The 45753-nt window shown below is 63.5% G+C and carries 46 protein-coding genes and 1 riboswitch; of the genes, 14 read left to right on the top strand and 32 right to left on the bottom strand.

From position 1 onward, the window contains the following. The 10 genes from EOA79_RS05195 to coxB form a co-directional block, all read right to left on the bottom strand. The coding region (locus tag EOA79_RS05195) for a phosphotransferase (RefSeq protein WP_164893826.1) at window positions 1-321 on the bottom strand (321 nt) is incomplete at its 3' end. Between the two features lie 6 nt (window positions 322-327). Continuing rightward, a complete protein-coding gene (gene ispH, locus EOA79_RS05200) occupies window positions 328-1332 on the bottom strand; it encodes a 4-hydroxy-3-methylbut-2-enyl diphosphate reductase (protein ID WP_067327859.1) in 1005 nt (334 codons plus the stop codon). Window positions 1333-1405: 73 nt separating this feature from the next. Beyond that, on the bottom strand, window positions 1406-2161 hold the full coding sequence (locus EOA79_RS05205) for an SURF1 family protein (protein WP_164748251.1): 756 nt from the start codon (window positions 2159-2161) through the stop codon (window positions 1406-1408). Beyond that, window positions 2158-2544, bottom strand: coding sequence for a DUF983 domain-containing protein (locus tag EOA79_RS05210; protein WP_095823798.1), 387 nt, complete (start codon window positions 2542-2544; stop codon window positions 2158-2160). Before EOA79_RS05210 ends, EOA79_RS05205 begins: the two co-directional genes overlap by 4 nt. Window positions 2545-2626: 82 nt before the next feature. Next, window positions 2627-3508 (bottom strand): cytochrome c oxidase subunit 3, encoded by an 882-nt coding sequence (locus EOA79_RS05215; protein WP_095823799.1) that lies wholly within the window; start codon window positions 3506-3508, stop codon window positions 2627-2629. A 1-nt stretch (window position 3509) separates the two neighbouring features. Continuing rightward, window positions 3510-4136, bottom strand: a complete 627-nt coding sequence (locus tag EOA79_RS05220) for a cytochrome c oxidase assembly protein (protein WP_095823800.1) — start codon at window positions 4134-4136, stop codon at window positions 3510-3512. A 7-nt stretch (window positions 4137-4143) separates the two neighbouring features. Next, window positions 4144-4326 carry a hypothetical protein gene (locus tag EOA79_RS05225; RefSeq protein ID WP_067327855.1) on the bottom strand — a complete coding sequence of 61 codons (183 nt, stop codon included), beginning with the start codon at window positions 4324-4326 and terminating at the stop codon, window positions 4144-4146. Continuing rightward, on the bottom strand, window positions 4323-5267 hold the full coding sequence (locus EOA79_RS05230) for a heme o synthase (RefSeq protein ID WP_095823801.1): 945 nt from the start codon (window positions 5265-5267) through the stop codon (window positions 4323-4325). Before EOA79_RS05230 ends, EOA79_RS05225 begins: the two co-directional genes overlap by 4 nt. A gap of 69 nt (window positions 5268-5336) precedes the next feature. Then, window positions 5337-6986, bottom strand: a complete 1650-nt coding sequence (gene ctaD / locus EOA79_RS05235) for a cytochrome c oxidase subunit I (protein ID WP_066998019.1) — start codon at window positions 6984-6986, stop codon at window positions 5337-5339. 38 nt (window positions 6987-7024) lie between these two features. Beyond that, window positions 7025-7897 carry a cytochrome c oxidase subunit II gene (gene coxB, locus EOA79_RS05240; protein ID WP_245299655.1) on the bottom strand — a complete coding sequence of 291 codons (873 nt, stop codon included), beginning with the start codon at window positions 7895-7897 and terminating at the stop codon, window positions 7025-7027. A 340-nt stretch (window positions 7898-8237) separates the two neighbouring features. Here coxB and EOA79_RS05245 point away from each other — a divergent pair, with 340 nt between their 5' ends. The 4 genes from EOA79_RS05245 to EOA79_RS05265 all read left to right on the top strand — a co-directional run bounded on the left by EOA79_RS05245 (window position 8238) and on the right by EOA79_RS05265 (window position 11520). Next, window positions 8238-8771 carry an invasion associated locus B family protein gene (locus EOA79_RS05245; RefSeq protein ID WP_066998026.1) on the top strand — a complete coding sequence of 178 codons (534 nt, stop codon included), beginning with the start codon at window positions 8238-8240 and terminating at the stop codon, window positions 8769-8771. 131 nt (window positions 8772-8902) lie between these two features. Continuing rightward, a complete protein-coding gene (gene tldD, locus EOA79_RS05250; RefSeq protein ID WP_095823802.1) occupies window positions 8903-10315 on the top strand; it encodes a metalloprotease TldD in 1413 nt (470 codons plus the stop codon). 79 nt (window positions 10316-10394) lie between these two features. Continuing rightward, window positions 10395-10670, top strand: coding sequence for an AbrB/MazE/SpoVT family DNA-binding domain-containing protein (locus EOA79_RS05255; protein ID WP_095823803.1), 276 nt, complete (start codon window positions 10395-10397; stop codon window positions 10668-10670). Window positions 10671-10917: 247 nt separating this feature from the next. Then, window positions 10918-11520, top strand: a complete 603-nt coding sequence (locus EOA79_RS05265) for a transglutaminase-like cysteine peptidase (RefSeq protein WP_082954009.1) — start codon at window positions 10918-10920, stop codon at window positions 11518-11520. 134 nt (window positions 11521-11654) lie between these two features. On the opposite strand, the gene EOA79_RS05270 is transcribed toward EOA79_RS05265, so the two are convergent. The 3 genes from EOA79_RS05270 to EOA79_RS05280 form a co-directional block, all read right to left on the bottom strand. Continuing rightward, window positions 11655-14360 carry a caspase domain-containing protein gene (locus tag EOA79_RS05270; protein WP_245322296.1) on the bottom strand — a complete coding sequence of 902 codons (2706 nt, stop codon included), beginning with the start codon at window positions 14358-14360 and terminating at the stop codon, window positions 11655-11657. Between the two features lie 144 nt (window positions 14361-14504). Then, a complete protein-coding gene (locus EOA79_RS05275; RefSeq protein WP_095823804.1) occupies window positions 14505-15746 on the bottom strand; it encodes a class I SAM-dependent RNA methyltransferase in 1242 nt (413 codons plus the stop codon). After that, window positions 15743-16516: a TlyA family RNA methyltransferase gene (locus tag EOA79_RS05280; RefSeq protein ID WP_095823805.1), complete on the bottom strand. Its 774-nt coding sequence runs from the start codon at window positions 16514-16516 to the stop codon at window positions 15743-15745. The genes EOA79_RS05275 and EOA79_RS05280 overlap by 4 nt, the downstream gene beginning before the upstream one ends. A 114-nt stretch (window positions 16517-16630) precedes the next feature. Here EOA79_RS05280 and EOA79_RS05285 point away from each other — a divergent pair, with 114 nt between their 5' ends. Further along, window positions 16631-17032 (top strand): GFA family protein, encoded by a 402-nt coding sequence (locus tag EOA79_RS05285; RefSeq protein WP_095823806.1) that lies wholly within the window; start codon window positions 16631-16633, stop codon window positions 17030-17032. On the opposite strand, the gene EOA79_RS05290 is transcribed toward EOA79_RS05285, so the two are convergent. The 6 genes from EOA79_RS05290 to EOA79_RS05315 all read right to left on the bottom strand — a co-directional run bounded on the left by EOA79_RS05290 (window position 17029) and on the right by EOA79_RS05315 (window position 22078). Then, window positions 17029-17313 (bottom strand): hypothetical protein, encoded by a 285-nt coding sequence (locus EOA79_RS05290; RefSeq protein ID WP_067327851.1) that lies wholly within the window; start codon window positions 17311-17313, stop codon window positions 17029-17031. The genes EOA79_RS05285 and EOA79_RS05290 overlap by 4 nt on opposite strands. A gap of 150 nt (window positions 17314-17463) precedes the next feature. Then, the gene (gene dxs, locus EOA79_RS05295; protein WP_095823807.1) at window positions 17464-19377 is read right to left on the bottom strand and encodes a 1-deoxy-D-xylulose-5-phosphate synthase; all 1914 of its coding nucleotides are present in this window, start codon (window positions 19375-19377) and stop codon (window positions 17464-17466) included. A gap of 132 nt (window positions 19378-19509) precedes the next feature. Continuing rightward, window positions 19510-20430, bottom strand: coding sequence for a pirin family protein (locus EOA79_RS05300; protein ID WP_095777992.1), 921 nt, complete (start codon window positions 20428-20430; stop codon window positions 19510-19512). Between the two features lie 8 nt (window positions 20431-20438). Further along, window positions 20439-20705, bottom strand: coding sequence for a DUF2277 domain-containing protein (locus tag EOA79_RS05305; protein ID WP_066998050.1), 267 nt, complete (start codon window positions 20703-20705; stop codon window positions 20439-20441). A gap of 191 nt (window positions 20706-20896) precedes the next feature. Beyond that, entirely contained in the window at window positions 20897-21148 is a 252-nt protein-coding gene (locus tag EOA79_RS05310; RefSeq protein ID WP_095778033.1) for an exodeoxyribonuclease VII small subunit, read from the bottom strand. A 3-nt stretch (window positions 21149-21151) separates the two neighbouring features. After that, entirely contained in the window at window positions 21152-22078 is a 927-nt protein-coding gene (locus EOA79_RS05315; RefSeq protein WP_066998053.1) for a histone deacetylase family protein, read from the bottom strand. 114 nt (window positions 22079-22192) lie between these two features. Beyond that, a riboswitch (cobalamin riboswitch) is annotated at window positions 22193-22371 on the top strand. 42 nt (window positions 22372-22413) lie between these two features. Between EOA79_RS05315 and bluB the strand changes: the two genes are divergently transcribed. The 3 genes from bluB (at window position 22414) to EOA79_RS05330 (ending at window position 25719) form a co-directional block, all read left to right on the top strand. Further along, complete coding sequence (gene bluB / locus EOA79_RS05320; protein ID WP_067327847.1) at window positions 22414-23145, top strand: 5,6-dimethylbenzimidazole synthase; 732 nt, start codon at window positions 22414-22416, stop codon at window positions 23143-23145. A 347-nt stretch (window positions 23146-23492) separates the two neighbouring features. Then, the gene (locus tag EOA79_RS05325) at window positions 23493-24674 is read left to right on the top strand and encodes an aminotransferase class V-fold PLP-dependent enzyme (protein ID WP_095823808.1); all 1182 of its coding nucleotides are present in this window, start codon (window positions 23493-23495) and stop codon (window positions 24672-24674) included. Between the two features lie 190 nt (window positions 24675-24864). Next, complete coding sequence (locus tag EOA79_RS05330; protein ID WP_128292929.1) at window positions 24865-25719, top strand: D-amino-acid transaminase; 855 nt, start codon at window positions 24865-24867, stop codon at window positions 25717-25719. Between the two features lie 241 nt (window positions 25720-25960). Here EOA79_RS05330 and EOA79_RS05335 read toward each other — a convergent pair whose 3' ends face one another. Both EOA79_RS05335 and EOA79_RS05340 read right to left on the bottom strand, forming a co-directional pair. Further along, on the bottom strand, window positions 25961-26941 hold the full coding sequence (locus tag EOA79_RS05335) for a hypothetical protein (RefSeq protein WP_095823810.1): 981 nt from the start codon (window positions 26939-26941) through the stop codon (window positions 25961-25963). Between the two features lie 144 nt (window positions 26942-27085). Next, window positions 27086-27676, bottom strand: a complete 591-nt coding sequence (locus EOA79_RS05340; RefSeq protein WP_095823811.1) for a TetR/AcrR family transcriptional regulator — start codon at window positions 27674-27676, stop codon at window positions 27086-27088. Between the two features lie 121 nt (window positions 27677-27797). Here EOA79_RS05340 and EOA79_RS05345 point away from each other — a divergent pair, with 121 nt between their 5' ends. Beyond that, window positions 27798-29021: an MFS transporter gene (locus EOA79_RS05345; RefSeq protein WP_127335155.1), complete on the top strand. Its 1224-nt coding sequence runs from the start codon at window positions 27798-27800 to the stop codon at window positions 29019-29021. A gap of 25 nt (window positions 29022-29046) precedes the next feature. Here the strand turns inward: EOA79_RS05345 and EOA79_RS05350 are convergent, their stop codons facing one another. The 3 genes from EOA79_RS05350 to aroC form a co-directional block, all read right to left on the bottom strand. Further along, window positions 29047-29583, bottom strand: a complete 537-nt coding sequence (locus EOA79_RS05350) for a GNAT family N-acetyltransferase (RefSeq protein ID WP_095823813.1) — start codon at window positions 29581-29583, stop codon at window positions 29047-29049. 32 nt (window positions 29584-29615) lie between these two features. Continuing rightward, window positions 29616-30716: a 3,4-dihydroxy-2-butanone-4-phosphate synthase gene (ribB, locus tag EOA79_RS05355; RefSeq protein WP_067327840.1), complete on the bottom strand. Its 1101-nt coding sequence runs from the start codon at window positions 30714-30716 to the stop codon at window positions 29616-29618. A 101-nt stretch (window positions 30717-30817) separates the two neighbouring features. After that, entirely contained in the window at window positions 30818-31927 is a 1110-nt protein-coding gene (gene aroC, locus EOA79_RS05360; protein ID WP_095823814.1) for a chorismate synthase, read from the bottom strand. 212 nt (window positions 31928-32139) lie between these two features. On the opposite strand from aroC, the gene EOA79_RS05365 reads away from it, so the two are divergent. Next, complete coding sequence (locus EOA79_RS05365) at window positions 32140-32397, top strand: DUF1344 domain-containing protein (protein WP_066998075.1); 258 nt, start codon at window positions 32140-32142, stop codon at window positions 32395-32397. Between the two features lie 18 nt (window positions 32398-32415). Here EOA79_RS05365 and EOA79_RS05370 read toward each other — a convergent pair whose 3' ends face one another. From EOA79_RS05370 to EOA79_RS05390, 5 genes are all read right to left on the bottom strand, one after another. Next, entirely contained in the window at window positions 32416-32877 is a 462-nt protein-coding gene (locus tag EOA79_RS05370) for a hypothetical protein (RefSeq protein WP_127335153.1), read from the bottom strand. A gap of 327 nt (window positions 32878-33204) precedes the next feature. After that, window positions 33205-33792 (bottom strand): histidine phosphatase family protein, encoded by a 588-nt coding sequence (locus tag EOA79_RS05375; protein WP_095823815.1) that lies wholly within the window; start codon window positions 33790-33792, stop codon window positions 33205-33207. 52 nt (window positions 33793-33844) lie between these two features. After that, on the bottom strand, window positions 33845-34663 hold the full coding sequence (gene fabI, locus EOA79_RS05380) for an enoyl-ACP reductase FabI (RefSeq protein WP_059186698.1): 819 nt from the start codon (window positions 34661-34663) through the stop codon (window positions 33845-33847). A gap of 107 nt (window positions 34664-34770) precedes the next feature. Further along, window positions 34771-35697, bottom strand: coding sequence for a J domain-containing protein (locus EOA79_RS05385; protein WP_127335152.1), 927 nt, complete (start codon window positions 35695-35697; stop codon window positions 34771-34773). Window positions 35698-35796: 99 nt separating this feature from the next. Next, entirely contained in the window at window positions 35797-36261 is a 465-nt protein-coding gene (locus EOA79_RS05390; protein ID WP_067327836.1) for an RT0821/Lpp0805 family surface protein, read from the bottom strand. A 40-nt stretch (window positions 36262-36301) separates the two neighbouring features. Between EOA79_RS05390 and pdxH the strand changes: the two genes are divergently transcribed. Beyond that, window positions 36302-36919, top strand: a complete 618-nt coding sequence (pdxH, locus tag EOA79_RS05395; protein WP_095800897.1) for a pyridoxamine 5'-phosphate oxidase — start codon at window positions 36302-36304, stop codon at window positions 36917-36919. 22 nt (window positions 36920-36941) lie between these two features. Here the strand turns inward: pdxH and EOA79_RS05400 are convergent, their stop codons facing one another. Both EOA79_RS05400 and EOA79_RS05405 read right to left on the bottom strand, forming a co-directional pair. Then, window positions 36942-37694, bottom strand: coding sequence for a crotonase/enoyl-CoA hydratase family protein (locus EOA79_RS05400; RefSeq protein WP_128292930.1), 753 nt, complete (start codon window positions 37692-37694; stop codon window positions 36942-36944). Between the two features lie 27 nt (window positions 37695-37721). Next, complete coding sequence (locus EOA79_RS05405) at window positions 37722-39488, bottom strand: acyl-CoA dehydrogenase (protein WP_095823817.1); 1767 nt, start codon at window positions 39486-39488, stop codon at window positions 37722-37724. 250 nt (window positions 39489-39738) lie between these two features. On the opposite strand from EOA79_RS05405, the gene EOA79_RS05410 reads away from it, so the two are divergent. Beyond that, a complete protein-coding gene (locus tag EOA79_RS05410) occupies window positions 39739-40899 on the top strand; it encodes a glycoside hydrolase family 25 protein (RefSeq protein WP_067327832.1) in 1161 nt (386 codons plus the stop codon). Window positions 40900-40911: 12 nt separating this feature from the next. Here EOA79_RS05410 and EOA79_RS05415 read toward each other — a convergent pair whose 3' ends face one another. Further along, a complete protein-coding gene (locus tag EOA79_RS05415) occupies window positions 40912-41754 on the bottom strand; it encodes an AraC family transcriptional regulator (protein ID WP_095823932.1) in 843 nt (280 codons plus the stop codon). Between the two features lie 251 nt (window positions 41755-42005). Between EOA79_RS05415 and EOA79_RS05420 the strand changes: the two genes are divergently transcribed. Both EOA79_RS05420 and EOA79_RS05425 read left to right on the top strand, forming a co-directional pair. Next, the gene (locus EOA79_RS05420) at window positions 42006-43472 is read left to right on the top strand and encodes an alpha-glucosidase/alpha-galactosidase (protein ID WP_095823818.1); all 1467 of its coding nucleotides are present in this window, start codon (window positions 42006-42008) and stop codon (window positions 43470-43472) included. 109 nt (window positions 43473-43581) lie between these two features. Beyond that, window positions 43582-45666, top strand: coding sequence for an ABC transporter substrate-binding protein (locus EOA79_RS05425; RefSeq protein WP_095823819.1), 2085 nt, complete (start codon window positions 43582-43584; stop codon window positions 45664-45666). Window positions 45667-45753: the final 87 nt, after the last annotated feature.

The following is a 45753-nucleotide window of genomic DNA, read 5'->3' on the forward strand; positions in this document are numbered from 1 at the left end:
TGACGGAACCGTCATCGGCACGCTCGCCGGGCGCCCGGCGAGCGTGCCGATGACGGTTCCGTCATGCGCGGTGACTGGAAGCGGGCAGGAAATGCCTTTTCGCGCGAGATGGCCCATCAGGCCGAGAAAAAAGGGCAGATCGGCCTTGTCGACGCGCTTCTCGTAGAGCGTCAATATGTAGGAACCGGTGGAAGCATGGACCAGAAAATTCGAGTTCTCGGTCCCTTCGGCGATGCCCTTGTAGGACAGGAGCTCGCCCACCGGATAGGCTTTCAGAAACGCGCTGAGCTCGTTTTCGTTGACGTCGGTGTAGACGGCCATCTGGGTTTACGCGGCTCCGTTGACGAAGGCCATGTCGGCCGCCGTCAGTTCGACATCGCGCAACACCCGCATCACCGGAAAATCCTCCGTTTCCGTGGCCGTGATGGCCAGATCGATGGTGACGTCGAAGCGTTGCCGGAACGCGTCGATGATCTCGTCGACGATGATTTCCGGCGCCGAGGCGCCGGCCGACAGGCCGAGCGTCGAAATCCTGCCGATCTCATCCCACGGAATTTCGGAGGCGCGCTGCACGAGAAGCGACATCGCGGCGCCCGCGCGCTCCGCCACTTCGACAAGACGCCGCGAGTTGGACGAGTTCGGCGCGCCGACGACGAGGAAAAGGTCGGCGCCGGCGGCCGTCTCCTTCACCGCCTCCTGTCGGTTGGTAGTGGCGTAGCAGATGGATTCGGCGGCCGGGGCGTGAAGCTCGGGGAAACGCTCTTGCAGCGCCCGGATGATGCCGGCGGTGTCCTCGACCGACAGCGTCGTCTGGGTGACAAAGCCAAGCGCCGCCGGGTCTGCCGGCACGAAGCTTGCCGCATCCGCCTCGGTCTCGATAAGGGTCACGGCTCCTTCCGGCAACTGGCCCATCGTGCCGATCACTTCCGGATGGCCGGCATGGCCGATCAGGAGCACATGGCGGCCGAGCCGCTGGTGCCGCATCGCCTGCTTGTGCACCTTCGACACCAGCGGACAGGTGGCATCGAGGTAGAACAGGTTGCGCGCCTCGGCGTCGGCCGGCACCGATTTCGGCACCCCATGCGCGGAAAAGACGACCGGCGACTGACGATGCTCGGGTGGGATCTCGGACAATTCCTCGATGAACACCGCGCCCAGGCTCTGCAGCCCCTCGACGACGTAGCGGTTGTGCACGATCTCATGGCGGACATAGACCGGCGCGCCGTATTTCTTCAGCGCCAGCACGACGATCTGAATGGCGCGGTCGACGCCGGCGCAGAAGCCGCGCGGCTGGCAAAGCCTGATCGTCAGCGGTGGCTTTTTTTCAATCATCAAAACGGGCCGGTTCAGTCGGAAAGCTGAAGGCGAAATGAGGCGTGCACCCCTGCCCTGTCAAGAGCGGCGCTCACTCCTCCTTCGCCGGGCGGCGAAGCCTGAGGATCAGCACCGCGGCAAGGGCGGCGGCAAGGCCATACCAGGTGACGGCATATTGCAGGTGGTTGTTCGGCAGATCGATGATGGTGACGCCGCCGACCGGCAGACCGCCGGGGTTAGGAGTCTTGTCGGCATCGATGAAGAAGGGCACCAGCACGGCTCCCGCTGGCAGACCGGCGCTCGAGGCCATGACGTCGCGGTCCTTCCAGTAAAAGATGTTCTTGGCGACGTCGTTGTCGGGCAGCATCATCGAGGGTTTTTCAGGCAGCGGATTGCGGGCAAGCCCGGTCACCGTCACCGTGCCGGCGACCTCGCCCTGCTTCCGCTTGGCCGGATCCTTGAGATCGTAAGGGACGAAGCCGCGGTTGACGAGCACGAAACGGCCGTCGTCGAGCCGCAGGGGCGTGTAGACATTGAAGCCCGTGTCGCCTTCCCAAGTGGCGAAGAAATGGCGCTCGCCCTGGTGCAGGAAAGTGCCGGTTACAGTCACCGGCGTGTAGTCGACATCGTGTGTGGCGGCGAATTCTTTCTCGACATCGGTCAGTGGCAAAGGTGCCGCATGGGTGCGCTTGTCGATGGTATCGATCAGCCCTTCCTTCCAGTGCAAGCGCTGGACCTGCCACGTGCCGAGGCCGAGGAGAATGGCGAACAGGACAAGGCCGATCCCAAGCAGCAGCGCCGAGCGCGGCCGCGAAGCGCCGGCAGTCGAGGAGGTCGCATCGCTCATTGGCCGCTGTCCAGCCTGCCTTCCGCGGCCTTCTTGGAATATTGCAGGGTGATCAGCACGCCCTTGATCAGGCGCAGCGCCGCCAGGCTCAGCACCAGCGCCAGCGGTATCCACAAAATGAAATGCAGCCAGAGCGGCGGGCTCAGCGACACTTCCATCCACAGTGCCAGGCCGACGACGATGAAGCCGATGATGAGGATGACGAAGACCGCCGGACCGTCGCCGGCATCGGCAAAGGAATAGTCGAGGCCGCAACTGTAGCAGCCCTTGCCGACGGTGAGGAAGCCGGAAAACAGCTTGCCCTCGCCGCAGCGCGGGCAATGGCCGCGCAGCCCGGCCGAGATCGGGTCGACGGGTGGCCAGATTGCCTTGTCTTCGCTCATGTCCGCACCGTAGACCCGTTCGGTCAAAAAGATAAGGCGGCCACGTCGCCGCAGCCGCCTCGTGAACTCAATCCAAAGGGTCTCAGTGGGCTTCGATTACCGCGCCGCTCGAGGCCCAGACATAGATCGCGGTGAACAGGAACAGCCAGACCACGTCGACGAAATGCCAGTACCAGGCGGCCGCCTCGAAGCCGAAATGCTGCTTCGGGGTGAAATCGCCCCGCATCGCCCGGATCAGGCAGACGAGCAGGAAGATGGTGCCGATGATGACGTGGAAGCCGTGGAAGCCGGTCGCCATGAAGAAGGTGGCGCCGTAGATCGAGTCCTTGAAGCCGAACGGAGCGTGCATGTACTCGTAGGCCTGCACCATGGTGAACAGCATGCCGAGGCCGACGGTCAGGATCAGGCCGTTGATCAGGCCCTTGCGGTCGCCGTGCAGCAGCGAGTGGTGCGCCCAGGTCACCGTCGTGCCCGACAGAAGCAGGATGATGGTGTTGTAGAGCGGCAGGTGGAAGGGATCGAGAACCTCCAGACCTTTTGGCGGCCAAACGCCGCCCGTGAAGGTGGTGCGGGCATATTGCGCGGCCTCGCCCGGGAATAGGCTGGCGTCGAAGAAGGCCCAGAACCAGGCGACGAAGAACATCACCTCGGAGGCGATGAACATGATCATGCCGTAGCGCAGGTGCAGCGACACGACGCGCGTGTGGTGGCCCTCATGCGCTTCCTTGATGGTGTCCGACCACCAGGCGAACATCGTGTAGAGCACGATGATCAGGCCGATGAAAAACAGCCACGGATTGGCGATGTTGTGGCCGAATATTGGGAAGCTGCCGGCCTTCAGATACTGCATTAGGCAAACGCCGCCGACGGCCGTGACCAATGCGCCGATCGAGCCCAGGAAAGGCCAAGGGCTGGGATTGACGAGATGGTAGTCGTGGTTCGGTTTTGTGTGCGCGTCTGCCATATCAACCCCCGAGGCTTGCTTCGGAATCTGGAACTTTGTTGCTGCTGCCAGCGGTCGGCGCGGACGACGCGACTGGCTGCTTCTTTTCGACCGGGAACATGGTGTAGGACAGGGTGATGGTCTTCAGGTCCTTCAGTTCCGGCACGTTGACGATGTCTGGATCGACATAGAACACGACCGGCATGTCCAGCGTCTCACCGGGCTTGAGCGTCGTGTCAGTGAAGCAGAAGCACTCCACCTTGTTGAAATAGGCGCCGGCCATTTCCGGCTGCACATTGAAGGAGGCGCGCCCGGTGATGGGGCGATCGAACTTGTTGGTGGCGCTGTAATGCGCCTGCGTGGTCTCGCCGATCTTGATCGTAACCGAGCGCGCGACGGGCTCGAACTGCCACGGAATGCCGTTGGTGTTGGCGTCGAAGCGGATGGTGATATCGCGGTCGAGCACGCGACCGGCATATTGCTTCTCGGCGCGCTGCGTCGTGCCGCCATAGCCGGTGACCTGGCAGAACATCTTGTAGAGCGGGACCGCCGCATAGGCCATGCCGACCATGCCAGTGAAGAAGGCAAGGCAGACCGCCACGACGATGCGGTTGCTGTTCTTCCCGATGGGTCCGGTCTCGCCGCTCATCGCCGCCTCACATCAAATTCGTCGGTATCAGGCCGGAGGCATGGTGGCCGAAGCGCACGATGGTGGCGATGTAGAAGATGATGACGAGCGCGGCCAGCGCGACGCCGATGGCAACGGAGCGGCTGCGTCGCGCCTTCCGCTGGCGTTCGGTCAAGGTGACCAGTTCGAGGTTCTTGTCGGCCACGGTCATGCTCCCCCCATGACGAGGGCACGCCCGACCACGCTGTCGACGAGATAGGCGGCAAAGATTGCGAAGAGATAGAGCAGCGAATAGCCGAACAGCGCCTTGGCCGGCTTCATCGCGCGGTCGGCATCGCTCATGCCCAGCACCTTCCAGGCATACCAGACGAAGCCCAGGCCGAGCAGGACGGAAACCGCGCCATAGGCGGCGGTGGTGTAGCCGAGCAGCCATGGCAACACGCCGACCGGCGCCAGGACTAGCGCGTAGGCAAAGATCTGGCGGCGGGTCGAGGCGTGCCCGGCGACGTTCGGCATCATCGGGATGCCGGCGCGGGCGTAGTCGTCCGACTTGAACAGCGCCAGCGCCCAGAAATGCGGCGGCGTCCACAGGAAAATGATCAGGAAAAGAATCAGGCTTTCGAGGCTGACCGATCCGGTCACCGCCGCCCAGCCGATCACCGGCGGGATGGCGCCGGCGGCGCCGCCGATGACGATGTTCTGCGGCGTCCAGCGCTTCAGCCACATCGTGTAGATGACGGCGTAGAAGAAGATGGTGAAGGCAAGAAGCGCCGCCGACAGCCAGTTGATGAGCACGCCCAGCGTCATCACCGACAGCGCGGAGAGCACGAGCCCGAAGCTCAGCGCCTCACCCGGCGTGACGCGCCCCGCCGGCACCGGACGGCTCGCTGTCCTGGTCATCACCGCGTCGATATCGGCGTCGTACCACATGTTGAGCGCGCCCGAGGCGCCGGCGCCGATGGCAATCGCCAGGATCGCGATCACCGCCAGCAGCGGATTGATGGCGACCGGCGCCGCGACCATGCCGACAAAGGCCGTGAAGACGACCAGCGACATCACGCGCGGCTTGAGGAGGGCGAAGAAATCGCCCGCGGTGGCTTCCGACATGCGAAAGCCAACTTCCTCCATCAATTTGTGGTCGGCAAGGGCCATGCGTACTTAAAGTCCATCATTCCGTTGGCCAAGACCGCCGGGCGAGCCGGCGGTCCTGTATCTGCGGCCTTACTTGATCTTCGGCAGCTGTTCCCACTGGTGGAACGGCGGCGGCGACGGCAGCTGCCATTCGAGCGTGGTGGCACCCTCGCCCCACGGATTGGCGCCCGCGACGCGCTTCTTCTGGAAGGCCTCGAACACGCCATAGAGGAAGATCGCAACGCCGACGGCGGCGATGTAGGAGCCGTAGGACGAGATCATGTTCCAGCCGGCAAACGCATCCGGATAGTCGACAGTGCGGCGCGGCATCCCGGCAAGGCCGAGGAAGTGCTGCGGGAAGAAGATCAGGTTGACGCCGACGAAGGTGACCCAGAAGTGGGTGTTGGCGATCACCGGCGAGTACATGTAGCCGGTCATCTTCGGGAACCAGTAGTACCAGCCGGCGAAGATGGCGAACACGGCGCCCAGCGACAGCACGTAGTGGAAGTGGGCGATCACGAAATAGGTGTCGTGCAGCGAGCGGTCGAGGCCGGCATTTGCCAGCTGAACGCCGGTGACGCCACCGATCGTGAACAGGAAGATGAAGCCCAGCGCCCACAGCATCGGCGGCTTGAAGGAGATCGAGCCGCCCCACATCGTGGCGATCCAGGAGAAGATCTTCACGCCCGTCGGAACCGCGATGACCATGGTGGCGAACACGAAATAGCGCTGCGTATCGAGCGACAGGCCGGTCGTGTACATGTGGTGCGCCCAGACGATGAAGCCGACCGCGCCGATCGCGACCATGGCGTAGGCCATGCCGAGATAGCCGAAGACCGGCTTCTTCGAGAAGGTCGAGACGATGTGGCTAACGATGCCGAAGCCCGGCAGGATCAGGATGTACACCTCGGGATGGCCAAAGAACCAGAACAGGTGCTGAAAGAGCAGCGGGTCGCCGCCCTGGTCCGGCACGAAGAAGGCGGTGCCGAAGTTGCGATCGGTGAGCAGCATGGTGATGGCGCCCGCCAGAACCGGCAGCGACAAGAGCAGCAGGAAGGCCGTGATCAGCACCGCCCAGGCGAACAGCGGCATCTTGTGCATGGTCATGCCAGGCGCGCGCATGTTGAAGATGGTGGTGATGAAATTGATCGCACCGAGAATCGACGAGGCGCCGGCGATGTGGAGCGACAGAATCGCAAGGTCCATCGCGGGGCCAGGCTGGCCGGATGTCGAGAGCGGCGGATAGATCGTCCAGCCGCCGCCGACGCCGAAGGCGCCGGGCGCGCTCGGTACGAACATCGAGCCGAGCAGCAGGAGGAAGGCCGGCGGCAGCAGCCAGAAAGAGATGTTGTTCATGCGCGGGAAGGCCATGTCCGGCGCGCCGATCATGATCGGCACCATCCAGTTGGCGAAGCCGCCGATGAGCGCCGGCATCACCATGAAGAAGATCATGATCAAGCCGTGCGCGGCGCCGAAGGCATTGTACATGCTCTTGCCGCCGTCGATGGCGGCATCACCCTGCATGCCGTAGACCATCTGCGCCAGACCGCTGAAGATCTGGATGCCGGGCTCCTGCAGCTCCATGCGGATGGCGACCGAAAGCGCGCCGCCGATAATCCCGGCCATGATCGCGAAGATCAGGTAGAGCGTGCCGATGTCCTTGTGGTTGGTCGAGTAGACCCAGCGGACCCAGCCATGCGGCCTGTGGTCGTGGTGGTCGTGAGCTGCAGCCTCTGCCATATTCCGCTCCGTTCCCTAATTCTTGCTAACCCGCGGCGTCAGTTGCCGGCGGCCGCTACCTTGTTGGTACCATCGATCTCGGCCATCAGCGCCTTGTTGGCGGCGGGCACGTCGGTCTTGGCCGTCTCCAGCCAGGTCTTGAACTGCGCGTCGGAGACGACGCGAACCGCGATCGGCATAAAGGCGTGATCCTTGCCGCAGAGCTGCGAGCACTGGCCGTAATAGAGGCCTTCCTTCTCCGCCTTGAACCAGGTCTCGTTCGTGCGGCCGGGCACGGCATCCATCTTGATGCCGAAGGACGGCACCGCGAAGGAGTGGATGACGTCGGTGGCGGTGATCAGCACACGGGTCATGGTGTTGACCGGCACCACCAGCTCATTGTCGACGGCGAGCAGGCGCGGATAGAGGTTGCGGTCTTCCTTGCCGGCCTTGGCGCGGTCACCGTCCTGAAGGATCGCCGAGTTGAAGGAGAAGCTCTTGTCGACCTGGTATTCGTAGTCCCAATTCCATTGGTTGCCGGTCGCCTTGACGGTCAGCTTGGCTTCTTCCGGCGGGGTATACTGCGCGGTGAGCAGTTGGAACGAGGGGATGGCGATGAGCAGCAGCACGATGACCGGGCCGACGGTCCAGATCACCTCGATCAGCGTGTTGTGGCTGGTCCGGGAAGGAACCGGGTTGGCGCTCGCGCGGAACCGCAGGATGACATAGGCGAGCAGGACCAGCACCAGCAGGGTGATGACCACGATGAATACGAAGGTGTAGTTTCCGAACCATTCGATCTGCCGCATCATGTCGGTCGCAGGCGCCTGGAAGGCGGTTTCCCATGGCCGCGGCTGATCCGCATAGGCGGATGCGCTGGAGAGGAGCGTGCCCGCGGCCGCAGCACCTGCCAGAAGTCTGGCGCTTGCCATGAATTTTCTCATCGCCCTCTCGTCTCCCACTTCCTGCAATCGGATCGCACCAATAACGAACGACGCCGGGATGGGGAATCCCGGTCTGTCCCTAAGGTGGTTCAAACCATACTCTATTTCCCTCCGCAAGGAAGGAGCGGGCGAAACCGTGCGGCATTTTTGCGCGCAGCCCGAAGGGCATCCCCGACCATCGCCGCCCCCGCGCCGGGCGGTCGCAATTCGGGCGAATTTGCTCTGGAAAAGCGCGTAATTGCCGGTATCTGGGCGGGCTGGCGACGGTCTCGTCCTTTTACTTGGCCTTGGCGCAGCTTAAAGTGCCGTGATTCGCAATGGAGCCGTTATGACTTCCTGGCTTTCGAGACCCTTGGCGAAGGTTATCTTCCTTGCCGCCTCGCTTAGCGCCAGTGTGGCGAACGCCGCGCCACCGCAGACCGCGGCGCCGCCCAGCGGCACGGTCAAGTCGACGCATGGCGCGTGGTCGATCATCTGCGACACGCCGGCCGGCGCGACCTCCGAACAATGCGTGATGATGCAGAACGTCGTCGCCGAGGACCGTCCGGAGATGGGGCTTTCCGTCGTGGTGCTGCGCACCGCCGACAACAAGGCGGAGATCCTGCGGGTGCTGGCACCGCTCGGCGTGCTCCTGCCCAACGGGCTCGGCCTCAATGTCGACGGCAAGGACATCGGCCGCGCCTATTTCGTGCGCTGCTTCCAGGACGGCTGCTACGCGGAAGTGATCCTCGAGAAGCCACTGCTCGACACGCTGAAGAACGGCACGTCGGCCACCTTCATCGTGTTCCAGACGCCGGAGGAAGGCATCGGCATTCCGGTCGATCTGAAGGGATTCGCCGAAGGCTTCTCGGCTCTGCCCTAAGTCCAGCGGCGGCAACGCGGCCGCCAGTCGGCTCGGGGCGATGACGATCGCGTGTGAAGGCCGGCGATTGTCTTGACCTCACTTCGCCCCTACATCGGGGGAATGCGAAACCGCCAGCGGACAGCCCTGCCATGAACAGCCTGATCGGCCAATTCGACATTTCCGACGACCGCGTCAAAGAGATCGTCGCCGATACCATCAAGGGCGCCGACGACGGCGAGTTGTTCCTCGAATACAGCGAGAACGAAGCGCTGATGTTCGACAACGGCCGGCTGAAGACGGCGAATTTCAACACCGACCAGGGTTTCGGGCTGCGCGCCGTCGCCGGCGAGGCGAGCGGCTATGCCCATTCGAGCGACCTGTCGGAAGCCTCGCTGCTGCGCGCCGCCGATGCCGTCTCCGCGGTGAAGGGCGGCTATTCCGGAACGCTTGCCGCAGCGCCCGCGCGCACCAATCGCCACCTTTACGGCGACGAGAATCCCATCACCTCGCCCAGTTTCGAGGCCAAGGCGAAGCTGTTGCAGGAGATCGACGCCTGGCTGCGCGCCGCCGATCCGCGCGTGCGCCAGGTGACGGCTTCGCTCGCCGCCTCGTGGCAGCATGTCGAGATCGTGCGCGGCGACGGCCAGGTGGTGCGCGATATCCGCCCGCTGGTCAGGATGAACGTCTCGGTGGTGGTCGGCGATGGCGACCGCCAGGAGAGCGGCTCCTACGGAATGGGCGGCCGCAAGAGCTTTGGCGAGTTCCTCACCGAGGAGAGTTGGAAGCACTCCGCGCGCGAGGCGCTGCGACAGGCGCTGGTCAATCTGGAGGCCGTTCCGGCGCCGGCAGGCACATTCGACATCGTGCTTTCCAGCGGCTGGCCGGGCGTGATGCTGCACGAGGCTGTCGGCCATGGCCTCGAGGGCGACTTCAACCGCAAGAAAACATCCGCCTTCGCCGGCCTGATGGGCAGCCAAGTAGCGGCAAAGGGCGTCACCGTCGTCGATGACGGCACCATCGCCGAGCGGCGCGGCTCGCTTACCGTGGACGACGAAGGCACGCCTTCGGCGCGCAATGTGCTGATCGAGGACGGCAAGCTGGTCGGCTACATGCAGGACCGCCAGAATGCGCGGCTGATGGGCATGAAGGCGACCGGCAACGGCCGGCGCGAAGGCTATGCCCACCAGCCGATGCCGCGCATGACCAACACCTACATGACCTCGGGCGATACCGCGCCGGAAGAGATCATCGCCTCGGTCAAGAACGGCATCTATGCCGTCTCTTTCGGCGGCGGCCAGGTCGACATCACCTCAGGCAAGTTCGTGTTCGGCTGCACCGAGGCCTACATGATCGAGGACGGCAAGGTGACGCAGCCGATCAAGGGCGCAATGCTGATCGGCAACGGGCCCGACGCCATGCACCGCGTCACCATGGTCGGCAATGACATGAAACTCGACAACGGCATCGGCATGTGCGGCAAGGCCGGACAGGGCGTGCCGGTCGGGGTCGGCCAGCCGCATCTGAGGATGAACCAGATGACGGTGGGCGGCACCAGGGTTTGAGCACGCTCAATCCGGCAGGTTTGAATAGCACTCCGCCGCTTGAGTATCTTACCTGTGTCTTACACGGGGTAAGCTTGCGATGGCTGGTGCCGAAAAACTCATAACCACCGTCTCGACCAAGGGACAAGTGATCCTCCCCAGCGCGATCCGGAAACGGAGGGACTGGGGTGCGGGCACACGTCTGCAGGTCGAAGACACACCAGACGGTGTTCTTCTGAAGCAAGTGCCGGCCTTCACCCCGACGCGACCGGAAGACGTGGTTGGCCTGCTGCCGCACCGCGGCAAGCCGAAGACGCTTGAAGAGATGAACGCGAGTGTCCTTGCCGAAGCGCGGCGGCGCCATGCTCGCAATTGATCCCAACCTTGTCGTCAGATACCTGACGAACGACCATCCTGAACGGTCACCTCGATCCGGCCGGAAAGCTCACACCTAGCTACCCGCCGGAGCGCGAACACAATCGTGTTAGCAGATTATTAATTGTTCAATTGCTTTGGCCGACGCTTCCGACTTAACTATCAGCAGTCTTCTCGTTGCGGTGGTGTTGGCAGTGCTGCGTTCCCCTGGCGTCCTGACCTCTTCATTCCTCCTTGGCCTTTGCTCGTTGATCGGTGTGACGTCGCTTTGCGTCGACACGGCGGCGGCGCAGTCGACATTGTTCAAGCGGCCATCGAGTCCGGTCGACCTGCGCTCCGCCACCGTTGGAGGACGTACCAGCGTCCCTTATGGCTGGATCGATTTCTGCCACCGCCGGCCGAAAGAGTGCAAAGTGCCTGCCCTGCAGCCGGCGAACGTCAAGCTGACCGCACAGAACATGCGAACCCTCAAGCGCATAAACCAGAAGGCGAACCGCGCCATCAAGCCCGTCAGCAACTATGATCACTGGGGCACGATGATGGACCACTGGGACTATCCGGTGGACGGCAAGGGCGACTGCAAGATCTACGCGCTCTACAAGCGCAAGCTTCTCATGGAAGCGGGATTTCCCCGCCAGGCGCTGCTGATGACGGTGGTGCGCGACCTGAACAACGAAGGCCACACCATCCTGACCGTGAAGACCGACAAGGGCGATCTCGTGCTCGACAATCTGGTCGACGAAGTCCGGCCCTGGAACGCGACCGGCTATTATTTCCTGAAGCGCCAGTCGCAGCAGAACCCGAATATTTGGGTATCGATCAATCAGCGCGGCGGCACGCCGAAAACCTGACGGATGCCGCCAGGCTCAACCGAGCGGCCTCGACAGCCGAGGCATTCCGTTTCTGACGATTGATACGCGCGGACCGGCGCCTCTGCCTTCCACGTTCATGGCCGAAAAATCGGCTCGCAGAGGTACGCGCCGGCCTACTGGTTGCAGGCCGGCTCGCCCTGCTGTCCGCAAGAGAGCTTCTTCTTGCGCTGCGGCTTCTTCCGGGGGACACTCCGCTCTTGCATCTGCGGCCTCGGCTGCGAACGCAATTCCGAGCGAGGCTCCGATCTCTGCCGCCGCAGCACCTGCTCGTTAGGCCTTTCCTGCCTGAACTGGCGCTGCGCATTGTCGTTCGGCCTGTTGACCTTGAAGTTGCGCTGGACGGTGACCTCCCGGCCGGCAGAACCTTCTTCGTTCTGCAGCCGGCGCAACGTCCTGCGCCTGTCGTTCCCGCTGGCCGAGCCCTGATTCTCGTCGGAGAACACGGTCGGATTGTTCCTCCTGAGCCGCTTCTGCACGGCCGGTCCATTGTCAGTTGGCCCACCACTAACGCTCGGCAGTCTACGGAACTTCTTGCTCTTGGCCGAGCCCTGGTTGTCATCGGAGAACACGTCGGGAGTGTTCTTTCTGAGCCGCTCGCGCACGCTCGGCCGGTTCTCGGCCGGCATCCGGTTGACGGTAGGCAGTTTACGGACCTTCCTGCCCTTGTCGTTCGCGGCGGCCGAACCTTGTTCGTTCGGTTCGACCACGGACTGGCCTGCGGACAAATCCTTGCGCGTCAGCTTCCTCGGCTTGCCACCGCTCCGTTCGGATAATGCCTTGGTATTGTTCTGCCTGAACTTCTCCCGCGCGCTCTGCCCGTTGTCGGCCGGCATGCCGTTGACGGCGGGCAGGTTGCGGAGCTTTTTACCCCTCTTCCGATCTGTGTCCTGCTTCCCGGTCCGGTCAGGACCGGCATTTCCGGTCGCCTCTTGGTTGCCGCCCGAGATGCCTTGCCTGCCGGGTTGCCTCTTCAATTTGTTGCCGCGCAAGTTCTGGCCGTCGGGCGCCGACTTGCCGTTGACCAGCGGCAGCCTCTTGCCATCGGCTCCAGGCAAAGCGTGTTCGGTTGAGAGCTTGCCGGTTCTGGACGAGGTCTCCGGCGAGGTGTCAGGCTGCTGGCGCTGGATAACACGCTGACCAGGCTTCGGCGGCAGGGCGCCCTGTTGCTGCTGATTGGATGAGGCCTGACGGAACTTGGCCGCCCTCTTCTGCAGAAGCGGCGGCAGGGGAACCTTGGCCGCCAGCGCATCGGCGCGGCCACCAACGGCGCCTTCCATCGTTTTCCGGGCTGTACGGCGGTCAAGCTGAACACCGGCGCTCGGCTGCGCGGCCCGATCGATGGTCTCGTTTTTGATCGTCGTGTTGATGGTGTTGATGACCGTCGTGTTGTGGATGTTGTTGAAGATGATGGCGTTCGGCGGCGGCACGACGTGGCGCGGCGGGTTGATGAATACGGGGATCGGCACGAATACCGGCGTCGGCAGGACGAACGCTTCGATCGGCGGCGGAGGTGGCGGAAGCACGATGAAATCCGGCGGCGGCGGCGGCAGGAAGACCACCGTGATCGGCGGCGGCGGTTCGAAGTCGAAATCGGGATCGTCGAAATAGAGCACCGGACGGTCGATATAGATGATTTCCTCCTCCGGCGGCGGCGGCAAATCATACTCATAGACGGTGAACTCCTCCGGCGGCTCCAGGGCAGCGTCGAAATGTTCGAGCCGCCGTCGTGCGTCCCAGGCATGCGGACCACGCGGATAGCGCCGCAGATAAGACCAGTAGGCTTCCGGCGTGTCCTCGAGCCAGGTCTCGCGCCAGGTGATCGCCTCGCGCCGCGCAGCGACAATGGCGCGCACGCGCTTAGCCATCGGATCGTGTGGATAGGCGACGAGGAAATCCTCGTAGCCGCGCATCGTGTCGCGGTCGAGAGCCGCGATATAAGCGTCTCGAGCGTCGAAATCCTGGATCGCCCTGGTCCGATTGGAGCGGGATTCGGCCTCCGAAACCTTGGGCGCGGGCGCGTCCGCGGCACGGTCGAAGAAGACGAAAGGCGCGGTGATCTTCGAGGCATGCCACGGCACTTCCGCGCCTTGCGTCATCTCGTTGACGCGCAGCCGCGTGCGGTCGAACACCTCGTCAAGCGACAACCCGCCCTCGCGTATCATTTCGGCGAGCGCCTGGGCATAGGCGCCGTAAGGGCCCTTGCCTTCCGGCGCGACCGTTCCCGGAGCCGCGTTGAACGCAATCAGCATGTTCGGGTCGGGATCGACAAGCGCGAGACCACCGGCCAGGGGCTGGCTCATCTTGGGCAAGGCATCAGGCCGCGCCGCGTCGAGCACGACGATGTTTACCTTCGTCGGCAATCCGGCCAACGACCGGGTGACATCGGAGAGCCGCATTGCCTGAAGCGGCACGTCGGCTGGACTGGCGATCTGGGCATCGACCGGAAGAAAGTAGTTCTCCCCCTCGAACTGCACGCCGTGGCCGGCAAGATAGACGAAGACGACCGCGTCGGGACCGGCGGCGGAAACCTTGCCGAGAAAATCGCGCAGCGCGCCGCGCAGCGAGTCCTGATCGACATCGCGCGCGCCGACGACGTCGAACCCTGCCGCCTGCAGGGTCTGCGCGATCAGGCCGGCGTCATTGGCGGCAGTCGCGAGCTCGCCGGACTGATAGGCGCCGTTGCCGATGACGAAGGCGAGACGTTTTTGCTCTTGCGCGAGCGCACCGGTCGCGGACGCGGCGCCAAAAGCGATGAGAACGATGAGGCTGAGGAATTTTAGAAGCGTCTGCATGGCAATGCGCTGTCCGTTATCCGTCATCCGCCATCCGCTTATTTCAGTAACGCCGAAAGAGCAGGAATGTTTCCCTAACAGCGCAAAACTAAGACCTGCAAGAAGGCGGCTTTAGGGCGCAAATTTCGGAAAAGAGAGCCTTCAAGTTTCTTGCGAACCGGCTCTCGCGGACTACCGGCGCCGCTTCGGCTTCTCCAGCAGCGCGACGGCCTCGACATGCGGCGACCACAGGAACTGGTCGATCGGCGTCACGCTCTTCAGTTGATAGCCGCCGTCGATGAGGATGCGCAGATCCCGCGCCAGCGTCGTCGGATTGCAGGAGACGGCCGCGACCAGCGGCACGTCTGAGCGGGCGATCTGCTTGGACTGATCCTCCGCGCCGGCGCGCGGTGGATCGAAGACGAGGCCGTCGAAGCCGCTCAGCTCCTTGAAGGTCAGCGGCCTGCGGAAGAGGTCGCGACGCTCGCTGGTCACGCGCTTCAAGCCGCTGGCGAAGCGGGAGGCACGGTCGAGCGCGGCAAGCGCCGGGGCGTCTCCCTCCACGGCGTGGACCTCCGACTTCGCCGCCAGCCGGAGCGCGAAGCTGCCGCAGCCGGCGAACAGGTCGGCGACCTTCTTGGCACGCGACAGGTGCTGGCAGACGAGACCGGCCATCGTCTGCTCGGCGGCCTCCGTCGCCTGCAGGAAGGCGCCGGGCGGCAGGGCGACGGCGACCGAGCCGAACTGCACCACCGGCTTCTTCGGCTCGACGATCACCTCGCCGTCGATCGAAAGCCTCGCCAAGCCCGCGGCCATCACGAAATTGGAAGCGATGCGGCGCTGGTTTTCGCCGAGCTTGCCCGCGTCATGGACGGCGACATCGAGGCCGGACGCCGTGGCGGTGACGGTCATGTGGAAGGCTTTCGGCGTCGCGCAGACCAGTCCTGCCAGCCTTCGCAAAGGATCGAGCGCATCAACGATTGCCGGCAACGAGATCGGGCATTCCTCGATAGGAATGATCTCGGAGGAGAGCGCGCGCACGAAGCCGAGCAGCATGCCGGCATCGGTGCGCCGAGCGCTGAAGACGACGCGCCGGCGCGTGTGCGGTGCGCAAGGCACCAGCGCGTCGATCTGACCAGCGATGCCCTTGATCTTGAGCGCCTGCACCACCCGTTCGCGTTTCCACTGCCGGTAGCCGTCGGCCTCGAAATGCTGCAACGCGCAGCCGCCGCATTCGGTGAAGTGTCGGCAGGGCGGATCAACCCTAAGCGGTGAAGCCTCAACAACCGACATCAGCGTCGCGCGGTCCTTCCGGCGCGCGGCGGTGACCGTCTCGCCAGGCAGCGTGAACGGGATGAAGACCTCGCCGCCATCGGCACCGGCGATGCCGTCGCCCTGCGAACCGAGCCTTGTGATGGTGAAGCGCGCGCTCATGGCGATGCCGCGTCCTTGATCGCGGCGAGCAGGAACTCGCGGTTGCCGTCGCCGCCCTCGATCGGCGATGGATGCAGCCCGAGCACGCGCCAGCCCGGCATGCCGGCAAGCCAGCCGCGCAAACCGGCGGCGATGCGCTCGGCCTCGCTCGGGTCCTTGAGCAGTCCGCCCTTGCCGATCGCCTCGCGACCCGCCTCGAATTGCGGCTTGACGAGAAGCAGCGCCCTGGCGCCCTCGCCCGCCAAGGCCAGCGCCGGCGGCAGCGCCAGCTTCAGCGAGATGAAGCTGACATCACAGACCAGGAAATCCGGATCGCGGTCGCCAAGATCGGCGGCGGTCAGGTCCCGCGCATTCAGCCCTTCAATGACCGTGACCCGCCGATCGGTGGCAATTTCCGGGTGCATCTGGCCGTGACCGACATCGATCGCCGTGACATGGGTAGCACCACGCTCGAGCAGCACCTGGGTGAAGCCGCCGGTCGAGGCGCCGATATCGAGCGCCTCATGCCCAGAGGGATCGAGGCCGAAATGGTCGAGGCCGGCAATCAGCTTCAGCGCCGCGCGCGACACATAGGCCTGCGCCGGATCGTCGACGGTAACGACACAGTGTGGCGCGACGGGCTGGCCCGGCTTGCGGGCGACTGCGCCGTCGACAGTGACGGTGCCGCGTTCGATCGCGTCGCGGGCGCGGGAACGGCTGGCGAACAGGCCACGTGCGACGAGCAGTTCGTCGAGACGCGGACGCGCGCTGGCGGGCAAAGAGGAACTCATCGGCCTTCATTGGCGAAAGCCGGCGGCGAAGGCAATGGCAGCCCTGTTGAATATGGCGCGGGGCACGGCAGAATGCCGGTGCCTATAGTCCGCTCACCCGGGCGAGGAGGAGCCATGCTGAAGGGAACCTGCCATTGCGGCGCCGCTCACTGGACGCTGGAAGGCGATCCGGGATCGATCACCGCCTGCAACTGCACCCTTTGCCGCCGCTACGGCACGCTCTGGGCCTATGACTATGTCGACGAGCGCATCCGCATCGCAGGTCCGACGAGCTCCTACAGGAGGGTCGAGGTGGCCGAGCCCGCGCTGGAAATCCTGTTCTGTCCGAAATGCGCCTGTGTGCTCGCCTGGCGCGGGTTGCTTCCCGGCTCGAGCGGCCGCACTCGCATCGCCGTCAATGTCAGGCTGGCCCCGCCGGAGGCGGTCGCCGACCTGCCGATCGAGCATTTCGACGGCCTCGAAACGTTCGACGACCTGCCGCGCGACGGCCGCTGCGTGCGCGATATGTGGTTTTAGAAAATAGTCCGCGAGACCGGGCGCTCGACCGCCGGCATCAGGCCGTCATTGTGGGAGGCTTGCTCGCGCGGCTCAGCAGGAGCCGGCGCCGTCGGCGCGGCTTCCTGCGGAACCACCAGTTGGGGAGCCTGCTTGTAGGAGAAGCCGCCGCGGATGTTGCCCATCTTGCCGGCAACGATGTCCATCACCGCCTTTTCGAGGTTGCGGTCGTAACGCGTTTCGGCTGCCACCGGCGCGGCCATGGCACTCAGCAGGGCCATGCCGCAAAGGAACGAATTCATTGTTCTTATCCCCTGCCTAGGACCAGGGTTTTAGCAGGGCGCCCGTTGAAAATCGGCCAAAAGACAAGGTAACCGAACGGCCAAATGAAAACGTAAACAAACAGTTGCAGCCGCAGCCAGCAAACTCAATCGGAGAGCTGAGGTTTCGATTCAGGCGCGCTGCGCCTGCATGCCATGGCCGAGTGCGGCGAAGACCGTCCGCACGATGCCGGTCGTGTCGAGGCCCGCGTCGGCATACATCTTCTCAGGCTTGGCGTGATCGGTGAACTCGTCCGGCAAGACCAGCGGGCGCACCTTGAGGCCGTTTTCCAACAGGCCTTCATGGGCGAGGAAATGCAGCACCTGGCTGGCGAAGCCGCCGACCGCGCCCTCCTCGACCGTCACGAGAACCTCATGCGAGCGCGCCAGGCGGCGGATGAGATCCTCGTCCAGCGGCTTGGCGAAGCGAGCGTCGGCAACGGTGGTCGAAAGGCCCGCGGCGCCGAGCTCCTCGGCGGCCAGCAGGCAATCCTGCAGCCGCGTGCCGAACGAGAGCAGCGCCACCTTGGTGCCTTCCTTGAGAATGCGGCCTTTGCCGATCTCGAGCACTGAGCCGCGCTCCGGCATGTCGACGCCGACGCCGTTGCCGCGCGGATAGCGGAAGGCGATCGGGCCGCCGTCGTAGTCGGCTGCCGTGCGCACCATATGGCGAAGCTCCGCCTCATCGGCGGCGGCCATGACGACGAAGCCAGGCAGCGAGGCGAGGAAGGTCGTGTCGAAGGCGCCGCAGTGCGTGGCGCCGTCGGCGCCGACGAAGCCGGCGCGGTCGATCGGGAAGCGCACCGGCAGTTTCTGGATTGCCACGTCGTGCACCACCTGATCGTAGGCGCGCTGCAGGAAGGTCGAATAGATGGCGGCGAAGGGCTTGTAGCCTTCGGTGGCGAGGCCGGCGGCGAAGGTCACCGCGTGCTGCTCGGCAATGCCGACATCGAAGGTTCGGGCCGGGAACACCTCGCCGAAGAGGTCGAGGCCGGTGCCACTCGGCATCGCGGCGGTGATCGCCACGATTCGTTCGTCCTCGCGCGCCTCCTGGATCAGGCTCTCGGCGAAGACCTTGGTGTAGCTCGGCGCGTTGGCCGGCGCTTTCGCTTGCGCGCCGGTGATGACGTCGAACTTGTTGACGCCGTGATACTTGTCGGCGGCGGCCTCCGCCGGCGCGTAGCCCTTGCCCTTCTGGGTGACGACATGGATCAGAATGGGACCGTCGCCATTATCGCGGACGTTCTTCAGCACCGGGATCAGGTGCTCCAAATTGTGTCCATCGATCGGGCCGATGTGGAAGAATCCCATCTCCTCGAACAGCGTGCCGCCGGTGACGTAACCGCGCGCATGCTCGACCGCGCGGGTGATGGCGCTGTCGGCGCGCTTGCCGAGATAGGAGGTCAGCTTCTTGCCGAAATCGCGCAGGCCGAGATAGGTCTTGCCGGAGGCAAGCCTCGCCAGATAGGCGCTCATCGCGCCGGTCGGCGGGGCGATCGACATGTCATTGTCGTTGAGGATGACGATCAGGCGGGCATTGAGCGCGCCGGCGTTGTTCATCGCCTCATAGGCCATCCCGGCGGACATGGCGCCGTCGCCGATGACGGCGATGACATTGTTGCGGCCGCCCGCAAGGTCGCGGCCCATCGCCATGCCGAGGCCGGCCGAAATCGAAGTCGAGGAATGCGCTGCGCCGAAGGGGTCGTATTCGCTCTCTGCGCGCCGGGTGAAGCCGGAGAGACCGCCTTCCTGGCGAAGCGTGCGGATGCGGTCGCGGCGGCCGGTCAGAATCTTGTGCGGGTAGGCCTGGTGGCCAACGTCCCAGATCAGCCGGTCTTCCGGCGTGTTGAAGACATAGTGCAGCGCAACCGTAAGCTCGACGACGCCGAGACCGGCGCCAAGATGGCCGCCGGTGTGCGACACCGCATCGATCAGCTCCGCGCGCAGTTCGGTCGCCAGCTGCGGCAGCTCGCTTTCATCAAGCGTCCGCAAATCCGCGGGGATGCGGACTTTGTCGAGGAGCGGCGTGTCAGGCTTCGGGTTCACTCTGGGACGGCCTGTCAACTTAACCTTGGGTTAACCTTCAAATATGCGCTTTGCTATGCGCGAGATAGGCTGACGGCGCGCCAATGTAAATGCGTGTCAGTGACGCGCCTGGCGCAGAATGTCCATCCTGCGCTAACCTTCCGGCAGCGGAATGAATTCTTCCTCATCGCCAGGAACGATATCGAAGCGGCCCGTCTTCCATTCTTCCTTGGCCTGCTCGATGCGTTCTTTCGAGGACGAAACGAAATTCCACCAGATATAGCGCTTGGAGCCCAGCGACGCTCCGCCGAACAGCATGAAATGCGCGCCGCGCTCGGACGACACGACGATTTCCTCGCCCGGTTTGAACACCAAAAGCCGCTCGGCCGGGAAACGGTCGCCGGCAATCGAAACCTCGCCCTCCAGCGTGTAGATGGCGCGTTCCTCGGCGTCGCCGGGGATTTTGACGCTGGCGCCCGCCGCCAGCCGCAGATCGGCATAGAGCGTTTCCGAGGCGGTCGCGACGGGCGAGCGCAGCCCGGAAAATTCGCCGATGACGACGCGGCCGCTAACGCCCTCGGCATCGATTTCGGGCAGTTGGACGACCGACGTGTTCGCGAACACCGGGGCGATTTCTTCCTTGCTGTCCGGCAGCGCCAGCCAGGTTTGCAGGCCGGAAATCGACATCGGCGCGCCGCGCAATTCCTCGGGCGTGCGCTCGGAATGAACGATGCCGCGGCCGGCGGTCATCAAATTCACGTCGCCCGGCGCGATCACCATTTCGGTGCCGAGCGAGTCGCGATGCCTGATCTTGCCGTCGAACAGATAAGTGACGGTGGAAAGCCCGATATGCGGATGCGGGCGCACGTCGATCGCATGGCCGGCGCGCAGGATGGCCGGACCCATGCGGTCGAAGAAGATGAACGGACCGACCAGCCTGCGCTTCGCCGTCGGCAAGGCGCGGCGAACCTCGAAGCCGCCAATGTCCTTGGCGTTCGGAATGACCATCAACTCGATCTGGTCGCAGGCGAAGGCGTCGCCGGCCTCAGGATCGTTGCCCGGAAAGAAGCTCATGACCGGCGTCAGGCGAAGCGGAGCGCGGATCGGGCCTTCGCCTTGGCGGCCTCTTCCTCGCGGTTGCGCGGATGCTGGGTGGTTTCGAGGCTGTCAAGCAGCTCGCGCGCGGCGGCGGCGATCGCCTCGACGGCGTGGTTGAAGGCATGCTCGTTGCGCTTGGACGGCTTGGTCGCGCCGCTCAGCTTGCGAACGAACTGCAGCGCCGCGTCATGGACCTCGTCGTCGGTCGCCGGCGGATCGAAGTTGAACAGGGTCTTGATGTTTCGGCACATGCTTTAACTCCTTACCTGCTTTCTGCCCGAACCGGTCTGACATTGTGCACCGAGGTGTGTTGAGATTCAGGTCAGACCGAGCCGAAAATGGCGGGTTCCGAGAACCGGACCGGAGCGTACTTGAAGGACGTGAGCACCGGAACCGCAGAAAGCCGCGTTTGCAGGCGGCCTCACCTGAATATCAATACACCTCACTCGGCGTCGAGCGGCTCCGTTCCAACCGGCTTGCCGTCGCGCGAGAGCCTGATCTTCTCGACCTTGTCCTCGGCGGCCTTGAGCAAGCGGTCGCAATGAGCCTTCAGCGCCTCGCCGCGCTCGTAGATCTTGATCGACTGGTCGAGCGGAACGTCGCCGCGCTCCAGATCATCGACGATCTTCTCCAGCGCGTCGAGCGCCTGTTCGAAGCTCATCGCCTTGACGTCTTGGTTAGCTTCATCAGCCATCATTCATCCCTTCATCAGCCGCCCGACATGGGCGGCGACCGAAAATGCCAATCCTTGCAGATCGTAACCGCCCTCCAGCAGGCTGACGAGCCGGTTGCCGCTGTGGCGCCCGGCGCGCTCCATCAGCTGGCCGGTCGCCCAGTCGAAATCATCCTCGGTCAGGTTGATCGCGGCCAGCGGATCGCGATGGTGCGCATCGAAACCGGCGGAAATGATGATCAGATCCGGCTGGAAGGCGTCGATCGACGGCAGCACGCGCGACAGGAAGGCGTCGCGGAACGTGTCGCTGCCGGTGCTCGGCGCAAGCGGCGCGTTGACGATGTTGCCGGCGCCGGTCTCGCTCTTGGCACCGGTGCCCGGATAAAGCGGCATCTGGTGGGTCGAGCAATAGAGCACCGACGGATCGTCCCAGAAAATGTCCTGCGTGCCGTTGCCGTGATGCACATCCCAATCGACGATGGCGACGCGCTCGGCCAGATGCTTCTCCTGCGCATAACGGGCGGCGATCGCCGCGGTGTTGAACAGGCAAAAGCCCATCGCGGTCGCTTTTTCGGCGTGATGGCCGGGCGGACGCGCGGCAACGAAGACATTGGCGGCACGGCCCTCGAACACATCGTCGACGGCGGCGTTCGCCGCGCCGATCGCCGTCACCGCGGCCTGCCAGCTTTTCGGGCTGGCGCTGGTGTCGGCATCGATCGAGACGATCCCCGTCTCGGGAATCGCAGCGCGGACACGGCCGACGAAATCCTCCGGATGCGCGTAAAGGATAGTCGCCTCGTCGCCTTCCGGCGCCTCGACGCGGTCGAGGGCCGAAAAAGCCTCGTCGTCGAGCACGCGCTCGATGGCGCGCAAACGGTCGGGCCGCTCGGGGTGGCCGGGCGGCGTGAGGTGTTCCAGGAATACCGGATGAGTGTAAAGACGAGTGGTCATGGCGCCTAATCTAGGCACCTGTCGCACGGATAGCCATGTTTCAGCGCCGAATGATTGGGGAAATCGCGCCCAATCGTGTCGCTGGCGGCATTGGCCCGGCCTCGGCTTCGCGATAAGGTCGCGTCGCTGCCTGGTGCCCGCAACGCGGGAGAATCGGGAACACGGTTGAAATCCGTGGCGTGCCCAACGCTGTGAGGGGGACCGCGCCGGCAAACGCCACTGTCCCAGACGGGAAGGCGCCGGATGCGGGTCGATCCCGAGCCAGAAGACCGGCCCGGCAGACATGGTCATCCGCATGGTCAGGCGGAGGACTGCTTATCGCAAGGGGACAAGCGATGCAGGCACGAACAGCCGCCGCCGGCGGCGATGACTTTGACCAATTGGCGCGCGACGCCGTCTACCGGGCCATGTTCACCCGGCGCGACGTGCGCAGCCATTTCCTTACCGACGATCTCGACGACGGCGTTTTGGCGCGGCTGCTCACCGCGGCACACCACGCGCCGTCGGTCGGCTACATGCAGCCCTGGAACTTCATCATCATCCGGGACGCCACAAGGCGGCGGCAGGTGCGCGACCTTTTCCTCGCCGCGCGCGAACAGGAACTGCCGGCGATCGAGGTGGAGCGGCGGGCGCTCTACCGCAAGCTGAAGCTCGAGGGCATCTGCGAAAGCGCGCTCAACCTCTGCATCACCTGCGACCGCCAGCGCTCGAAGAACTCGCCGCTCGGGCGCTGGCACAATCCGGAGATGGACCTCTACAGCACCGTCTGCGCGGTGCAGAATTTCTGGCTCGCGGCGCGGGCGGAAGGCGTCGGGGTTGGCTGGGTGAGCATCATCGAGCCCGAAGCGCTGAAGCGACTGCTGTCGATCCCCGAGCACGTCACGCCGATCGCCTATCTCTGCGTCGGCCGCGTCTCGGAATTCGCGCCAAGGCCCGACCTCGAAGCGCATGGCTGGGGCAAGCGCCTGCCGCTGCCCGAGCTGGTGATGAGCGAGACCTTTTGCGGCGCCGGCGAGGCGCCGCTCAAATCGGCGATCGCTCGTCTCGGAGAACGATTGAAGCCTTAGAACCGCTCGGCGTTCCATAGACCCGCACCAACCGCAACGCGCCATCGCGCTTCGCGTTTGCGCAATGGCGCATTGGCAGGCCTGACCGTCGTTGCCCGCTCTCAGAAACCGGGGATTGTTCGCGCATCGCTTGACAACGTGACGGTTCTTCTTGGCGTGATTGGGCCGGATCTCCGCACTCGCTTCCTCACGGCTAACCCTGTGCCAAGCGATGTCGTTCTCGGGCTTCAACGTCTCGCGAATTCACCGGCGTTCGCAATTAAATTCTGTCTTCTCATGTGAATAGGCAGATTGAGCTGGGCTACGGCGCTTATTGTCGGGCCATAGATGAGACCCGGCGCGTTCCCATGAATTTTTTTGCAATAGATCGGTCCGCCGAACATGAGGACGAAGCGGAATGGGAGCGCATCCGCGCAAAATACCCGCCGCAAGAACCACTCCTCAACTTGAACAACGCCGCGGTCAGTCCCCCACCGACTGTTGTCGAGGAAGCGACGGTTGACGCCTACCGCTTCATCAGTCGCAATCCCGACTACAATATGTGGAGCAAGCTCGACACAGCACTTCCTCATATCAAACGCGAGCTGGCGGAACTGATCGATTGCAGCCCCGGAGAGATCGCGCTGAACCGGAATTCGTCGGAGGGTCTTTCGACAGCGATCTTCGGAATACCGCTGACTAAGGGCGATCAAGTGCTGATCTCGCCTTGGGACTACCCCAGCGTTCGTGCGGGCTGGCTGCAGCGGCAACAGCGCGAGGGCATCGAGGTTGTAAACTGCACCTTCGACCTCATGGACAGCGACGACGACATCATCGAATCCTATGTTCAGGCGATGACCCCGCGTACCCGCGTCCTGCAGCTGACTCACATGTACCACTGGAACGGGCGTGTCCTGCCGGTGAACCGGCTCTGCGAGATCGCGCGGGAGCGCGACATCATGACTGTCGTCGACGGTGCCCAGACTTTTGCTCAGATGCCGGTCAGCTTCCGCGAACTCGATTGCGATTTTTTTGTCACCAGCCTGCACAAGTGGCTCGGTGCTCCTATCGGCAACGGGATGCTGGTCGTCAGCGAACGCCGGATCGATACCACCTGGCCATTGCTTGCACCTTTCGACCAGCCCGCGGTGCACATAGACAGATTCGACCATTGGAATCTCGGCACCTACAATTCCGCTGTCCAGGCAGGAATCGCGCCCGCAATTCAATTCCACAAGGCGATCGGCGCGGAACGGATGCATGCGCGACTGCGCGAACTCACCCGATATTGGGTAGGTCTCGTCCAGGACATTCCCGGTTTCAGGCTCCATACGCCGACCGACACGGACAGCCTCGCTGCGATAAGTCTGTTTTCGATCGACAGCATCGACATGCAGCAACTCGAGCGCGACCTTCGCGAGAAACACCAGGTCCACGTGAAATACCGCAAGGTCGAGCACGTCGAGGGTTTGCGGGTTTCGCCACACATTTACATGCTTAAGCGCGATCTTGATGCCTTTGTCGCCGCGCTGCGAAGCGCTGTGGAGTGAACCGACGAATTTCTCGGGGCTGTGCCTGACCTTAGCCGCCTGCTGTCTGGCGAATAGCGTTTTCGCAGTCGAGGGGTGCAGGATGGCAGCGCCGCTATTGCGCTTAAAGCTGCCTAGGCCTGCACCCTGACAAGAGTTCAATAGTTTCGCTCAAGGCCGTGAGCGTGGTCTGCATTTTTGAGGTCTATCAATGCGCCAAGTCTATGTGAGTGGATCCTATCTACCGGAAAGCGAGGCCCGTATCTCGGTCTTCGATCGGGGCTTCCTGTTCGCCGACGGAGTCTATGAGGTCACGCTCGTTCTTGATGGCAAGCTCGTCGATTTTGCCAGTCACATGGCGCGCCTGCGGCGATCGCTCCGTGAGCTCGATATGCCGTTCTCCCTGACCGAAGCAGATCTTTTGAAGATCCACAGGGAGCTCATTGGACGGAACAATGTATCCGAGGGACTTGTCTATTTGCAGATCACCCGGGGCGCGGCCGACCGCGATTTCATATTTCCTACTCGGGATACGCCGAACACCGTGGTGCTCTTCACACAAGAGAAGGCACTTGTCGAAAATCCGGTCGCCATACGCGGCCAGCACGTCATAACCGTGGAAGATCTCCGGTGGCGGCGCTGCGACATCAAAACGGTGCAACTCCTGTATCCCTCCATGGCCAAAATGCAGGCGAAATCACGCGGCGCCGATGACGCATGGCTAGTGAGGGATGGTTACGTCACGGAAGGCTCTTCCAACAACGCCCATATCGTGACTTCGGATGGGACGATCGTCACGCGGGATCTCTCGAGCGATATCCTGCACGGGATTACCCGGGCAGTCGTTCTGCAGTGCGCAAGTGAACTTCATCTGCGGGTGGAGGAGCGCCCATTCACGGTAGTAGAGGCCAGACTTGCGACGGAGGCGTTTTCAACGTCATCATCCGGGCTGGTGAACCCGGTGGTCAGGATGGATGGTGCGCCGATCGGCAACGGGCTGCCGGGCGTAGTCACCCGGCGGTTGCGACAAATTTATCTCGATAGAAGCCGAGCATCGGCGATCTAGCGTTGATCGTCGACGGTGTTCTCTGCGGCGTCAAACATCGATACGCTACCTGCCGGTGGCGTTACTGGGGCGCATATGGACCGCGCTAACTCAAGCACTCCTGACGCCAGCCCTGCACGTGAATAGCTCGCCCGAGCACTCGCGGCGCCCAAGTAGCTTGACAAGGCCGCTGCTAGGCTGGCGTTCGCGCCAGATGCTGGCGGCGATCCTTCCATTGGCGGGGCATCTCCTCTGACTCTAGTCAAGCGGTCCTTGGCGAATCCCAGCGCGAGCCGCCGAAGGGGCTGAGCGCCTTGTCGCGCAATTCCCTGAACTTGGACGAGGCTTCGGCCAGGCGCCGGTCCCATTCCGGATTGGGGACCTGGCCCTCGATGGCGGCGAAGTAGACCTGCATCAGCGAAGCGATGGCGAAGGGCTCGATGAAAGCCGCCTTGAAGGCCCAGGCGAAGACGATGGCCAACACGAAGGCCCAGCCGGCAAGCTGGCCCGGCATGGCCCAGAGGATCGCGGCGGCGGGCGCCAGCATTAAAAGGAAGATGACGAAGGAAACACCCCACATGATCACCGCCAGCCAGACGGCGTTCTTGACCATCAACTTGCCGTTCTGCGCATAGAGCACGACGCCTTGCCTGGCGGTCTCGAAAGGCGAGTTGGAATTGGTGCGGATGTTGTAGCCGAGGATGATCTCGTCGACATAGGTCAGCGACAGGCGGATCACGGTGTTGATGAAGCTCACCAGACCGCTCAAGCCTGGAATGGGTAGGAATGCAGCAATGCCGCCGATCAGCCCGGTGATGGCGCGGATGGCGCCTTTCACCAGCTGGTCGACGACGAAAAGGATGTTGGCCTCGGCGAAGCGCTTCGTCACCACTTCGCGCGCATAGGCGATCTGGCCCTGGCCGTCGGGAACTTCCTGCCCGTCGATCAGATGGACCATGACGGCGATATGGCCGGCCTTGAGCACATAGAGAATGTATTCGCGGATCCAGTAGACGGCGATCGAGACCACGCCGAAGCCGACGATCCCACCCCACAAGGCAAAGGACATCGGCCCGTCCGGATCGGTCGAGATGTGGCCGACGCCGTAACCGACGCTGGCGCCGGTGCCGGTCGCTGTTATGTAGGCCACCGTGATGCCGAAATAGACGATGATGCGAAAGACGATGAACGGCCACGTCCGCATCATGATGGACACCGACCGGCCGATGCTGAAGTCCCACATGGCCCCGACCCTCCGCCTCAGAGAATTGGCGGGAGAGGATGCGCTCGCTCCTGCCAAAGTCAATGTCGGAGGGATTTTGAGCGGGGGACAATTGTCTGAGGCAGCGCGGACCCGAGTGATTGCCCGGAACGCCGCGACCGGATGCTATTTGGTTTTCAGGCCTTCCAGCAGCTGCTTGAACGCCGCCACAACCTTCTTCGACGTCGCTTCCGGATCCTTGGCATTGGCGATGCGCTGCGAGGCCTGGCTACTGGCGCCGTTGATGAGCCGCGCTGCGGTCTCGGGGTCGAGATCGGGAACGACGACGCCCTCCTCCTGCAGCTTTGACAGGTGATCGGTCATTGAAGCCGTGCAGGCGCTGGCGTTGGGCCACTGAGCCGGATCGCCGAGCACGGCCGGGCCGTCCCTGAACATGATGCGCTGGATTTCCGGTTCAAGCGCCATCTCGATATAGGTGGTGCATTCGTCGACGAAATGCTGCCAGCGAGTAGGCGCCCGCGAGGCCACCTCGTTCACCCGCGCCGCCATCTCGGCGTCGATCTCGGCGATCACCGCCTGCAGCAGCCCCTTCTTGTCGCCGAAATGATGATAGAGCGCGCCGCGCGTCAGACCCGCCGAAGCGGTGAAATCGTCCATCGAGGCCTCGGCATAGCCGATCGTGCCGAAGGCATAGCGCGCGGCCGCGATCAGCTTGGCGCGCGTCTCGGCGATCATCTCCTTGCGGGGCTTATGCATGGCTCCTGGCCTTATTCACATACGCGTCGTATGCTAATTGACATACGCGACGTATGAACTATCTGCCATTCATACGCTGCGTATGTAATTGCGGCACTTTCCCTTGTCGAGGAACAGGACCATGCGAAACCCATATTCGGAAATCTTTCGGGCTCCTGGCACGAAGAGCTTCGCCGCGGCAGCCTTCATCGCCCGGCTGCCGATCGCCATGGCGCCGATCGGCATTGTGGCGATGCTGTCACAAACGCATGGCGAGTACTGGCTGGCCGGCGCCGTCTCGGCCACATACGCTTTGGTCAACGCCTTCCTGTCGCCGCAGGTCTCGCGGCTGGTCGACCGCCTCGGCCAGAGCCGGATTGCCGTGCCGACGACACTTGTCTCGGCGCTTGCCTTCGCAACCTTGATCGTCGCGGCCAACCAGCACTGGCCGGTGTGGACCTTGTTCCTATCCGCGCTGCTTGCCGCGTTAATGCCCAGCATCCCGGCGCTGGTCAGGGCGCGCTGGACCGAGATTTTTCGCGACCGCCCCGAGCTCAATACCGCCTTCGCCTTGGAATCGGCCGCGGACGAGCTGGTCTATGTCGCTGGGGCATCGCTGTCGGTGGGCTTGAGTGCCACGCTGTTTCCGGAAGCCGGGATGGTGGTGAGCACCTTGCTGCTCGCCTTCGGCTCGGCGGCATTCCTGCTGCAGCGTTCGACGGAACCGCCCATTCGTCCGGCCGAGGATGGCGCGGCCGGTTCGGCGATCCGCCTGCGGCCGGTGCAGATCATCACCGTCGCGCTGATCTTTGTCGGCGCGACCTTCGCAACCACGGAAGTCACCACCGTTGCCATTACCGAAGAGCTCGGCCAGCCCGAAGCAGCCAGCCTCGTCATCGGCGTCTATGCACTGGGATCCTTCCTGCTCGGCATCATCGTCGGCGCGCTCAGTTTGCGCACGCCGCTGCAACGCCAACTCGCGATAGCGGTCGCCGTCATCGCGCTCACCACGCTGCCGCTGCTTTTTGCCGACACGGTGCCGACCCTGGCGCTAGCCGTCTTCGTCAGCGGCGTTGCCATCTCGCCGACCTTCATCACCGCCTTTGGCCTGATCGAACGCCACGTGCCGCCGGCAATGCTCACGGAAGGCGTGACCTGGGTGACCACCGGGATCGGCATCGGCATTGCGCTTGGCTCCTTCGCCGCCGGCTGGATGGTCGACACTTTTGGACCGCAGAACGGGTTCTGGGTGTCGGTGGCGGCAGGCTCAGTCGCTTTGGTCACCGTGCTCGCCGGCCAGTGTCGGCTGGCGACGCCGGACTGCGACCCGAATGAATGCGAAGCGGCGATTGCTCCGGCTGGATGATACCGATGCATCCGGCTCTGGCTGGCTATATGTCCTGCTTTTGAACGAACTTCGCCGCCGGGACTGCGTAAAGCCCCGTCGGCGCGCCATGGAGCATGATCTCCCGCTCGAAGACGAAGCCGCATTTCTCCAGCACGCGCCGCGATGCCGGATTGGCGGGACGCGCCAGTGCGATCACCCGATCGGCGCGCAAGGGGCCGAAAGCCGCGTGCAAGCTCCCCCGGACCAGTTCCGTCGCGTAGCCATGCCCCCAGGTCTCGGGGTGAAGATGATAGGACAGGTTCAGCCCATCGAAATCGCTCGATAAGGTGACGCCGCCGAAGCCGATCAGTTTCTCATTGGCTTCGACCGCCCAGCGACCAAATCCGCGCCTGTCCCAATGATCGATGTCGCGAGCGAGCCTCGCGGCACTCTGCTGCGGCGTGTCCGGCGTCGGGTCGGGGCGATGCGCCACCAGTTCGGGGCGCGAGAAAAGATCGGCCAGAAACTCCAGATCCGCCTGTTTGGGCCGGCGCAGCAGCAGTCGTTCGGTCTGCTGGCTGACAGGCAATGGCGCGGCCATCGTTTTTCTCCGTCGCCCTGTCGGCCGAAACGTCAGAGAATTTCCGTCTTGGCGATGTGAATGCCGAATCCTTCGAGCCCGACATAGTGGCGCTCGCGCGAGGCGATCAGGTTGATCGAGGAGATGCCGAGATCCTTGAGGATCTGCGCTCCGAGCCCGATCTCGCGCCACTCGTTCTCGCGCCGGCGCGCCTCTTCGTGATCCTCGCGGTCGCCGCTTTGTGGCCGCTTGCGCTCCTGATGGGCGACGCCGACCGAGCCTTCGCGCAGGTAGACGATGACGCCACGCTTGCGCTCGCCCATCGCCTTCATGATGTGGTCCAAGCGGTGGCTGGTGCCGAAGACGTCGGTGACGACGTCTTCCGAATGCAGCCGCACCGGCACCTCCTCGCCGTCGCGGATGTCGCCGAAGACGACCGCGACATGGTGCATGGAATCCCAGGGCAGCGTGTAGGTGAAAACCTGCGCCTTGCCGCCGGGCGTCTCGATGTCGGAGCAGGCGACGCGCTCGACCAGCGTTTCCTTGCGCTGGCGATAGGCGATGAGATCGGCGACCGAAACCTGCTTCAGCCCGTGCTGCGCGGCGAAAGCCTGCACCTCAGGTCCACGCTTGACGGTGCCGTCGTCGTTGACCAGTTCGGAGATGACGCCGATCGGCGGCAGCCCGGCGAGTTTGCACAGGTCGACCGCGGCTTCCGTATGGCCCGAGCGCATCAAGACACCGCCTTCGCGCGCGATCAGCGGGAAGATGTGGCCGGGCCGCACGAAGTCGGAGGCACCAACATTGCCATTGGCGAGGTTACGCACGGTGAGCGTGCGGTCGTCCGCCGAAATACCCGTCGTGGTGCCGTGCTTGAAGTCGACGCTGACGGTGAAAGCCGTGGTGTGGGCGGAATCATTGTCGGCCACCATGGGCGCAAGGTTTAGCCTCCTTGCGTCCTCGCGCAGCATCGGCGTGCAGACGATGCCGGAGGTGTTGCGGACGATGAAGGCCATCTTTTCCGGCGTGCAGTGGACGGCGGCAACGATCAGGTCGCCCTCGTTCTCGCGCCCATCATCGTCCATGACGACGACGATCTCGCCGCGCTCGAAAGCGCGGATCGCTTCGACGATCTTCTTCTGGTCGTATGGCATGGACGCTCGCTAGCTCGCTTGGGGAATAGGGCGGTAAGGGAGTAGGGGAACGGAAAAAGTTTGGCGTCGCCGAATGCGACGTAACATACTCTCCTGCTGCCTTACTGCCCTCCTCCCCTTCCCGTCTGTCCTCTATGGCGCAGATAATGATCCGCAATCGCGCAGGCAACCATGGCCTCGCCGATCGGCACGGCGCGGATGCCGACGCAGGGATCGTGGCGGCCCTTGGTCATGACCTCGACGTCCTTGCCGTCCTTGTCGATCGATTTCCGCGGCGTCAGGATCGAGGAGGTCGGCTTGACGGCGAAGCGTGCGACGATCGCCTGGCCGGTCGAGATGCCGCCGAGGATGCCGCCGGCATTGTTGGACAAAAACACCGGCTTGCCGTCATTGCCGATCCGCATCTCGTCGGCATTCTGTTCGCCGGTGATGCGAGCGGCTTCGAAGCCGTTGCCGATCTCGACGCCCTTGACGGCGTTGATCGACATCAGGCCGGAGGCGATGTCCTGGTCGAGCTTGGCATAGATCGGCGCGCCGAGGCCCGCCGGCACACCTTCGGCGACGATCTCGATCACCGCGCCGACCGACGAGCCGGCCTTGCGAATGCCGTCGAGATAGGCGGCAAAGACCGGAACCGAGGCCGGGTCGGGGGTGAAAAACGGGTTTTCCGCATCGCCGATGAAATTCCAGTTCCAATTGGCGCGATCGATCGACTTTTCACCCATCGAGACCAGGGCGCCGCGCACCACCATGCCCGGCACCACCTTGCGTGCCAGCGCGCCGGCCGCCACTCTGGCTGCTGTCTCGCGCGCCGAGGAGCGGCCGCCGCCGCGATGGTCGCGCAACCCGTATTTGATCTCATAGGTGTAATCGGCATGGCCCGGCCGGTACTGGCGGGCGATCTCGCCGTAATCCTTGGAGCGCTGATCCACATTTTCGATCAGCATCGAGATCGGCGTGCCGGTGGTGATCATCGTCTCGCCGTCCTCGCCGAGGATGAAGCCGGAGAGGATCTTGACCTCGTCCGGCTCGCGGCGCTGGGTGACGAAGCGCGACTGGCCCGGGCGGCGCCGGTCGAGCTCGGCCTGGATGTCCTCGCGCTTGAAGCGGATCCCGGGCGGGCAGCCGTCGATAACGCAGCCAATAGCGGCGCCATGGCTTTCACCCCAGGTGGTGACGCGGAAAAGATGGCCGAAGGTGTTGTGAGACATGGAAAAAACGCCCTGCCCGGCGCGGACCCGGTTCGCCGGTTCAAGCGTGCCTTCTATTGGCGTTTTCCACAGCGGTCAAACGGTGATCGGATGCATCAATCTGTGATCTGGAGGATTTAGTTTTGACACATTCGGTTGGTTTCTGCTCTCTTCCATCCGCCGTTGAGGATCCGCCGTTGCTCATGCCGGCGCAATGACCAAAGAGGACGACGATGCGTACCCTGATTGGCGCCGCCTGCGCCATGTTGCTCATTTCCACCGCTGCCGCGTTCGCCGGCCAGACCGAAGGCTTGATCAAGAAGGTCGACAAGGACACGCTGACGCTGACGCTGGACGACGGAAAGTCCTACAAGCTCAACGCCGAAACCGATCTCGACGCGCTGAAGCCCGGCATGGATATCGTCCTCGCCTACGACGTGACCAATGGCGAGAATGTCGTGACCGATATGCAGCTGCCGGACAGCGACTAGAATTAGCTGGCAACCTAGTCAACCAAACAACGGCGCCGGTCGTCCGGCCGCCATCTTGGTGGCTTCATCCTTCGCGTTTGCGAGGATAGTCGACCCTGGGGCTATAGCGAACTGCTGACAAAATGCGTCGAGGCGATGCTGACCTTCGTTCAGCCGCCCCAAAGCGATTAGGATGAGGCCCCATGCCAGGTCAGTTTGCACGTAATTCTCCAATGAGAAACGTTTGAACTTCATCTTTGCCCGTTGCTCGAAGATGTGGGCGAAGTCACCCAATGCAGTGATCTTCGACCAATCCAGTCGAGCGGCTTTTACGGCAGCCAATGCAACCCGTTCGACATGATAGTCACGATCGTTGGCGTAGAAAGAACACCAGCCTGGAATCGAGCCTGACAGGTCAATGGGGTCGATACAGAGATTAAAGGCGGCCGACTTTGCCGTTCCTTTCCACGTGAGTTTTCCACGGCCGAAAATCGGGCACAAAGTCGACCGACACGCCCCAGCAAGCAGAAAAAGTCATTCCTTTCATCGTTTGAAACTTCAACAGATAGCGCATGTGGTCCTTTGGGTCGCTCACCCAGAACAAATCGCCCACTCGCTGAAAATCTGGTGCCAGAGTGTCTGCCAGCGCTCCTGCGACTATGTCGCCTAGGGCCTCCCGCGGCGAATTGGGCGACCTAGCTCAGGCCGTCGGCGAAATCTATCGATCAAACTGGAGAACATGCAGTCGTAACCGGCCCAATCGTAAGCTGAGCATGACAGGTAAGCATTGCCGACTGCTACGATCAATTCGTTGCCAGGTGTAGAGGCTTACAGCCACTCCAGGCTGCGGCCCTCGAGTCGGAGCATACGGTCCTGCGGCATGTCGAGGCTGGCGGCTTCCTGCTTGGAAATGCCGGTGACGAAGCGGAAGAAGCAGCGCATGACCCCGCCATGGGTGACGCAGACGGTCGGCTGGCGAAGCGCGTCGAACCAGGGTTTTATCCGCTCGAGCAGCATCTCGTAGCTTTCGGCGCCCTCGCCGGGCGGCTGGAAATCCCACTTCGCGGCGCGGCGGCTTTTGGTCGAACCCGGGACACGCTTTTCGAGTTCGGCAAAGGTGAAACCCTGCCAGTCGCCGAAGCTTAGCTCCACCAAGCGCGGATCGGTGCGATAGGCGAGCGGGTCGAGACCCATCGCCGCGCGCATCAGTTCCATCGTCTCGCGCGTGCGGCGCATCGGGCTGGCGACAAAATCGAAATCCGCGGCGTTTCCGATAAGGTCCGCCAACCGTCGGCCGTTTTGCGTCGCCTGCTCGCGGCCAAGTTCGTTGATATCGGTATCTGCCTGGCCTTGCAGCCGACCCTCGGCGTTCCACTGCGTCTGGCCGTGGCGCGCGATGTAGACGAGCGGATACATCAGGTCTCCGGAGGTCGGGCCAGGGCCTGGACGAATAGACAGGCGGAGAGAACTAGTCCTTGACGGTCGAGATGTCGGGCGCGTCGACCGCCTTCATGCCGACGACATGGTAGCCGGAATCGACGTGATGGACCTCGCCGGTCACGCCGCGCGACAGGTCCGACAGGAAGTAGACGCCGGAATCGCCGACTTCTTCCTGCGTCACCGTCTGCTTGAGCGGCGCGTTGTACTCGTTCCATTTGAGGATGTAGCGGAAGTCGCCGATGCCGGAGGCGGCAAGGGTCTTGATCGGGCCGGCCGAGATGGCGTTGACGCGGATCTTCTTGGCGCCGAGGTCGACGGCGAGATAGCGCACGCTGGCCTCGAGCGCCGCCTTGGCGACGCCCATGACGTTGTAGTGAGGCATAACCTTCTCGGCGCCGTAATAGGTCAGCGTCAGCAGCGAGCCGCCTTCGCTCATCAGCGGCTCGGCGCGCTTGGCGATGGTGGTGAAGGAAAACACCGAAATATCCATGGTGCGCAGGAAATTATCGCGCGTCGTCTCGACATAACGGCCGGTCAGCTCGTCCTTGTCCGAGAAGGCGATGGCATGGACGAGGAAGTCGAGCTTGCCCCAGTGCTTGGCGATGTCGGCAAAGACTGCGTCCAGGCTTTCCGGATCGGTCACGTCGCAATGGCCGGCGACATGCGCGTTGAGTTCCGCCGCCAGCGGCTCGACGCGCTTCTTGAACGCCTCGCCCTGATAGGTCAGCGCGATTTCGGCGCCGTGATCGACGCAAGCCTTGGCGATGCCGAAAGCGATCGACCGATTGTTTGCGACGCCAAGGATGAGGCCTCGCTTACCGGCCATCAGGCCCTGTCCACCCGCCATGTGCGCAATTCTCCGCAAGAATGTCTGCTTTGTGGAGCCCTATCGCACAGGCACAGGGCCCCTTCAAGCGTCGAAAACAGACTGGCTTGAGGAGAAAACCGCTTCGATCAGCCTTTCCGCTTGCGCATCAGGGCTTCGAGATCGGCGTCTCCACCCTCCGGCAGCATCAGCCGCACATGGGCGTAGAGATCGCCATGGCCACCTACTTTTTCCGGCAGGCCCCTGCCCTTCAGGCGCAACACCTTGTCCGAGCTCGACCATGCGGGAACGTTGACCGCGAGCTTGCCGGTCGGCGTCTCGACGGCCACCTTGGCGCCGAGCACCGCGTCGGCGAGTTCGATAGGCAGGTCGACATGCAGGTCGCGGCCCTCGATGCGATAGCGCGGATGGCGGCGAATGTGGATCTTGACCAGCGCGTCGCCCGGCTGGCCGGGCCCCTGCTCGCCCTGACCCTTCAGGCGGATGGTCTGGCCCTCCTCGACATAGGTGGGAAGCTTGACCGCCATCTTGCGGCCGTCAGGGAACATCGCCGTCACCTTCTCCGCGGTGGCGGCCTCTTCGACGGTGATGTCCAGCGTGACATTGAGGTCAGGCGCCTGGACCGGCTGGCGACGGTCGCCACGGCCTGGACCGCGCCCACCCGAAAAGGCCTCGCCGAAGATCTGGCTGAAGATGTCGCTGTTGCCGTCGAAAGGATCGCCGCCCGGACGACCGGTGCGGAATTCGAAATGCGCCCCGCCGGGGCGCTGCTGACGGCGGAATCCGGCAAACGGATCGCCACCGGCCGCGCCCTCGAAGCCCTGGAATCTCGGCTTGCCGTCGGCGTCGATCTCGCCGCGATCGTAAGCTGCGCGGCGCTTCTCGTCGCCGACGATCTCATAGGCCTGGTTGGCGGCCGCAAAACGCTCTTTCGCCTTCGGATCATTCGGATTCTGGTCCGGATGATGCTGCTTGGCGAGCTTGCGGTACGCCGATTTTATTTCCTTGGCCGAGGCGTTCTTGGCAACGCCCAGCACCTCATAGGGGTCGCGCATGCTTCCTGCCTGAAAGAGAGATTGGGTCCACAGTTGCCCTCTATATGCGCTCGCATAGGAAGAAATTCCAGTGGTGCAAGATGCCAATGGACACTGAAATTAGAGCGCCTTGAACTCCTGCATGCGCCAGCCTCCGGCGTCGGCAATGCACAGCTCGCCCTGATACATGGCGACGCCGTCGAAACTTTCCCGCGTCGCGTTGAAGCGGCGGCAGGTCAAGCCGCCATCCTTGAGTTCCACCAGCTCGGTGATCGAGCCGCGGGAGCCGGTGCCGGCATTGGCCCATGGCACCGCCTGGCCGCCGAGCTCCTGGATGTCGGCGGAAGACACCGCATTGCCGATCGTGGTCTGGTCCGAGTCGTTGTCGCTGCTTGCCGGCACGGCGGGCGCGGACGGCGCGCTGGAGGTGATGATCGAGCGGTCAACCTCCGCCTTCTCGAGGCTGAAGCCGCCGGCGCCACAGGCCGCGAGCGGAAGCGCCAATGTCAGCAACGCAGCCTTGGCGCTGGCCGAAGCAATAACGCTCCATTGCCCGCTGTCAAAAGCTTGCGCGATACGCGACAATCGGCGAACTCCTCCCGCAACGTTAAAAATTTGGAAAACTATGAACGAAAGCGAGTTAACAAGCGGTGACTTCGCCGAGGCTTTGGAGCCGTTCCGGCTGTTTGCCGAGTGGCTGGACGACGCCGTCAAGAGCGAGATCAACGACCCCAACGGCGTTGCGTTGGCAACCGTCGACGCCGACGGCATGCCGGATGTGCGGATGGTGCTGCTCAAGGGGTTCGACGAAAGGGGATTTGTCTTCTACACGAATTTCGAGAGCGCCAAGGGCCGCGAGATTCTTGGCAGCATGAAGGCGGCGATGTGCTTCCACTGGAAATCGCTGCGCCGCCAGGTGCGCGTGCGCGGGCCGGTGGAGATCGTCAGCGACGCCGAGGCCGACGCCTATTATGCGACGCGGCCGCGCGGCAGCCGCATCGGCGCCTGGGCCTCGAAACAGTCGCGGCCGCTGGAAAGCCGCTTCGCGCTGGAGAAGGCGGTGGCCGAATACACGGCGCGCTATGCGATTGGCGAAATCCCGCGGCCGAAACACTGGTCGGGCTTCCGCATCCTGCCGGAGACGATCGAGTTCTGGCACGACCGCCCGTTCCGGCTGCATGACCGCATCGTGTTCTCGAGAAACGACGGCGGCGGCTGGGACAAGACGCGGCTTTACCCCTGATGTCGCCGAGAGCGGAGATTTTTCAGCCTTTCTTGCGGGTCATGAAGGCGGACAACGCGGCGCGCGCCTCGTCGGACTTCAGCCGCTCGCGGAAATGCTCGCTCTCTAGCTTGATGTGGGCGACGAGTTCCTCGCGCGGCTCACGCATCAGATCGCGGGCAATCTTAAGCGCCTGCGGCGGCTTGGCGGCGATCTCGGCCGCCGCTGCCAGCACCGCGCCTTCCAGGGCGTCTTCCGCGACCACGTCGTAGATCAGGCCGGCGGCCTTGGCGCGCTCAGCCGAAAAGCCTTCGCCGAGACCGAGCAGCGCGAAGGCGCCCTGGCGGCCGAGGACCTGCGGCGCGAGCAGGCTCGAGCCGGCCTCCGGCACGAGGCCGAGGTCGACGAAGGGCGTGCGGAAGAGCGTTCGCGGCGTGGCGAAGGTCAGGTCGCAATGCAGATTGAGCGTGGTGCCGATGCCCACCGCTATGCCATCGACACCCGAGACCATCGGCTTCTCCGCCTTGGCCAGCGCCATCAGGAAATCCCACACCTCATTCCCCCCCTCGCCGCCGGTGGCGATCACCAGGAAGTCCGCAAGGTCGTTGCCGGAAGAAAAGGCACCGGGCACCCCGAGAAAGACATGGACGCGAACGGTCGGGTCGGCATCCCCTTCAGAAAGGGCGGCCGACATTTTCGCATACATGGCACGCGTCAGCGCGTTCTTCTTGTCCGGCCGATTCATGCGGATGATCTGCACGGCGCCCCAGCGCTCGATGAGGATATGGTCGGTCACGGTCGGTTCCTTCGGCTGACTGGCTGTTCAGGCGATCAGCGCCTTGCCGGCGGCGGCGAGGCTTTCGGCGCCGTCGATGACGCGCTCCTTGAGCGCGCGCGTCTCGCCTAGGAGGTTCTCGGCAAAGAAGCGGCAAAGCGCGACGCGGCCGCGGTCGGCTAGGCCGCCTTGCGCCAAATAAGCGCCGCCGGCGGCGAGCGAGATTAGGCGCAGATAGGGCGTGGCGCCGGCCATCGCGGCATCGGCCTTGCCGTCGGCCAACAGCCTTTGCAAGAAGCGCGTTGCCTCGTCGAGATCGGCAAGCGCGCGATCGAGATTGTCGGCGGTGCGGCCAAAACCTTCGATGTTGGAGGTGCGCACCGCATCGGCCATCGCTTTCAATTCGCCGATATAGCGATGCACGTGCGCGCCGCCGCCGAGCGGCAGTTTTCGCGAGACGAGGTCGATCGCCTGGATGCCGTTGGTGCCTTCATAGATCGGCGCGATGCGGGCGTCGCGATAGAGCGCCGCCGCGCCCGTCTCCTCGATGAAGCCCATGCCGCCATGCACCTGGATCCCCAGCGAAGCGACCTCGACGCCGACATCGGTCGAAAAGGCTTTTGCCAGCGGCGTCAAGAGATTGGCGCGGTCGCGCCAGTTGGCGGCGGCCTCGCCCTCGGCGACACGGGCACGGTCGATGGCGTGCGCGCAGGAATAGGCGATAGCACGCGCGATCTGCGTCAGCGCCTGCATTGTGAGAAGATTGCGCTGCACGTCCGGGTGATGGGCGATCGGCGCCATGCCGGACCCTGAATAATCAGATGCCTTGCCCTGCCGGCGCTCATTGGCATAGGCGATCGCCTTCTGCGTGGCAGTTTCGGCCACTGCAACGCCCTGCATGCCCACCGCGAGACGAGCGTTGTTCATCATCGTGAACATGCAGGCCAACCCCTTGTTCTCCTCGCCGACCAGCCAGCCGATGGCGCCGGGCGTCATGCCCGCAAAACCGTCGCCATAGATCATGGTGCAGGTCGGCGAAGCGTGGATGCCGAACTTGTGCTCGAGGCTGGAACAGAAGACGTCGTTGCGGGCGCTGAGCGAGCCATCGTCATCGACCAGGAACTTCGGCACCAGGAAGAGCGAGATGCCGCGCGTGCCGGCGGGCGCGTCGGGCAGCCTAGCCAGCACCAGATGCACGATGTTGTCGGTGAAATCGTGCTCGCCATAGGTGATGAACATCTTCTGGCCGAAGATGCGGTAGGTGCCGTCGCCGGCAGGCTCGGCACGGGTGCGCAGAGCGCCGAGGTCCGAGCCCGCCTGCGGCTCGGTCAGGTTCATCGTGCCCATCCACTCGCCCGAGACGAGCTTGGCGAGGTATTTGGCCTTGAGCGCCTCGGAGGCGTGCTTGTCGAGCGCCTCGACCGCGCCCATGGTGAGTGTCGGGCCGATGCCGAAGGCCATGGCGCCGGAGTTCCACATTTCGAGCGCGGCGACGGCTAGCATGGTCGGCAAGCCCTGGCCGCCATATTCGGCCGGCCCGGACAGCGCGTTCCAGCCGCCTTCGATCCAGCGCCGGTAAAGCTCCTTCCAGCCGGGCGGTGTGGTGACGGAAGCGCCCTTCAACACCGCGCCATGCTCGTCGCCGATCTTGTAGAGCGGCGCAACCTCCTCGCTGGCGAAGCGCCCGGCCTCGGCCAGGATCGCGTCGACAAGGTCCTCGCCCAGATCGCCGAAGGTGCCGGCATCCAGCGCCGGCTTCAGGCCGGCCACCTGCTTCAGCGTGAAGGCGATGTCCTCGACCGGTGCGCGATACATTGTGCCTACTTCTCCTCCAGTGCGCCCAACCGTAGTCGCGTAGCCGAAGCGAGGCCATCCATACTTGGGGTTGGCCTGCGTCCTTCTTTTTACGTAAACGTCAAACACGCGGATTTTGCAAGCGTAGACTTCGTCGTCCACGGCCGGAGAGGTTCAGTCGCTGTTCCGGCGCTGAACACCTCGCGGTTTGACAGCACTTCCTTAACCATAGCGGTTCAGGATCGTCCTCTGGTCAGTGGGGACACCCTGATTGAAAAAGCCGGCGCGCCCTCTTCGCCGCCTGGCGCTTCTCGCGGCTGCGGTTGCGCTGGGCACGGCGGCAAAGGCCTCGGATTTCTCCGAGCCGTGGAAGAATGCCGACCGCGCGCTGGTGATCGACGCCTACGAATACAACTCCATCGATTGGGCTGAGCTTGCCACCGACAAGCGCATTGTCGGCTTCATCAACAAGGCGTCCGACGGGCTGCCGCCGCCCTATTTCTGCTTCGGCGACGAGACCGAGGTGAAGCTCTGCAAGGCGCTGTGGAAGCGCCATGCGGTGACGCGCGAGCTTTTCCAGACACGCAAGGTGGTGGCGAAGGCGCTCGGCCTGAAGTGGGGCGCCTATCACCTCGCCCGCCCCGGCAATCCGGTCGAGCAAGCCAACAATTTCATCGATTTCGCCGAGCCGGCGCCGGACGATCTCATTGCCCTCGACATCGAGGGCATCGACCCCACGCAATGGATGTCGCTCGAGGATGCGGAAGAATTCGTGCGCCAGGTGCATCGCCGCCTCGGCCGCTTCCCGGTGCTCTACTCGAACGGCAAGACCGCCCAGTACATCGCCGACAACCGTTACACCTACCGGCTGTTGTCGCGGTTGCCGCTCTGGTATGCGCGCTACAAGCCGGACATCGACGTGCATTTCCCGATGGGCAACTGGCAGGGTTACGCGCTCTGGCAGTTCGCGGCAAAGGCGAATTGCGGCCGCTTCAGCTGCCCCTATCGCGTGCCGGGCACGCCCAACGACATCGACGTCAGCGTCGCGCCGATGAAAGCCGATGCGTTGCGCCAGCAATGGGCCTTTGGCGGCTTGATCGACGTGCCGGCGGATTACCTCGCCTCGATCCCGGTGCCGATCCCGCGCGAAGCGGGCCTCGCCGGCAAGGTCACCATCACCTATGCCGATGTGGCGACGCCGCCGACCATCGAGGAAATGGTCGCGGTGCTCGGCGCGCGCTGGGAGAAATTCCGCGACGGATTCCGAATGCCGGTGGTCAAGACCGTGCCGCAGCGCCCGAGCTTCGGCATCGTGCAATATGTCGCCTGGAAACGAGCCGGACAGCGCACGCCCGAACAGCTCGACGCCGCTTTCGCGGCCGCCGATCCGGTCAGCACTGCATCGACGACGCTCGACCACCGCAGGCAGTAGTCAACGGCAGCGTCAACGATGATTGCCCAGGCTGGCATACATGCCGGTGGTGCGGAACTGTGTGGGCGTGATGCCGTAGCAGCGGCGAAACACCTTGGAAAAATAGTTGGGGTCGTCGAAACCGCACAGAACAGCGACTTCCTTTACCGGCAGGAAATCGGCCTTGGTCAGCAACTTGGCGGCGCGCTGCAGCCGCTGCTGCAGGACGAATTCGGCCGGCGGCAATCCTTCGCTCTCGGCGAAGCAGCGCGAGAAATGGGCGCGGCTGAGGCCGCTGATTTCGACCAGCTCCGCCACCGGCAGCGGCTTGTCGAGATTGGCGTTGATGTGATCGATGACCGGCTGCATGGCGCTCTGCTTCTCGGCGAAGGCGTGCGAGCCGAAGACATCGTCGTAAAGCGCCATCGCCGCCTCATAGGCGATCGCCGAGGCCGCGCCCGGCGAGGCGGCGCCCTTGATCAGGCGCAGGCTGCAATCGGCAAGGTGATCGATGGTCGCCGGCTGCAGCCGGAACACGGGACCTGAGACGCTGAGGATCGACTTGTGGACGCGGAGCGCCTCCTCGCCGTTCATCGAGATCCAGAAATATTCCCAGCGGTCGCCCTTGGCCAGCCAGTAGCGATGGTTGTGCGGCACCAGCACCAGCAGCGTATCGCTCGCCTGCAGGCGGTAACTGCGGCTTTCATAGCGCAATTGCCCGGTGCCGCTGATCGTATGCTGGAGCACGGTAAACGGGGTCTGGCCGCGCTTTCGCCCGTCCCAGTCGTAAGTCTCGTCCTCGCGCACCTCGTAGCCGGTGCTGGTCGGCATGGCGTGCAGGCGCTGGCGCCCGCGCGGCAGCGAGATCGTGCGCATTAGCTTTCCATTGGCGATCAGATCCTGCAGCACAAAATTACCCTCGAAAGCATAATCCTTCTCTGGCCGCGCCGGCGAATAAGCGCATAATCCGGCTCACTCAAGAACGGGAAAGACCCGCGGTCGAGGAGCGGGCGGGAGGAGAAAGAGCTGGATTTCCGGCTCCACGTGGCGAGCGCGCCTGCCGGCGCGCGGCCATATCCTCCCTTGCTGCTCCTTGCCTAACATTCGATTGGATCGAGGTGAAGGTGATGAGCTTCAAAATCGCTATTATTGGCGCCGGCAGCGTCGGCTTCACCAAGAAGCTGTTCACCGACATTCTCTGCGTGCCCGAATTCAAGGACATCGAATTCGCGCTGACCGACATCAGCGAGCACAATCTCGGGATGATCCAGGCGATCCTCGATCGGATCGTGGAAGCAAACGGGCTGCCGACCAAAGTGACGGCGACGACCGACCGCCGCAAGGCGCTGGAAGGCGCGCGCTACATCATCAGCTGCGTGCGCGTCGGCGGTCTCGAAGCCTATGCCGACGACATCCGCATCCCGCTGAAATACGGCATCGACCAATGCGTCGGCGACACGATCTGCGCCGGCGGCATCCTTTACGGCCAGCGCAACATCCCGGTGATCCTCGACTTCTGCAAGGATATCCGCGAGGTCGCCGAGACCGACGCCAAATTCCTGAACTACGCCAACCCGATGGCGATGAACACCTGGGCCGCGATCGAATACGGCAAGGTCGACACGGTCGGGCTCTGCCACGGCGTGCAGCACGGCGCCGAACAGATCGCCGAGGTGCTCGGCGCGAAGTCGCCCAGCGAGCTCGACTATGTCTGCTCCGGCATCAATCACCAGACCTGGTTCATCGAGCTCAGGTTGAACGGCCGCGCGATCGGCAAGGAAGAGCTGGTCGCCGCCTTCGAAGCGCATCCGGTCTATTCGAAGCAGGAGAAGCTGCGCATCGACGTGCTGAAGCGCTTCGGCGTCTATTCGACCGAAAGCAATGGGCATCTGTCCGAATACCTGCCCTGGTACCGCAAGCGCCCCGACGAGATCACACGCTGGATCGACATGTCGGACTGGATCCATGGCGAGACCGGCGGCTATCTCCGCTACTCGACCGAGACCCGCAATTGGTTCGAGACCGAGTATCCGCAGTTCCTCGAAGCGGCGTCGAAGCCGATCGACCCGGCCAAACGCTCCAACGAGCATGCCAGCCACATTCTCGAGGCGCTGGAAACAAACCGCGTCTACCGTGGCCATTTCAACGTCAAGAACAACGGCGTGATCACCAACCTGCCACAGGACGCCATCATCGAGTCACCCGGCTTCGTCGATCGCTTCGGCATCAACATGGCCGCCAGCATCACGCTGCCCGAGGCATGCGCCGCCACCTGCATGTCATCGATCAACGTCCAGCGCATGTCGGTGCATGCTGCGATCGCCGGCGACATCGATCTTTTGAAGCTCGCCATGCTGCACGATCCGCTGGTCGGCGCGGTGTCGACGCCGGAGGAAGTCTGGCAGATGGTGGACGAGATGGTCGTCGCCCAAGCCGCCTGGCTGCCGCAATATGCGGACGCCGTGCCGGCGGCAAAGGAGCGACTTGCGAAGTCGAAGGTCAAGACCCGCGAATGGGCGGGCGCGGCGCGGCGGAACGTCCGCTCGATCGAGGAACTGCGCGCCGAAAAGGCGGCACTGAAACAGGCCGGCTGAGATTTCCGGCAGGCGGACCTGCTGGAGGCCAGACCGCCGAAAACGGCCTCCAAAATAAAGATCAAGCGGCGGGCAAGCAGCAGACGTTCAAAACATCTGGGAGGAGACAATGAGGAACTTACACAGAATTGGCATTGCCGCCGGACTGGCGCTCGGCGTTTCTATTCCGGCGCTCACCGCTTTCGCTTCCGAACCGACGATCCCGCCCGAGCCGGCGACATTCCCGGCCGAGGGCAAGATTCATTATGTGGCGCGCGACTCCATCCTGGAGTTCAAGGCGCTGCCCGACTACCACGAGCCGGACTGGGTGACGCAGAAATACGTCAAGACCGGCAAGCTGCCGCCGCTCAAGGACAGGCTGCCCAAGGAACCGCTGGTCTTCAAGACCGCCAACATGCCGGACGGCATCGGCGTCTATGGTGACACGATGCGCCATGTCATCGGCGGCAGGCCGGAAGGCTGGAACTACGGTGCCGGCCAGACGCAAGGCTGGGGCGGCATCGACATCGCGCTTTCCGAATGCCTGACACGCACCGCGCCGCTGTTCCAGGTCGATGCCAAGGACACCGAGCCGCTGCCGAACCTTGCCAAGAGCTGGGAGTGGTCGAAAGACGGCCACAAGCTCACCATGCATCTCGTCGAAGGCGCCAAATGGTCGGACGGCGTGCCCTTCAACGCCGACGACGTCATGTTCTACTGGGACGACGAGGTCGTCGACCCCAACGTGTCGCCGCTCAACGGGGCGACGCCGGAAACCTTCGGCGTCGGCACGATGCTCAAGAAGATCGACGACTACACCGTCGAATGGACGTTCAAGGAAGCGTTTCCGAGGCAATATCTCTATGCGATGGCCTACGGCACCTTCTGCCCCGGCCCGGCGCACATTTTGAAGCCGCAGCATCCGAAATATTCGAAGAACACCTACGACCAGTTCAAGAACGCCTTCCCGCCGGAATACATGAACATGCCGGTGATGGGCGCCTGGGTGCCGGTCGAATACCGCCCGGACGACATCATCGTCATGCGGCGCAATCCTTACTACTGGAAGGTCGACGAGAAGGGGAACCAACTGCCTTATCTCAACGAGCTGCAATACAAGCTCTCGACCTGGGCAGATCGCGACGTCCAGGCCGTCGCAGGCTCGGGCGACTTCTCCAATCTCGAGCAGCCCGAGAACTTCGTCGCCTCGCTGAAGCGCGCGGCTGACAAGAACGCGCCGGCACGGCTTGCCTTCGGTCCGCGGCTCATCGGCTACAATCTGCGTATGAATTTTTCCGCCAATGGCTGGGGCAACCCGGACGAGCGAGGCCAAGCGATCCGCGAATTGAACCGCAACGAGGATTTCCGCAAGGCCGTGACCATGGCGATCGACCGCAAGGCGCTCGGCGACTCGCTGGTCAAGGGACCGTTCACCGCCATCTATCCCGGCGGCTTCTCCTCCGGCACCAGCTTCTATGACCGCAAGTCGACGGTTTATTACCCGTTCGATCTCCAAGGGGCCAAGGCCGAGCTCGCCAAGGCCGGTCTCAAGGATACCGACGGCGACGGCTTCGTGAACTTCCCGGCGGGCACCGCCGGCGGCAAGAACGTCGAGATCGTGATGCTGGTCAACAATGACTACACCACCGACAAAAGCCTTGCCGAGGGCGTCGTGGCGCAGATGGAGAAGCTTGGGCTGAGGGTCGTGCTCAACGGGGTCAACGGCACGCAGCGCGACGCGATCCAGTATTCCGGCCGCTTCGACTGGCTGATCCGGCGCAATGACCAGGAGCTCACCTCCGTTGTGCAGAACACGGAGCAACTCGCTCCGGTCGGTCCCAAGACCAGTTGGAACCATCGCGCGCCTGAAAGCGGCGAAGTCGATCTGATGCCGTTCGAGAAGGACCTCGTCGACATCGTGAACAAGTTCGTCACGACGCAGGACAACGACCAGCGCGCCGACCTGATGAAGAAGTTCCAAAAGATCTCGACCGAGCACGTCTACAATGTCGGGCTAACCGAATATCCCGGCGCGCTGATCGTCAACAAGCGCTTCTCCAACATCCCGCAGGGAACGCCGATCTTCATGTTCAACTGGGCCGAGGATTCGATCATTCGCGAACGCGTCTTCGTCGCAGCCGACAAACAGGCGAAATATGAGCTCTTCCCCGACGAGCTTCCCGGCAAGCCCGGAGACAAGGGGCCGATGAACTAGTTAACCTCCCTGACGAAGAGAACTCCGGTCGCGCCAGCTGGCGCGACCGGAGTTCTCTTCGTCAGGGAGGTTAACTAGTTCATCGGC

This window comes from Mesorhizobium sp. M1A.F.Ca.IN.020.03.2.1 (genome assembly GCF_004023205.1).
In the GTDB taxonomy this organism is placed as follows: Bacteria; Pseudomonadota; Alphaproteobacteria; order Rhizobiales; family Rhizobiaceae; genus Mesorhizobium.

Excerpts from the sequence above, each read along its gene's own strand:
- ispH (WP_067327859.1), bottom strand. The coding sequence starts at position 1,332 with ATGATTGAAAAAAAGCCACCGCTGACGATCAGGCTTTGCCAGCCGCGC.
- EOA79_RS05205 (WP_164748251.1), bottom strand. The coding sequence starts at position 2,161 with ATGAGCGATGCGACCTCCTCGACTGCCGGCGCTTCGCGGCCGCGCTCG.
- EOA79_RS05210 (WP_095823798.1), bottom strand. The coding sequence starts at position 2,544 with ATGAGCGAAGACAAGGCAATCTGGCCACCCGTCGACCCGATCTCGGCC.
- EOA79_RS05215 (WP_095823799.1), bottom strand. The coding sequence starts at position 3,508 with ATGGCAGACGCGCACACAAAACCGAACCACGACTACCATCTCGTCAAT.
- EOA79_RS05220 (WP_095823800.1), bottom strand. The coding sequence starts at position 4,136 with ATGAGCGGCGAGACCGGACCCATCGGGAAGAACAGCAACCGCATCGTC.
- EOA79_RS05225 (WP_067327855.1), bottom strand. The coding sequence starts at position 4,326 with ATGACCGTGGCCGACAAGAACCTCGAACTGGTCACCTTGACCGAACGC.
- EOA79_RS05230 (WP_095823801.1), bottom strand. The coding sequence starts at position 5,267 with ATGGCCCTTGCCGACCACAAATTGATGGAGGAAGTTGGCTTTCGCATG.
- ctaD (WP_066998019.1), bottom strand. The coding sequence starts at position 6,986 with ATGGCAGAGGCTGCAGCTCACGACCACCACGACCACAGGCCGCATGGC.
- coxB (WP_245299655.1), bottom strand. The coding sequence starts at position 7,897 with ATGGCAAGCGCCAGACTTCTGGCAGGTGCTGCGGCCGCGGGCACGCTC.
- EOA79_RS05245 (WP_066998026.1), top strand. The coding sequence starts at position 8,238 with ATGACTTCCTGGCTTTCGAGACCCTTGGCGAAGGTTATCTTCCTTGCC.
- tldD (WP_095823802.1), top strand. The coding sequence starts at position 8,903 with ATGAACAGCCTGATCGGCCAATTCGACATTTCCGACGACCGCGTCAAA.
- EOA79_RS05255 (WP_095823803.1), top strand. The coding sequence starts at position 10,395 with ATGGCTGGTGCCGAAAAACTCATAACCACCGTCTCGACCAAGGGACAA.
- EOA79_RS05270 (WP_245322296.1), bottom strand. The coding sequence starts at position 14,360 with ATGACGGATAACGGACAGCGCATTGCCATGCAGACGCTTCTAAAATTC.
- EOA79_RS05275 (WP_095823804.1), bottom strand. The coding sequence starts at position 15,746 with ATGAGCGCGCGCTTCACCATCACAAGGCTCGGTTCGCAGGGCGACGGC.
- EOA79_RS05280 (WP_095823805.1), bottom strand. The coding sequence starts at position 16,516 with ATGAGTTCCTCTTTGCCCGCCAGCGCGCGTCCGCGTCTCGACGAACTG.
- EOA79_RS05285 (WP_095823806.1), top strand. The coding sequence starts at position 16,631 with ATGCTGAAGGGAACCTGCCATTGCGGCGCCGCTCACTGGACGCTGGAA.
- EOA79_RS05290 (WP_067327851.1), bottom strand. The coding sequence starts at position 17,313 with ATGAATTCGTTCCTTTGCGGCATGGCCCTGCTGAGTGCCATGGCCGCG.
- EOA79_RS05300 (WP_095777992.1), bottom strand. The coding sequence starts at position 20,430 with ATGAGCTTCTTTCCGGGCAACGATCCTGAGGCCGGCGACGCCTTCGCC.
- EOA79_RS05305 (WP_066998050.1), bottom strand. The coding sequence starts at position 20,705 with ATGTGCCGAAACATCAAGACCCTGTTCAACTTCGATCCGCCGGCGACC.
- EOA79_RS05310 (WP_095778033.1), bottom strand. The coding sequence starts at position 21,148 with ATGGCTGATGAAGCTAACCAAGACGTCAAGGCGATGAGCTTCGAACAG.
- EOA79_RS05315 (WP_066998053.1), bottom strand. The coding sequence starts at position 22,078 with ATGACCACTCGTCTTTACACTCATCCGGTATTCCTGGAACACCTCACG.
- bluB (WP_067327847.1), top strand. The coding sequence starts at position 22,414 with ATGCAGGCACGAACAGCCGCCGCCGGCGGCGATGACTTTGACCAATTG.
- EOA79_RS05325 (WP_095823808.1), top strand. The coding sequence starts at position 23,493 with ATGAATTTTTTTGCAATAGATCGGTCCGCCGAACATGAGGACGAAGCG.
- EOA79_RS05330 (WP_128292929.1), top strand. The coding sequence starts at position 24,865 with ATGCGCCAAGTCTATGTGAGTGGATCCTATCTACCGGAAAGCGAGGCC.
- EOA79_RS05335 (WP_095823810.1), bottom strand. The coding sequence starts at position 26,941 with ATGTGGGACTTCAGCATCGGCCGGTCGGTGTCCATCATGATGCGGACG.
- EOA79_RS05340 (WP_095823811.1), bottom strand. The coding sequence starts at position 27,676 with ATGCATAAGCCCCGCAAGGAGATGATCGCCGAGACGCGCGCCAAGCTG.
- EOA79_RS05345 (WP_127335155.1), top strand. The coding sequence starts at position 27,798 with ATGCGAAACCCATATTCGGAAATCTTTCGGGCTCCTGGCACGAAGAGC.
- EOA79_RS05350 (WP_095823813.1), bottom strand. The coding sequence starts at position 29,583 with ATGGCCGCGCCATTGCCTGTCAGCCAGCAGACCGAACGACTGCTGCTG.
- ribB (WP_067327840.1), bottom strand. The coding sequence starts at position 30,716 with ATGCCATACGACCAGAAGAAGATCGTCGAAGCGATCCGCGCTTTCGAG.
- aroC (WP_095823814.1), bottom strand. The coding sequence starts at position 31,927 with ATGTCTCACAACACCTTCGGCCATCTTTTCCGCGTCACCACCTGGGGT.
- EOA79_RS05365 (WP_066998075.1), top strand. The coding sequence starts at position 32,140 with ATGCGTACCCTGATTGGCGCCGCCTGCGCCATGTTGCTCATTTCCACC.
- EOA79_RS05375 (WP_095823815.1), bottom strand. The coding sequence starts at position 33,792 with ATGTATCCGCTCGTCTACATCGCGCGCCACGGCCAGACGCAGTGGAAC.
- fabI (WP_059186698.1), bottom strand. The coding sequence starts at position 34,663 with ATGGCGGGTGGACAGGGCCTGATGGCCGGTAAGCGAGGCCTCATCCTT.
- EOA79_RS05385 (WP_127335152.1), bottom strand. The coding sequence starts at position 35,697 with ATGCGCGACCCCTATGAGGTGCTGGGCGTTGCCAAGAACGCCTCGGCC.
- pdxH (WP_095800897.1), top strand. The coding sequence starts at position 36,302 with ATGAACGAAAGCGAGTTAACAAGCGGTGACTTCGCCGAGGCTTTGGAG.
- EOA79_RS05405 (WP_095823817.1), bottom strand. The coding sequence starts at position 39,488 with ATGTATCGCGCACCGGTCGAGGACATCGCCTTCACGCTGAAGCAGGTG.
- EOA79_RS05415 (WP_095823932.1), bottom strand. The coding sequence starts at position 41,754 with ATGCGCACGATCTCGCTGCCGCGCGGGCGCCAGCGCCTGCACGCCATG.
- EOA79_RS05420 (WP_095823818.1), top strand. The coding sequence starts at position 42,006 with ATGAGCTTCAAAATCGCTATTATTGGCGCCGGCAGCGTCGGCTTCACC.
- EOA79_RS05425 (WP_095823819.1), top strand. The coding sequence starts at position 43,582 with ATGAGGAACTTACACAGAATTGGCATTGCCGCCGGACTGGCGCTCGGC.